49 protein-coding genes and 2 pseudogenes (2 of these 51 only partly in view) are annotated in these 57,671 nt (G+C 69.0%); 27 read left to right on the top strand and 24 right to left on the bottom strand.

What is annotated here, in order from left to right:
* Positions 1-278, bottom strand: partial view of a ribokinase gene (locus AQJ91_RS15755; RefSeq protein WP_067021426.1) — the start only. The gene continues 625 nt to the left of window position 1, outside the view; 278 of the gene's 903 nt are visible here — the first part of the coding sequence; its start codon is at positions 276-278; its stop codon lies off the left edge, out of view.
* Between the two features lie 282 nt (positions 279-560).
* Between AQJ91_RS15755 and recD2 the strand changes: the two genes are divergently transcribed.
* On the top strand, positions 561-2,807 hold the full coding sequence (gene recD2 / locus AQJ91_RS15760; protein ID WP_067021429.1) for an SF1B family DNA helicase RecD2: 2,247 nt from the start codon (positions 561-563) through the stop codon (positions 2,805-2,807).
* Positions 2,808-3,037: 230 nt separating this feature from the next.
* Positions 3,038-4,327, top strand: coding sequence for a citrate synthase (locus AQJ91_RS15765; RefSeq protein WP_067021430.1), 1,290 nt, complete (start codon positions 3,038-3,040; stop codon positions 4,325-4,327).
* A gap of 600 nt (positions 4,328-4,927) precedes the next feature.
* Here AQJ91_RS15765 and AQJ91_RS15770 read toward each other — a convergent pair.
* A complete protein-coding gene (locus AQJ91_RS15770) occupies positions 4,928-7,213 on the bottom strand; it encodes a heavy metal translocating P-type ATPase (RefSeq protein WP_067021432.1) in 2,286 nt (761 codons plus the stop codon).
* A gap of 282 nt (positions 7,214-7,495) precedes the next feature.
* Entirely contained in the window at positions 7,496-7,735 is a 240-nt protein-coding gene (locus AQJ91_RS15775; protein ID WP_067021436.1) for a heavy-metal-associated domain-containing protein, read from the bottom strand.
* Positions 7,736-8,265: 530 nt separating this feature from the next.
* Here AQJ91_RS15775 and AQJ91_RS15785 point away from each other — a divergent pair.
* Positions 8,266-9,309 (top strand): zinc-dependent alcohol dehydrogenase family protein, encoded by a 1,044-nt coding sequence (locus AQJ91_RS15785; RefSeq protein WP_067021439.1) that lies wholly within the window; start codon positions 8,266-8,268, stop codon positions 9,307-9,309.
* A gap of 64 nt (positions 9,310-9,373) precedes the next feature.
* Here AQJ91_RS15785 and AQJ91_RS15790 read toward each other — a convergent pair whose 3' ends face one another.
* Complete coding sequence (locus AQJ91_RS15790) at positions 9,374-9,574, bottom strand: helix-turn-helix transcriptional regulator (protein WP_067021441.1); 201 nt, start codon at positions 9,572-9,574, stop codon at positions 9,374-9,376.
* Between the two features lie 499 nt (positions 9,575-10,073).
* Between AQJ91_RS15790 and AQJ91_RS15795 the strand changes: the two genes are divergently transcribed.
* Positions 10,074-11,231, top strand: a complete 1,158-nt coding sequence (locus AQJ91_RS15795) for an RNA-guided endonuclease InsQ/TnpB family protein (protein WP_234382313.1) — start codon at positions 10,074-10,076, stop codon at positions 11,229-11,231.
* Positions 11,232-11,559: 328 nt separating this feature from the next.
* Here AQJ91_RS15795 and AQJ91_RS49450 read toward each other — a convergent pair.
* Positions 11,560-11,981: pseudogene (locus tag AQJ91_RS49450) on the bottom strand (sugar phosphate isomerase/epimerase family protein); the annotation flags it as partial.
* 124 nt (positions 11,982-12,105) lie between these two features.
* On the opposite strand from AQJ91_RS49450, the gene iolC reads away from it, so the two are divergent.
* The 8 genes from iolC to AQJ91_RS15840 all read left to right on the top strand — a co-directional run bounded on the left by iolC (position 12,106) and on the right by AQJ91_RS15840 (position 23,665).
* Positions 12,106-13,056 (top strand): 5-dehydro-2-deoxygluconokinase, encoded by a 951-nt coding sequence (gene iolC, locus AQJ91_RS15805; protein ID WP_067021444.1) that lies wholly within the window; start codon positions 12,106-12,108, stop codon positions 13,054-13,056.
* A complete protein-coding gene (locus tag AQJ91_RS15810; protein ID WP_067021446.1) occupies positions 13,053-13,934 on the top strand; it encodes a Cgl0159 family (beta/alpha)8-fold protein in 882 nt (293 codons plus the stop codon). Before iolC ends, AQJ91_RS15810 begins: the two co-directional genes overlap by 4 nt.
* A gap of 10 nt (positions 13,935-13,944) precedes the next feature.
* Positions 13,945-14,766: a 5-deoxy-glucuronate isomerase gene (iolB, locus tag AQJ91_RS15815; protein WP_067021450.1), complete on the top strand. Its 822-nt coding sequence runs from the start codon at positions 13,945-13,947 to the stop codon at positions 14,764-14,766.
* On the top strand, positions 14,763-16,655 hold the full coding sequence (gene iolD, locus AQJ91_RS15820) for a 3D-(3,5/4)-trihydroxycyclohexane-1,2-dione acylhydrolase (decyclizing) (protein ID WP_067021451.1): 1,893 nt from the start codon (positions 14,763-14,765) through the stop codon (positions 16,653-16,655). Before iolB ends, iolD begins: the two co-directional genes overlap by 4 nt.
* Positions 16,656-16,669: 14 nt before the next feature.
* Positions 16,670-18,181: a CoA-acylating methylmalonate-semialdehyde dehydrogenase gene (mmsA, locus tag AQJ91_RS15825; RefSeq protein ID WP_067021452.1), complete on the top strand. Its 1,512-nt coding sequence runs from the start codon at positions 16,670-16,672 to the stop codon at positions 18,179-18,181.
* A gap of 157 nt (positions 18,182-18,338) precedes the next feature.
* Positions 18,339-21,116, top strand: coding sequence for a CocE/NonD family hydrolase (locus AQJ91_RS15830; RefSeq protein WP_067021453.1), 2,778 nt, complete (start codon positions 18,339-18,341; stop codon positions 21,114-21,116).
* Complete coding sequence (locus tag AQJ91_RS15835) at positions 21,113-21,985, top strand: ABC transporter permease (protein ID WP_067021455.1); 873 nt, start codon at positions 21,113-21,115, stop codon at positions 21,983-21,985. Before AQJ91_RS15830 ends, AQJ91_RS15835 begins: the two co-directional genes overlap by 4 nt.
* A 147-nt stretch (positions 21,986-22,132) precedes the next feature.
* Entirely contained in the window at positions 22,133-23,665 is a 1,533-nt protein-coding gene (locus AQJ91_RS15840; protein ID WP_067021457.1) for a vWA domain-containing protein, read from the top strand.
* On the opposite strand, the gene aroQ is transcribed toward AQJ91_RS15840, so the two are convergent.
* The gene (aroQ, locus tag AQJ91_RS15845; RefSeq protein ID WP_067021459.1) at positions 23,656-24,249 is read right to left on the bottom strand and encodes a gamma subclass chorismate mutase AroQ; all 594 of its coding nucleotides are present in this window, start codon (positions 24,247-24,249) and stop codon (positions 23,656-23,658) included. The two genes, AQJ91_RS15840 and aroQ, sit on opposite strands and share 10 nt — an antisense overlap.
* A gap of 100 nt (positions 24,250-24,349) precedes the next feature.
* On the opposite strand from aroQ, the pseudogene AQJ91_RS15850 reads away from it, so the two are divergent.
* Positions 24,350-25,009 (top strand): annotated as a pseudogene (locus tag AQJ91_RS15850) (long-chain fatty acid--CoA ligase); the annotation flags it as partial.
* A gap of 60 nt (positions 25,010-25,069) precedes the next feature.
* Here AQJ91_RS15850 and AQJ91_RS15855 read toward each other — a convergent pair.
* Both AQJ91_RS15855 and AQJ91_RS15860 read right to left on the bottom strand, forming a co-directional pair.
* Positions 25,070-25,477 (bottom strand): rodlin, encoded by a 408-nt coding sequence (locus AQJ91_RS15855; RefSeq protein ID WP_067021462.1) that lies wholly within the window; start codon positions 25,475-25,477, stop codon positions 25,070-25,072.
* 113 nt (positions 25,478-25,590) lie between these two features.
* On the bottom strand, positions 25,591-26,001 hold the full coding sequence (locus AQJ91_RS15860) for a rodlin (protein WP_267891197.1): 411 nt from the start codon (positions 25,999-26,001) through the stop codon (positions 25,591-25,593).
* Positions 26,002-26,251: 250 nt separating this feature from the next.
* On the opposite strand from AQJ91_RS15860, the gene AQJ91_RS15865 reads away from it, so the two are divergent.
* The 4 genes from AQJ91_RS15865 (at position 26,252) to AQJ91_RS15880 (ending at position 28,259) form a co-directional block, all read left to right on the top strand.
* On the top strand, positions 26,252-26,509 hold the full coding sequence (locus tag AQJ91_RS15865) for a chaplin (protein WP_079084944.1): 258 nt from the start codon (positions 26,252-26,254) through the stop codon (positions 26,507-26,509).
* Between the two features lie 254 nt (positions 26,510-26,763).
* Entirely contained in the window at positions 26,764-27,003 is a 240-nt protein-coding gene (locus tag AQJ91_RS15870) for a chaplin (RefSeq protein ID WP_067021466.1), read from the top strand.
* Between the two features lie 422 nt (positions 27,004-27,425).
* The gene (locus AQJ91_RS15875; RefSeq protein ID WP_067021468.1) at positions 27,426-27,722 is read left to right on the top strand and encodes a hypothetical protein; all 297 of its coding nucleotides are present in this window, start codon (positions 27,426-27,428) and stop codon (positions 27,720-27,722) included.
* Between the two features lie 39 nt (positions 27,723-27,761).
* Positions 27,762-28,259, top strand: a complete 498-nt coding sequence (locus tag AQJ91_RS15880) for a DUF5949 family protein (protein WP_067021476.1) — start codon at positions 27,762-27,764, stop codon at positions 28,257-28,259.
* A 66-nt stretch (positions 28,260-28,325) separates the two neighbouring features.
* Here AQJ91_RS15880 and AQJ91_RS15885 read toward each other — a convergent pair whose 3' ends face one another.
* From AQJ91_RS15885 to AQJ91_RS15895, 3 genes are all read right to left on the bottom strand, one after another.
* Positions 28,326-28,691, bottom strand: a complete 366-nt coding sequence (locus tag AQJ91_RS15885) for a hypothetical protein (RefSeq protein ID WP_067021478.1) — start codon at positions 28,689-28,691, stop codon at positions 28,326-28,328.
* Positions 28,692-28,925: 234 nt separating this feature from the next.
* A complete protein-coding gene (locus AQJ91_RS15890) occupies positions 28,926-30,788 on the bottom strand; it encodes a diguanylate cyclase domain-containing protein (protein WP_067021480.1) in 1,863 nt (620 codons plus the stop codon).
* Positions 30,789-31,217: 429 nt separating this feature from the next.
* Positions 31,218-32,498, bottom strand: coding sequence for a nucleotide sugar dehydrogenase (locus AQJ91_RS15895; protein ID WP_234382321.1), 1,281 nt, complete (start codon positions 32,496-32,498; stop codon positions 31,218-31,220).
* Between the two features lie 252 nt (positions 32,499-32,750).
* On the opposite strand from AQJ91_RS15895, the gene AQJ91_RS15900 reads away from it, so the two are divergent.
* From AQJ91_RS15900 to AQJ91_RS15925, 6 genes are all read left to right on the top strand, one after another.
* Positions 32,751-33,857 carry an NAD-dependent epimerase/dehydratase family protein gene (locus AQJ91_RS15900; RefSeq protein ID WP_067021481.1) on the top strand — a complete coding sequence of 369 codons (1,107 nt, stop codon included), beginning with the start codon at positions 32,751-32,753 and terminating at the stop codon, positions 33,855-33,857.
* Positions 33,845-35,011 (top strand): glycosyltransferase family 4 protein, encoded by a 1,167-nt coding sequence (locus AQJ91_RS15905; protein WP_079084949.1) that lies wholly within the window; start codon positions 33,845-33,847, stop codon positions 35,009-35,011. The genes AQJ91_RS15900 and AQJ91_RS15905 overlap by 13 nt, the downstream gene beginning before the upstream one ends.
* Before the next feature lie 273 nt (positions 35,012-35,284).
* The gene (locus AQJ91_RS15910; protein WP_067021485.1) at positions 35,285-36,361 is read left to right on the top strand and encodes a glycosyltransferase family 4 protein; all 1,077 of its coding nucleotides are present in this window, start codon (positions 35,285-35,287) and stop codon (positions 36,359-36,361) included.
* Between the two features lie 24 nt (positions 36,362-36,385).
* The gene (locus AQJ91_RS15915; protein ID WP_159054571.1) at positions 36,386-37,267 is read left to right on the top strand and encodes an FkbM family methyltransferase; all 882 of its coding nucleotides are present in this window, start codon (positions 36,386-36,388) and stop codon (positions 37,265-37,267) included.
* A 223-nt stretch (positions 37,268-37,490) separates the two neighbouring features.
* Positions 37,491-38,483, top strand: a complete 993-nt coding sequence (locus AQJ91_RS15920; protein ID WP_067021491.1) for an NAD-dependent epimerase/dehydratase family protein — start codon at positions 37,491-37,493, stop codon at positions 38,481-38,483.
* A 19-nt stretch (positions 38,484-38,502) separates the two neighbouring features.
* Entirely contained in the window at positions 38,503-39,243 is a 741-nt protein-coding gene (locus AQJ91_RS15925) for an FkbM family methyltransferase (protein WP_067021493.1), read from the top strand.
* Positions 39,244-39,303: 60 nt separating this feature from the next.
* On the opposite strand, the gene AQJ91_RS15930 is transcribed toward AQJ91_RS15925, so the two are convergent.
* The 6 genes from AQJ91_RS15930 to AQJ91_RS15955 all read right to left on the bottom strand — a co-directional run bounded on the left by AQJ91_RS15930 (position 39,304) and on the right by AQJ91_RS15955 (position 45,964).
* Positions 39,304-40,509, bottom strand: coding sequence for a glycosyltransferase family 4 protein (locus tag AQJ91_RS15930; RefSeq protein ID WP_067021495.1), 1,206 nt, complete (start codon positions 40,507-40,509; stop codon positions 39,304-39,306).
* On the bottom strand, positions 40,510-41,295 hold the full coding sequence (locus AQJ91_RS15935; RefSeq protein ID WP_159054572.1) for a class I SAM-dependent methyltransferase: 786 nt from the start codon (positions 41,293-41,295) through the stop codon (positions 40,510-40,512).
* A 142-nt stretch (positions 41,296-41,437) separates the two neighbouring features.
* Positions 41,438-42,598 (bottom strand): glycosyltransferase, encoded by a 1,161-nt coding sequence (locus AQJ91_RS15940; protein WP_067021499.1) that lies wholly within the window; start codon positions 42,596-42,598, stop codon positions 41,438-41,440.
* Positions 42,595-43,293, bottom strand: coding sequence for a WbqC family protein (locus AQJ91_RS15945; RefSeq protein WP_079084953.1), 699 nt, complete (start codon positions 43,291-43,293; stop codon positions 42,595-42,597). Before AQJ91_RS15945 ends, AQJ91_RS15940 begins: the two co-directional genes overlap by 4 nt.
* Positions 43,290-43,958: a PIG-L deacetylase family protein gene (locus AQJ91_RS15950; protein WP_199847939.1), complete on the bottom strand. Its 669-nt coding sequence runs from the start codon at positions 43,956-43,958 to the stop codon at positions 43,290-43,292. Before AQJ91_RS15950 ends, AQJ91_RS15945 begins: the two co-directional genes overlap by 4 nt.
* Positions 43,958-45,964: a GNAT family N-acetyltransferase gene (locus AQJ91_RS15955; RefSeq protein WP_067021503.1), complete on the bottom strand. Its 2,007-nt coding sequence runs from the start codon at positions 45,962-45,964 to the stop codon at positions 43,958-43,960. The genes AQJ91_RS15950 and AQJ91_RS15955 overlap by 1 nt, the downstream gene beginning before the upstream one ends.
* Positions 45,965-46,289: 325 nt before the next feature.
* Between AQJ91_RS15955 and AQJ91_RS58235 the strand changes: the two genes are divergently transcribed.
* Both AQJ91_RS58235 and AQJ91_RS57350 read left to right on the top strand, forming a co-directional pair.
* On the top strand, positions 46,290-46,832 hold the full coding sequence (locus AQJ91_RS58235; RefSeq protein WP_079084957.1) for a glycosyltransferase: 543 nt from the start codon (positions 46,290-46,292) through the stop codon (positions 46,830-46,832).
* Position 46,833: 1 nt separating this feature from the next.
* Positions 46,834-46,968, top strand: a complete 135-nt coding sequence (locus AQJ91_RS57350) for a hypothetical protein (RefSeq protein ID WP_267891198.1) — start codon at positions 46,834-46,836, stop codon at positions 46,966-46,968.
* Between the two features lie 64 nt (positions 46,969-47,032).
* Here AQJ91_RS57350 and AQJ91_RS15960 read toward each other — a convergent pair whose 3' ends face one another.
* On the bottom strand, positions 47,033-47,611 hold the full coding sequence (locus AQJ91_RS15960; protein WP_234382325.1) for a class I SAM-dependent methyltransferase: 579 nt from the start codon (positions 47,609-47,611) through the stop codon (positions 47,033-47,035).
* 354 nt (positions 47,612-47,965) lie between these two features.
* On the opposite strand from AQJ91_RS15960, the gene AQJ91_RS15965 reads away from it, so the two are divergent.
* Positions 47,966-49,270: an O-antigen ligase family protein gene (locus AQJ91_RS15965; protein ID WP_159054574.1), complete on the top strand. Its 1,305-nt coding sequence runs from the start codon at positions 47,966-47,968 to the stop codon at positions 49,268-49,270.
* Positions 49,271-49,287: 17 nt separating this feature from the next.
* Here AQJ91_RS15965 and AQJ91_RS15970 read toward each other — a convergent pair whose 3' ends face one another.
* The 6 genes from AQJ91_RS15970 to AQJ91_RS15995 all read right to left on the bottom strand — a co-directional run bounded on the left by AQJ91_RS15970 (position 49,288) and on the right by AQJ91_RS15995 (position 57,416).
* Positions 49,288-50,394, bottom strand: coding sequence for a glycosyltransferase (locus AQJ91_RS15970; protein ID WP_079084958.1), 1,107 nt, complete (start codon positions 50,392-50,394; stop codon positions 49,288-49,290).
* Positions 50,395-50,511: 117 nt separating this feature from the next.
* The gene (locus tag AQJ91_RS15975) at positions 50,512-51,954 is read right to left on the bottom strand and encodes a lipopolysaccharide biosynthesis protein (RefSeq protein WP_159054575.1); all 1,443 of its coding nucleotides are present in this window, start codon (positions 51,952-51,954) and stop codon (positions 50,512-50,514) included.
* A gap of 79 nt (positions 51,955-52,033) precedes the next feature.
* The gene (locus AQJ91_RS15980; protein WP_067021511.1) at positions 52,034-53,014 is read right to left on the bottom strand and encodes an NAD-dependent epimerase/dehydratase family protein; all 981 of its coding nucleotides are present in this window, start codon (positions 53,012-53,014) and stop codon (positions 52,034-52,036) included.
* Entirely contained in the window at positions 53,011-54,177 is a 1,167-nt protein-coding gene (locus AQJ91_RS15985) for a glycosyltransferase (protein ID WP_067021513.1), read from the bottom strand. The genes AQJ91_RS15980 and AQJ91_RS15985 overlap by 4 nt, the downstream gene beginning before the upstream one ends.
* Positions 54,178-54,350: 173 nt before the next feature.
* Entirely contained in the window at positions 54,351-56,192 is a 1,842-nt protein-coding gene (locus AQJ91_RS15990) for a DUF4012 domain-containing protein (RefSeq protein ID WP_067021514.1), read from the bottom strand.
* Between the two features lie 339 nt (positions 56,193-56,531).
* Positions 56,532-57,416 carry a glutaminyl-peptide cyclotransferase gene (locus tag AQJ91_RS15995; RefSeq protein ID WP_234382327.1) on the bottom strand — a complete coding sequence of 295 codons (885 nt, stop codon included), beginning with the start codon at positions 57,414-57,416 and terminating at the stop codon, positions 56,532-56,534.
* A gap of 173 nt (positions 57,417-57,589) precedes the next feature.
* Here AQJ91_RS15995 and AQJ91_RS16000 point away from each other — a divergent pair, with 173 nt between their 5' ends.
* Positions 57,590-57,671 carry the beginning of a tyrosine-protein kinase domain-containing protein gene (locus AQJ91_RS16000; protein WP_159054576.1) on the top strand. Its footprint extends 1,370 nt past the window's final position, so 82 of the gene's 1,452 nt are visible here — the first part of the coding sequence; it begins with the start codon at positions 57,590-57,592; the stop codon falls past the right edge of the window.

A 57,671-nucleotide genomic window follows, 5' to 3' on the forward strand; every position in this document is an offset into this window, starting at 1 on the left:
GTCGGCGCACCGCCGACCAGCACGCCCACCGTGTCGACACCGGCCGCCCGCTGCGAGTCCAGCAGCAGCCGGCCGTGCGCGTCGTCGCCGACCCGGGCCAGCAGGGCCGTACGGGCGCCGAGCCGGGCGGCGGCGACCGCCTGGTTCGCGCCCTTGCCGCCCGGGTGGACGGCCAGGTCGGAGCCGAGCACCGTCTCCCCGGCCCCCGGCCGGCGCTCGACGCCGATCACCAGGTCGGCGTTGGCCGACCCTACGACCAGGAGGTCGTAGTCGTACATGGAGTTGCTCCCCTGGTCAGCGACCCGTAGGCCGTGCGGCGGGCGGCCGTCGTGACCGCCCGCCCGTTCCCCGATGTCAGCCGCCCGTCACGTCCGCACACTACCGAGTGCTTGACGAACTCGGCGCGAACGGCGACCTGGACTGGTCGCGGCATCCGAACGGTCTCCTTCCTGGGCCTTCGCAACCATCGATGGAATTCAAGGCTGATCCTTGGCTCGCTCCGTCCACGGACCGCGCCGGTCGTCGCCGCGGCTGTCGGCGCCGGGCGGTAACGTCGGATCATGGCCCAACCAACGGGGAGCGCAGACCGGCACCTTGCCGTGCTCGAAGGCGTCCTGGAGCGGATCACCTACGCCAACGAGGAGAACGGCTACACGGTCGCCCGCGTCGACACCGGCAGAGGCGCCGGCGACCTGCTCACGGTCGTGGGCGCGCTGCTCGGCGCCCAGGTCGGCGAGTCCCTGCGCATGGAGGGCCGCTGGGGCTCGCACCCGCAGTACGGCAAGCAGTTCACGGTCGAGAACTACACGACGCTCCTGCCGGCCACCGTCCAGGGCATCCGCCGCTATCTCGGCTCCGGCCTGGTCAAGGGCATCGGCCCGGTCTTCGCCGACCGCATCACCCAGCACTTCGGCCTGGACACCCTGAAGATCATCGAGGAGGAGCCCAAGCGGCTCATCGAGGTCCCCGGCCTCGGCCCCAAGCGGACCAGGAAGATCGCCGACGCCTGGGAGGAGCAGAAGGCGATCAAGGAGGTCATGCTCTTCCTCCAGACCGTCGAGGTGTCCACGTCGATCGCGGTCCGCATCTACAAGAAGTACGGCGACGCCTCCATCTCCGTCGTGAAGAACCAGCCCTACCGGCTGGCGTCCGACGTCTGGGGCATCGGCTTCCTCACCGCCGACAAGATCGCCCAGTCCGTCGGCATCCCGCACGACAGCCCGGAGCGCGTCAAGGCGGGCCTGCAGTACGCCCTGTCGCAGTCCACCGACCAGGGCCACTGCTATCTGCCCGAGGAACGGCTGATCGCCGACGCGGTCAAGCTGCTCCAGGTCGACACCGGCCTGGTCATCGAGTGCCTGGCCGAGCTGGCCCAGCCGTACGACACCGACTCCGGCGAACCCGGTGTCGTACGGGAGAAGGTGCCCGGTGAGCACGGCGAGCCGGTCACCGCGATCTACCTCGTCCCCTTCCACCGCGCCGAACTCTCCCTCTCCGCCCAGCTGTTGCGCCTCCTGCGCACCGACGAGGACCGGATGCCCGGTTTCCGCGACGTGGCCTGGGACAAGGCGCTGGGCTGGCTGAAGGGCCGTACGGGCGTGGACCTGGCCCCCGAGCAGGAGGCCGCCGTCCGGCTGGCGCTCACCGAGAAGGTCGCCGTCCTCACCGGCGGCCCCGGCTGCGGCAAGTCCTTCACGGTCCGCTCGGTCGTGGAGCTGGCCCGCGCCAAGAAGGCCAAGGTCGTGCTCGCCGCCCCCACCGGCCGCGCCGCCAAGCGCCTCGCCGAGCTCACCGGCGCCGACGCCTCCACCGTCCACCGCCTCCTGGAGCTGAAGCCCGGCGGCGACGCGGCGTACGACAGGGACCGCCCGCTGGACGCCGACCTGGTGGTGGTCGACGAGGCGTCGATGCTGGACCTGCTGCTCGCCAACAAGCTGGTCAAGGCCGTACCGCCGGGCGCCCATCTGCTGTTCGTCGGGGACGTCGACCAGCTGCCCAGCGTCGGCGCCGGGGAGGTGCTGCGCGACCTGCTGGCCGACGGCGGTCCGGTCCCGGCGGTGCGGCTCACGCGCGTGTTCCGCCAGGCCCAGCAGTCGGGGGTGGTCACCAACGCGCACCGGATCAACTCCGGGCAGCATCCGGTCACCGACGGCATGAAGGACTTCTTCCTCTTCGTCGAGGACGACACGGAGGAGGTCGGCCGGCTCACCGTCGACGTGGCGGCCCGCCGGATTCCGGCCAGGTTCGGGCTCGACCCGCGCCGGGACGTCCAGGTCCTGGCCCCCATGCACCGCGGCCCCGCCGGCGCCGGCACCCTCAACGGCCTGCTCCAGCAGGCCATCACGCCCGGCCGCCCCGACCTCGCCGAGAAGCGGTTCGGCGGCCGGGTCTTCCGCGTCGGCGACAAGGTCACCCAGATCCGCAACAATTACGAGAAGGGCAAGAACGGAGTCTTCAACGGCACCGTGGGCGTGGTCACCTCGCTCGACCCGGTCGACCAGCGCCTCACGGTGCTGACGGACGAGGACGAGGAGGTGCCGTACGAATTCGACGAACTGGACGAACTGGCCCACGCCTACGCGGTGACGATCCACCGTTCACAGGGAAGTGAATATCCCGCCGTGGTGATCCCGGTCACCACGAGCGCCTGGATGATGCTGCAGCGGAACCTGCTGTACACGGCGGTCACCCGGGCCAAGAGGCTGGTCGTCCTCGTCGGTTCACGCAAGGCGATCGGCCAGGCGGTGCGCACGGTGTCCGCCGGACGCCGGTGCACGGCCCTGGACTTCCGGCTCTCCGGCTCCTGACCTCGAAGATCGTGAGGCGGCACAAAAATGATCGATCAAACGAGTCGGAAAGGTCACAGAGCTCTTCCCGAGGGGGAACAGAAGGGGCAGGATGAGCTGGTTGGCGGCACTGAGTGCCGCCAATGGCCCCAATGGCCGACCCCGAGTGCACTCTTCTGCGCCAAATGGGGGATGGTTAGAGACAGTCAGGGCAACCTCGAAGATGAGGCACAACGTCGGTGAGGGAAGACGTGAGCGACAACTCTGTAGTACTGCGGTACGGCGACGGCGAGTACACCTACCCGGTGATTGACAGCACCGTCGGCGACAAGGGCTTCGACATCGGCAAGCTCCGCGCCCAGAGCGGTCTGGTGACGCTGGACAGCGGTTACGGGAACACCGCCGCCTATAAATCCGCCGTCACGTACCTCGACGGCGAGCAGGGCATCCTCCGGTATCGCGGCTACCCGATCGAGCAGCTGGCCGAGCGCTCCACCTTTCTGGAGGTCGCTTACCTGCTGATCAACGGCGAGCTTCCGACCGTCGACGAGCTCTCCTCCTTCAGGAACGACATCACGCAGCACACCCTGCTGCACGAGGACGTCAAGAACTTCTACAAGGGCTTCCCGCGCGACGCCCACCCGATGGCCATGCTGTCGTCGGTCGTCTCCGCGCTGTCCACGTTCTACCAGGACAGCCACAACCCGTTCGACGAGCGCCAGCGCAACCTCTCCACGATCCGGCTGCTCGCCAAGCTGCCGACGATCGCGGCGTACGCGTACAAGAAGTCGATCGGCCACCCGTTCGTCTACCCGCGCAACGACCTCGGTTACGTCGAGAACTTCCTCCGCATGACCTTCTCGGTCCCCGCGCAGGAGTACGACCTCGACCCGACCGTCGTCGCCGCGCTCGACAAGCTGCTCATCCTGCACGCGGACCACGAGCAGAACTGTTCGACCTCCACCGTGCGTCTGGTCGGCTCCTCGCAGGCGAACATGTTCGCCTCGATCTCCGCCGGCATCAACGCCCTTTGGGGCCCGCTGCACGGCGGCGCCAACCAGTCGGTGCTGGAGATGCTCGAGGGCATCCGGGACGCCGGCGGCGACGTCGACTCCTTCATCCGCAAGGTGAAGAACAAGGAGGACGGCGTCCGGCTGATGGGCTTCGGCCACCGGGTCTACAAGAACTTCGACCCGCGCGCCAAGATCATCAAGGCGGCGGCGCACGACGTCCTCTCGGCTCTCGGCAAGTCCGACGAGCTGCTGGACATCGCGCTGAAGCTGGAGGAGCACGCGCTCTCCGACGACTACTTCGTCTCGCGCAGCCTCTACCCGAACGTCGACTTCTACACCGGCCTGATCTACCGGGCCATGGGCTTCCCGACCGAGATGTTCACGGTCCTGTTCGCCCTCGGCCGCCTCCCGGGCTGGATCGCCCAGTGGCACGAGATGATCAAGGAGCCCGGCTCCCGCATCGGCCGCCCGCGCCAGATCTACACGGGCATCGAGCTGCGCGACTTCGTTCCGGTCGAGGAGCGTTGATCGCCGCAGGCGCTTAGGGCCTGTCCGGCGTACAGCTGCAAAAGCGGAAGGCGCCCTGGCGTTCGGTCCCCCCACGGGCCGACGTCCAGGGCGCCTTCCCATGTCCCGGTGCGGATTCCCCCCACGGGATCCGGCCGGGCGTCTGTGAGAACCAGCGCCTGAATCGCTGTCTTGCGGTACTGCTCGGTACTGCTCGGTACTGCCGTTGAGCAGAACGAGCAAAACTGCTCGTACTACTCCTGTGTGCGATCTGCCGGGACATCGCACGGACGGGAGGGCCGCTCAAAGCTTCCCGAAGTGCGTGCCCCGGCAACGCATCTCTGAGGAAGTCCCCCAAGACATCCTCAGATGCCAGTAAGCGCCCCCCAAGACGCTGCCTGACATCGTCAACTTAGACCTTCGAACCCCTTCGATGGTTACGTTCACATCACTGTGATCTGCGTCTCTTGCATTTGTCCGTTAGATACGCAAGGGCCCGGATATGCCTGACAGGACCCAAGCGTAAGGAAGATGCGCGAGCCTTGTGAAGAGCTTATGTGAGGGTGGCGCAGGACTCTAGAGGGACCTTGGGCCCTAGTTCGGCGAACCACCGCCCTGAACTCAGCGGAACGTCCGCAGCCGGAGGCTGTTCGTCACCACGAACACCGACGAGAACGCCATCGCCGCCCCCGCGATCATCGGGTTCAGCAGCCCGGCGGCGGCCAGCGGCAGCGCGGCCACGTTGTAGCCGAACGCCCACACGAGGTTGCCCTTGATCGTGGCGAGCGTCCGGCGGGACAGCCGGATCGCGTCCGCGGCCACCCGCAGATCGCCGCGCACCAGCGTCAGATCGCCGGCCTCCATCGCCGCGTCCGTCCCGGTGCCCATGGCCAGGCCCAGATCGGCGGTGGCCAGGGCGGCCGCGTCGTTGACGCCGTCGCCGACCATGGCGACGGTCCGCCCCTCGGCCTGCAGCCGCCGTACGGCGTCGACCTTGTCCTCGGGCAGGACCTCCGCGATCACCTGCTCGATCCCGACGGTCTGCGCCACCGCCTCGGCGACCGCCCGGTTGTCCCCGGTGAGCAGGACCGGCGTGAGCCCGAGCGCGCGCAGTTCGCGCACCGCCTCGGCGCTGGTCTCCTTGACGGCGTCCGCGACGGCGACGACACCGCGTGCCATGCCGTCCCAGCCGACCACCACGGCCGTACGCCCGTCCCTCTCGGCCTTCTCCCTGGCCCGGGCGACCTCGGTGGGTACGTCGTCGTAGAGGCGCCCCACGGCCACGTCACGGCCCTCCACGCGCCCGCGTACGCCCCGCCCGGGGACGTTCTCGAAGGCCTCGACCTCCGGCAGCCGCCCGACCCGCTCCTCTGCGCCCGCGGCGACCGCCCGCGCGACGGGGTGCTCGGAGGCGTGCTCGACGGCGCCCGCGAGCCGCAGCAGCAGCTGTTCGTCGGTGCCCTCGGCGGCGTAGACGTCCTGGAGGGTCATGCGTCCGGTGGTGACCGTTCCGGTCTTGTCCAGTACGACGGTGTCGACGCGGCGGGTGGACTCCAGCACCTCGGGGCCCTTGATGAGGATGCCGAGCTGGGCCCCGCGGCCGGTGCCGACCATCAGGGCGGTGGGCGTGGCGAGCCCGAGGGCGCACGGGCAGGCGATGATCAGTACCGCGACGGCCGCGGTGAACGCGGCCGCCGTGTCCCCGGCCGCCCCGAGCCACACCCCGAAGGTCACGACCGAGAGGACGATGACCGCCGGCACGAACACCCCGGAGATCCGGTCGGCCAGCCGCTGTACCTCGGCCTTGCCGTTCTGCGCCTCCTCGACCAGCTTCGCCATCCGCGCGAGCTGCGTGTCGGCGCCGACCCTGGTCGCCTCGACGACCAGCCGGCCCCCGGCGTTGACTGTGGCGCCGGTGACCGCGTCGCCGACCGTGACGTCCACCGGCACGGACTCGCCGGTCAGCATGGACGCGTCGACCGCGGAGGCGCCCTCGACGACGGTGCCGTCGGTGGCGATCTTCTCGCCCGGCCGTACGACGAACCGGTCCCCGACGGCCAGCCGGTCCACCGGGATCCGCACCTCGCGCCCGCCCGCCCGTCTCCCACCACCGCCCTCAACCGAGAGCGCTTCGCGCTCGCCCCCCTCGTATCGCAGCACGGAGACGTCCTTGGCGCCCAGCTCCATCAGCGCCCGCAGCGCGGCGCCCGCGCGCCGCTTGGAGCGGGCCTCCAGATAGCGGCCGAGCAGGATGAACGTGACGACGCCTGAGGCCACTTCGAGATAGATCTGCGCGGAGCCGTCCACGCGCGCGACCGTGAACTCGAAGCTGTCCCGCATCCCCGTCATGCCCGCGTCGCCGAAGAACAGCGCCCACAGCGACCAGGTGAACGCGGCCAGCGTGCCCATCGAGATCAGCGTGTCCATGGTCGCCGCGCCATGGCGGGCGTTGGTGACCGCGGCCCGGTGGAAGGGCAGGCCGCCCCAGACGACGACCGGCGAGGCGAGGGTGAGCGCGAGCCACTGCCAGTTGTCGAACTGGAGGCCCGGGATCATGGACAGCAGGATGACGGGGGCGGCGAGGAGCGCGGAGACGGTGAACCGCCGGCGGTAGGAGGCCGGCTCGGGGTCTTCGGGTGTCTCCTGAGATTCAGGCTCCGGGGGAGTGGGCTCCTCGGCCGTGTACCCCGTCTTCACCACGGTGGCGATGAGGTCGGCGACCTCGATGCCCGCGGGGTAGCTGACCTTCGCCTTCTCCGTGGCGTAGTTCACCGTGGCGGTGACGCCGTCCAGGCGGTTGAGCTTCTTCTCGACACGGGCCGCGCAGGAGGCGCAGGTCATCCCGCCGATGAGCAGTTCGACCTGGTGCGGCGCGGCTATCGGGGGCTCGGCGGTGGTGCTGGTCATGTCGTCCGTACTCCAGAGAGCGGACCGGGCCGTACGCGACTAGGGGGTGTTTCGAAAGTCCTGTGCGGTGCCCGCGGTGTCCGGTGCGTGCTCTCGGCGCGCCGGACGAAAGCCCTCGTACTGGACGTACTTGGGCTTTTGGCCGGTGCGGCGAGTGGGGGGCACCTCCCACGCCCTTAAGGCAGTGGGGGAGCGTGCCGGGCGCCGTGGGTGCTGTGCGGGACTTTCGAAACACCCCCTAGTGTCGTCCGGTCGGCACGGCCCGGTGCGGAGAGCTGTGGTTCAGGCCTTGCCGACCAGCTCGAAGCCCGCCTCGTCGACGGCGGCGCGGACGGCCTCCTCGTCCAGCGGGGAGGCGGACACGACGGTGACCTCACCGGCCGTGGCGACGGCCTTCACCGAGCTGACGCCGGGGATCTCCGAGATCTCGCCGGAGACGGCCCCCTCGCAGTGGCCACAGCTCATGCCGCTCACCTTGTAGACAGCGGTGACGGAACCCGTGGTGTCGGTCTGGGCGGTCATCTGTTCTCCTCGTCGAGGCGCGTGGGACGTACGGGGTCCACGAGGGGCCCACACTCTCCACGCTATACCCCTACGGGGTATTTCTCCAAGAAGGGTCGCGACCGCGCCGCTCGTACACCCACACCCCGCAGGCCACGAGCACCAGGGAGTCGCCGGTTATGACGGCAAGTCTCCTCGTACTGGTGCCGGGTTGACGTAGCTGAGTTATGCGCACTTCATGGCAGATGCACCCTGCTGGGCATCCTGGCCTGCTCGGGCGTACTCGGCACGGTCTCCTCGGTGTGGCGCGAGGCCGGGGGTGGGCGCTCCGGTCGGCTCGGTGATGACGGTGGTTGAGGCGGTGGGGGAGTTCGGGCCGGTCATCGCCGTGGCGCTAGTGCCGGGCGGGCGTTCGCCGGGCCGCTCGACGGCGGCGCTGCTCGCGGTGTTCGTTCTGCCGAGGAGGCGGAGGACCGGGACAAGGCGGCGGTACACGGTTAGCGTTCCGCCGGTAAGGATGATCTCCGCGGACGGAAGGCGAGGGTGAGCGGATGCGCGCGGTGGTGTTCGAGCGGTTCGGGGAGCCGACCGAGGTGCGGGACGTGGTGGACCCGGAGCCCGCGGAGCACGGGGTGGTGGTCCGCGTCGAGGCCACCGGACTGTGCCGCAGCGACTGGCACGGCTGGCAGGGCCACGACCCGGACATCACGCTGCCGCACGTCCCGGGCCATGAACTCGCCGGTGTGGTCGAGGCGGTGGGCGCCCGGGTGACCGGCTGGCGCCCCGGCGACCGGGTCACCGTGCCGTTCGTGTGCGCCTGCGGGACCTGTGCGGCCTGCGTGGCCGGCGATCAGCAGGTGTGCGAGCGGCAGACCCAGCCCGGCTTCACCCACTGGGGCTCCTTCGCCCAGTACGTCGCCCTGGACCACGCCGATGTGAACCTCGTCGCCGTGCCCGACGAGATGTCGTTCGCGACGGCGGCCTCGCTGGGCTGTCGGTTCGCGACGGCGTTCCGGGCGGTGGTGCAGCAGGGCCGGGTCGCGGCGGGGGAGTGGGTCGCGGTGCACGGCTGCGGCGGGGTCGGCCTGTCGGCGGTGATGATCGCGGCGGCGTCCGGGGCCAGGGTCGTGGCGGTGGACGTCTCGCCGGGGGCGCTGGATCTGGCGCGGAAGTTCGGTGCGGTCGAGTGCGTGGACGCGTCGGGCACGGACAACACGGCGGCCGCGGTCCGCGCCCTCGGCAACGGCGGCGCCCACCTCTCCTTGGACGCCCTCGGCTCCCCCGTCACCTGCGCGGCCTCGGTCAACTCCCTGCGCCGCCGCGGCCGCCATGTCCAGGTCGGCCTGCTGCCCTCACCGGACGGCACGACTCCCGTCCCCATGGCCCGCGCGATCGCCCTGGAACTGGAACTGCTGGGCAGCCACGGCATGGCCGCGCACACCTACCCGCCGATGCTGGAACTGGTCCGCGCGGGCATGCTGAGGCCCGACCTGCTGGTCACGTCCACGATCCCGCTGGACGCGGTACCGGAAGCGCTGACGGCGATGGGAACGGCACCGGGCGCGGGGGTCACCGTCATCGAGCCGTGGAGCTGAGGGGGACCCGATGAGACGCCTGTGCCCCACCCGACAGGTGGGGCACAGGTTCGCTTCCGGGAGGTCAGTCCATTCTGCGGCCGCGATTGCCGGGCCTGGACGCCACCCAGGCACGGACGGTGTCGGGGTACCAGAAGGGCTTGCCGCCCTCCACATGGTCGGGCGGCGGCAGCAGCCCGTGCTTGCGGTAGGACCGCACGGTGTCGGGCTGCACGTGGATGTGCGCCGCGATCTCCTTATAGGACCAGAGCCTTCGGTCGGTCATGAGGTGCACCTCCCTGCGCGCACCGCGGCGGCGACCGAGGACGGCCGTCGGGGGTACCGGGCGCTGCGCTGGCGATCACAATGCCTGTGCCCCGTGAACGACACCGACCGAGAGAAGGGCAGGGCCTGTGCACCGGGTGTGACGCAAGACCCGCGTACACGTCACACACGTGACACGAAGGGTGCGTTTGTGACAGAGCCGCTGCAAAGGTACACGCGGGCGCAAGGGCGCGGCGCGTTGACACAGCCCGCTCCCAGCCGCGAGTCGGGGCGGTTCACCTGATTCTTGCGAGGATGCCCCGGCGTTCACGCCGGGGAGGAATCGCTTCTCGAACCGGTGACGCGGAGCGTCTACCGTGTCCCATGGCCGGGCACGGAGTGCCCGCATTGCTGTCCGGCGGAGCCGGGGAATTCGCACGCGCATGCTGGATGGTCGCGAGTGTGGGTGAATGCGTGCGAAGTCCGCCCGGGTGTGCGATGCGCTGCCTACGTTTGGGGCCGTGAAGCTGGTGGTGCAAATGAAGCTGTTGCCGTCGCCGGAGCAGGCGGCGGCGCTGGAGGCGACCCTGCGCGCCTGCAACCGGGTCGCCGCCCACGTCTCCCGGACCGCCTTCGAGACGGGCGTGACGGACCGCAACGGCCTGCAGAAACTGGTCTACGCGGACATCAAGGCCACGTTCGGGCTGTCGGCACAGCCCGCGGTGCGGGTGGTGAAGAAGGTCGTGGACGCTTACGGCGCGCTCGCGGCGAGCCTGAAAGCCGGGCGGCTGGGCGCTCCGGGGGCGAGGCGGTACCGCAAGGCCATCGGCTCGCCGGTCACTTTCCGGCCCGACGCGGCGCAGCCGTTCGACGACCGGTGCCTGTCCTGGCAGATGGACGCGCGCACGGTGTCGATCTGGACGGTGGACGGGCGGATGCGCGGCATCCGCTACACCGGCTCGCCGGACCAGCTCAAGACGCTGGCTGAGTACCGCAAGGGCGAGTCCGACCTGGTCCAGCGGGACGGGAAGTGGTTCCTGATCGCGACCTGCGACATTCCCGATCCCGAGGTGTACGAGCCGGCCGACTGGATCGGTGTGGACCGCGGCATCGTCAACCTCGCCACCACCAGCGACGGCACCAACCACCAGGGCCGTCGGCTGAACCGCTACCGGCGCTGGCAGGCCCGCAAACGCGCCGAACTCCAGGCAAGGCAGAGCCGTTCGGCCACCCGCCGCCTGGCCCGCCGGGCGAAGAAGGAGCATCGCCATGCCACCCATGTGAACCACCGGATTTCGAAGGAGATTGTGTCCGTCGCGCAACGCACCGGTCGTGGGATTGCCGTCGAGCAGCTCGACGGGATCCGCGACCGGGTACGGCTTCGCCGCGACCAGCGGGGCACCTTGTCTACCTGGCCGTTCCACCAGCTCGGACAGCACCTCGCCTACAAGGCCCGCCGGGCCGGGGTGCCGTTTGTGGAGGTGGATCCGGCGTACACCTCGCAGCGCTGCCCGCGCTGCGGGCACACCGAGCGGGCCAACCGGCCCGAGCGACACCGTTTCTCCTGTCGTCGGTGCGGCCTCGCTGGGCCTGCCGACCACGTCGCCGGCGTCAACGTGCGCAACCGCGCGCGCTCGGCGTGGGTGTTCGTCACCGCACCCGTCCCCGCACCGGCCTGAACAGGCTGGACCGTGGAGAGATGCGACCCGTGACCGTCCTGTCGTAGGGGGCAGTCGGGAGCGCGACAAGGTGTGAACGACCGAGTACACAAGCTCGGCCGTTCACGGCCGAGAAGGTGACATCCTGAGCCACGGCCGGCCCGAACGGCGTCTTCCTGGCCCGCACATCGGCCAACAGCCGGGCTCGCGCCTGGGAGTTGTGGCGACGCGGGGCCCAGTCAACGGCCCCTGCCACGCCCCGGCAACACCGCCGGACCAGGGCTGAACGCAAACGCAGTGTCACCGCCAGTGACGCCCGTTGCGCAAGCCCGACGCCTTGGCGCTGCCTTGGCACCGGGTAGTTGACATGCAGATACCCGATCCGCTCACCGTACGTCTCGATCAGCTTGACGCTGTCCCCACCGCAGTACGCGTAGCGCCCCGTGTCCAGGCAGAGCGACACCAGCCCGGAGTGCGTCCCGTCCAGGAACCGGGCGTTCTCCTCACGGTCGATACGCGTGTCGGCATGCGGATGGACGACGATCTGCAACCCGTACCGCTCCCGCACCTCACGCCCCAGACGCTCCGTCGGCGAGGTGAGGCTCCGCCACCGCTCCGGCGTCAGAGGGACTGCGCGACCTCGTCGAGGAACCGCTGCCAGGGGACCTGCGCAGGGTCGTCGGGGAACCAGACGCCCCAGGAGTCGGGCGCCGATCCGACACGGATACGGGACATACCGGAAACTGGGGGCTGTGGTGACAACGACGTCATGCCGGTCAGCTTCTGATCGCACAGCAAGCGCTGTCAATACCTGGTCCGAATGTCTGGACAAAACATTGACAGGGCCGCTTGCGCCGGACTAGAAACCGGGGTGAGCCGATACGAAGGGAAGCCGATGGCGTACGACCTGATCACCATGGGGCGGATCGGAGTGGATCTCTATCCGCTGCAGACCGGGGTCCCGCTGCCGCTGGTGACGACCTTCGGCAAGTTCCTCGGCGGCTCGGCGACGAACGTCGCGGTCGCCGCCGCCCGCCTGGGCCGGCGTACGGCGGTGATCACGCGCACCGGCGACGACCCGTTCGGCACCTACCTGCACGAGGCCCTCCAGGGCTTCGGCGTCGACGACCGCTGGGTCACCCCGGTCCCGGGCCTGCCCACGCCGGTCACGTTCTGCGAGGTCTTCCCGCCGGACGACTTCCCGCTGTACTTCTACCGGCAGCCCAAGGCCCCCGACCTGGAGATCGACGCCCACGAGCTCGACCTCGACGCCATCCGGGACGCCCGCATCTTCTGGATGACCGGCACCGGCCTGAGCGAGGAGCCCAGCCGCACGGCGACGCTGGCGGCCCTCGCCCACCGCGCCAAGTCGGGCACGACGGTCTTCGACCTCGACTGGCGCCCCATGTTCTGGCAGGACCAGTCCGAAGCCCGCCCGTTCTACGAAGAAGCCCTCCGCCACACCACCGTCGCCGTCGGCAACCTCGACGAGGTGGAGGTCGCCACCGGCGTCCGCGAACCCGAGGCCGCCGCCCAGGCCCTCCTGGACGCCGGTGTCGAGATCGCGGTCGTCAAGCAGGGCCCCAAGGGCGTCCTCGCAGTCAACAGCAAGGGCGACCGGGCCGAGGTCCCGCCCCTCCCCGTGACCGTCCTCAACGGCCTCGGCGCCGGTGACGCCTTCGGCGGCTCCCTCTGCAACGGCCTCCTCGAAGGCTGGGACCTGGAGACGATCATGCGGCACGGAAACGCCGCCGGTGCCATCGTCGCCTCCCGTCTGGAGTGCTCCTCCGCGATGCCCACGCCGGACGAGATCGAAGCCGCGCTGACCGCGGGAGCCGTGAAGTGACCGTCGACATCGCGGAACTCGTCCGCCTGCGCACCCGGCACCCCGAGGCGATCGCCGAGGCCGCCGCCCGGCGCGTCCGCCGGCCGCTGCTGGGTGACAACGACCGGCTGATGATCGTCGCCGCCGACCACCCGGCCCGCGGCGCGCTCGGCGTCGGCGACCGCAAGCTCGCCATGGCCAACCGCGCCGACCTGCTCGAACGCCTCTGCCTTGCGCTCTCCCGCCCCGGCGTCGACGGCGTCCTCGCCACCGCCGACATCCTCGACGACCTGCTGCTGCTCGGCGCCCTCGACGGCAAGATCGTCATGGGCTCCATGAACCGCGGCGGCCTCCAGGGCGCCAGCTTCGAACTCGACGACCGCTTCACCGGCCACCGCGCCGAGGACATCGAGCGCCTCCGCTTCGACGCGGGCAAGCTGCTCCTGCGTATCGACTACGACGACCCGGGCTCCCTGACCACCCTGGAGTCCACGGCCCGCGCCATCGACGACATGGCCGCCCGCCGACTCCCCGTCTTCGTCGAGCCGTTCATCAGCCGCCGCACCGCCGAGGGCAAGGTGAAGAACGACCTCTCCGCCGAGGCCGTCACCAGGTCCATCGCCATCGCCTCCGGCCTGGGCGGCACCTCCGCCTACACCTGGCTGAAGGTCCCCGTCACCGACAACCCCGACGACATGGCCGAGGTCATGGCGACGTCCACCCTCCCCGCCGTCCTGCTGGGCGGCGAGGTGGGCGACGATCAGGACGGCGCGTACGAGAAGTGGCGCGGCGCCCTCCAACTCCCCACCGTGCGCGGCCTGGTGGTGGGCCGCTCGCTGCTCTACCCGGCGGACGGCGATGTGGCCGCCGCCGTGGACACCGCCGTAGGACTGCTGTGAGGGCCGCCACATGACCAGCGATCTGTACGTCGAGAAGGGCGCCACCGCGAACGCCCGGTACACCGTCGACATCGACCCCAAGCGGGCCGGCTGGACCCACAGCAGTCTGCGGATCGTCGAGCTGGAGCCGGGCGGCACGCACGCCTTCTCCAGCGGTGACAGCGAATGGATCGTGGTTCCGCTGAACGGCGGGTGCACGGTGCACGTCGAGGACGAAGAGTTCCAACTCCTGGGCCGGGAAAGCGTGTTCAGTGGAGTCTCCGACTTCGCGTACGTACCCCGGGACGCCCGGGCACAGATCGCCTCCGGCGCGGGAGGCCGCTTTGCTTTGGCAGGAGCGAAGTGCGAGCGAAGACTCCCCGCCCGCTACGGCCCCGCGCCGGAGGTCCCCGTCGAAGAGCGCGGCAGCGGCAACCGCCTGCGCCATGTCCGCAACTTCGCCTCCGCCGACGCCTTCGACTGCGACAAGCTGATCGCCGTCGAGGTGATCACCCCCGGCGGCAACTGGTCCTCGTACCCGCCGCACAAGCACGACGAGCACCGGCCCGGCGAGGAAGCGGAGCTGGAGGAGATCTACTACTTCGAGATCGACGGCCCGAACGGTTTCGGCTATCAGCGCGTATCTCCCTCCCGTGAGGGCGGATCCGACGTCCTCGCGGAGGTCCGCTCCGGCGACGCCGTCCTCGTCCCCGACGGATGGCACGGCCCGTCCATCGCCCAGCCCGGCCACGACATGTACTACCTCAACGTCATGGCCGGTCCGGGCGAGAACCGGGAGTGGCGGATCTGCTTCCATCCGGCCCACCTAGAAACAGCAGAGGGATACCGATGACGGTGCAGACCTCAACGACGAGGCTCACGGTCGCGCAAGCGCTCGTCCGCTTTCTGTCCGCCCAGTACACCGAGCGCGACGGCGTACGGCACCGCCTGATCGGCGCCACCTGGGGCATCTTCGGCCACGGCAACGTCGCCGGACTCGGCCAGGCGCTCATCGAGTACGGCGACGTCATGCCGTACCACCAGGGCCGTAACGAACAGTCCATGGTGCACGCGGCCGTCGGCTACGCACGCCAGTCCAACCGCCTCTCCACGCACGCGGTCACGACCTCCATCGGCCCCGGCGCGACCAACCTCGTCACCGGCGCCGCGCTCGCCACGATCAACCACCTCCCGGTCCTGCTCCTGCCCGGCGACACCTTCGCCACCCGCCCCGCCGACCCGGTCCTCCAGCAGCTCGAAGTGCCGTACGCCGGTGATGTGTCGGTCAACGACTGTCTGCGCCCGGTGTCGAGGTACTTCGACCGGATCACCCGCCCGGAGGCCCTGATCCCGGCGGCTCTGCAGGCGATGCGGGTGCTGACGGACCCCGTCGAAACCGGTGCCGTGACGCTGGCGCTCCCGCAGGACGTCCAGGCCGAGGCGTACGACTGGCCCGAGGAGTTCTTCGCCGAGCGCACCTGGGTGGTACGCCGGCCGGGTGCCGACCCGACCGAACTCGCCGAGGCGGTACGGGCGATCAGGTCCGCGCGAAGGCCACTCCTGATCGCCGGCGGCGGCGTCCACCACAGCCGCGCCGAGGAGGCCCTCGCCGAGTTCGCGGAGACGACGCGCATCCCCGTCGCCTCCACCCAGGCCGGCAAGGGCTCCCTGCGCCACGACCACGCCCAGGACGTCGGCGGCGTCGGCCACACCGGCACGGCCACCGCCAACGAACTCGCCCGCCAGGCCGACCTGGTGATCGGCGTGGGCACGCGGTACACCGACTTCACGACCGCCTCCGGCACGCTGTTCACGGGCGAGGGCGTCCGCTTCCTCAACCTCAACGTCGCGCCCTTCGACGGCCACAAGCTCGCCGGTATGCCGCTCGTCGCGGACGCCCGCATCGGCCTGACGGAGCTCACCCAGTCGCTGGGCATGCACGGGTACGGGGTCCCGGACCCGTACGTCAGCGAGTACACCGAGGACAAGGAACGCTGGGAACAGCGCGTCGACGCCTGCTACGAGGCCGACGAGATCGACGTACGCCCGACCCAGCCGCAGGTCCTCGGCGCACTGGACGCGATCGTCGACGAGTCGGACGTCATCATCAACGCGGCCGGCTCCCTCCCCGGCGACCTGCACAAACTGTGGCGGGCACGGTCGTACGACCAGTACCACCTGGAGTACGGCTACTCCTGCATGGGCTACGAGATCCCGGCCGCGATCGGCGTGAAGATGGCCGCCCCGGACCGTCCCGTGTGGGCGCTGGTCGGCGACGGCACCTATCTGATGATGCCGACGGAGATCGTTACCGCCGTGCAGGAGGGCGTCGCGATCAAGATCCTGCTGGTGCAGAACCACGGGTACGCGTCCATCGGCGGCCTGTCGGAGACGGTGGGCGGCGAGCGATTCGGCACCGCCTACCGCTATCAGTCGGACGACGGGACGTACACGGGCGCCCCGCTCCCCGTCGATCTCGCCGCGAACGCGGCCAGCCTCGGTATGCGCGTCCTGCGCGCCAAGACGGTCAGCGACCTGCGCGAGGCACTCGCGGAAGCGCGTGCCGCCGACACTCCCACATGTGTCTACGTCGAGACCCAAACGGCAGACACAGTGTCGGGCGCGCCGCCCGCGCAGGCCTGGTGGGATGTCCCTGTGGCCGAGACCGCGACCCGACCGTCTGCGGTGAAGGCCCGCGAGGAGTACGACCGGCACGTCTCTACCCGACGCCGCCATCTGTGAAGGAGCTCTCTGGAATGACGAAGATCGTCAACCACTGGATCGGCGGCAAGCCCGTTGCGAGCGCCGCAGGCGCGTCGGGTACGTACGGGCCGGTCACCGACCCGGCGACCGGCGCGGTCACCACGAAGGTCGCGTTCGCCACGGTCGACGAGGTCGACGCTGCGGTAGCCGCCGCCAAGGACGCCTACCTGAGCTGGGGCCAGTCCTCGCTGGCCAAGCGCACGGAGATCCTGTTCCGCTTCCGCGCCCTGCTGGACGCCAACCGCGACGCGATCGCCGAGCTGATCACCGCCGAGCACGGCAAGGTGCACTCCGACGCCCTCGGTGAGGTGGCGCGCGGCCTGGAGATCGTCGACCTGGCGTGCGGCATCAGCGTGCAGCTCAAGGGCGAGCTGTCCACGCAGGTCGCGAGCCGCGTGGACGTGTCGTCGATCCGGCAGCCGCTGGGTGTCGTCGCGGGCATCACGCCGTTCAACTTCCCGGCGATGGTGCCGATGTGGATGTTCCCGATGGCCATCGCGTGCGGCAACACCTTCGTGCTGAAGCCGTCCGAGAAGGACCCGTCGGCATCCTTGAAGATCGCCGAGCTGCTCGCCGAGGCCGGTCTGCCGGACGGCGTCTTCAACGTCGTCCACGGTGACAAGGTGGCCGTCGACCGCCTCCTGGAGCACCCGGACGTCAAGGCGGTGTCGTTCGTCGGCTCGACCCCGATCGCCCGCTACATCCACACCACGGCCGCCGCGAACCACAAGCGCGTCCAGGCCCTGGGCGGCGCCAAGAACCACATGCTGGTCCTCCCGGACGCCGACCTCGACGCGGCGGCGGACGCCGCGGTGAGCGCGGCCTACGGCTCGGCGGGCGAGCGCTGCATGGCGATCTCGGCCGTGGTCGCCGTCGGCGCGATCGGCGACGAGCTGGTCGCGAAGATCCGCGAACGCGCCGAGAAGATCAAGATCGGCCCCGGCAACGACCCGACCTCCGAGATGGGCCCGCTGATCACGAAGGTCCACCGCGACAAGGTGGCGTCGTACGTGACGGGTGCGGCGGCGGAGGGCGCCGAAGTGATCCTCGACGGCACCGGCTACACGGTCGAGGGCTTCGAGGAAGGCCACTGGATCGGCATCTCGCTCCTCGACAAGGTGCCCACGACGGCGAAGGCGTACCAGGACGAGATCTTCGGCCCGGTGCTGTGCGTACTGCGCGTCGACACCTACGACGAGGGCGTGGCCCTCATCAACAGCTCGCCGTTCGGCAACGGCACCGCGATCTTCACCCGCGACGGTGGCGCCGCCCGCCGCTTCCAGCTGGAGATCGAGGCCGGCATGGTCGGCGTCAACGTCCCGATCCCGGTCCCCGTCGGCTACCACAGCTTCGGCGGCTGGAAGGACTCCCTCTTCGGCGACCACCACATCTACGGCAACGACGGCACGCACTTCTACACCCGAGGCAAGGTCGTCACCACCCGCTGGCCGGACCCGGCGGACGCCCCGTCCGGGGTCGACCTGGGCTTCCCGCGCAACCACTGACGCCCTTAGGGGCCGTCGGCAGACAACAGGACCACCCGAGCTCTTGTCCGTACCACGGACGCGGTACACGAACACCACCCCGTACACCTCAGGGATGTCCCGCGATTCAGCCCCCGGTCGATAACTTGCCGACAGCTTCAACCCGTACCGTTGAACCATGGATCTTCGACTGCCCGGACTACAGGGGCGTATACGGAGGCCGCGACGGTGGATCGCCGCCGCGGCCTCCGTCGTCGTCCTCACAGGTGCCGGTACATGGACGGCCGTCGCCGCCGACGACGCGCCGCCGGTGCACAGCACCGACCGGGTCATGGACATGGGCGACGGGGTACGCATCGACACCTCGTACTTCACCTCCTCGGAAGCGGGCCGCCGCCCCGCCGTCCTGCTGGCGCACGGCTTCGGCGGCAGCAAGGGCGACGTACGGCAGCAGGCGGAGGACCTGGCCCGCGGCGGCTACGCGGTGCTCACCTGGTCGGCCCGGGGCTTCGGCAGGTCGACCGGCACGGTCGGGCTGAACGACCCGAAGGGCGAGGTCGCCGACGTCTCGCAGCTGATCGACTGGCTGGCGAAGCAGCCCCAGGTCCAGCTCGACAAGACCGGCGACCCGCGTGTGGGCATGGCGGGCAGGTCGTACGGTGGCGCGATCTCCCTGCTCGGCGCCGGGTACGACGACCGGGTGGACGCCATCGCCCCGGCGATCACCTACTGGAACCTCGCGGACTCCCTCTTCCCGAACGGCGTCTTCAAGAAGCTCTGGGCGGGCATCTTCGTCAACTCGGCAGGCGGCTGCGACAAGTTCGAGACCAAGATCTGCGAGATGTACGAGAGGGTCGCCGAGTCCGGCACCCCGGACGACGCGGCCCGCAAGCTCCTGGAGGAGCGCTCACCGTCCGCCGTCGCCGACCGCATCAAGGTGCCCACCCTGCTCGTGCAGGGCCAGACCGACTCCCTCTTCCCGCTCGGCCAGGCCGACGCGGCCGCGAAGGCCATCCGCGCCAATGGCGCCCCCGTCGAGGTCGACTGGATCTCCGGCGGCCACGACGGCGGCGACCAGGAGACGAGCCGCGTCCAGGCCCGCGTCACCTCCTGGTTCGACCGGTACCTCAAGGACGACAAGGGAGCCGACACCGGCCCCGCGTTCCGGATCACCCGCACCGGAGGCGTCGACTCCAGCGACGGCGAGGCCCAGCTCAGGGGCGCGAGCGCGGACTCCTACCCCGGCCTGGAGAGCGGCGAGCAGTCCGTCCCCCTCACCGGCGACGAGCAGAGCTTCACCAACCCGCCCGGCGCCAGCCCGCCCGCCGTCTCCGCCCTGCCCGGCCTCGGCGGCGGCGGACTCGCCCAGCTGTCCTCCCTCGGCGTCGGGATCTCGCTGGACTTCCCCGGCCAGTACGCCCGCTTCGACTCGGCGCCCGTCACCGACGACCTCCGCATCACCGGATCCCCGACGGCCACCGTCCACGTCAAGTCGACCGGCGACGACGCCGTCCTCTTCGCCAAGGTGTACGACGTCGGCGCCGACGGCACCCAGCAGGTGCTGCCGAGCCAGCTGGTCTCGCCCCTCCGCGTCGAGGACGCCAAGTCCGGCAAGGACGTGACCATCACGCTCCCGGCCGTCGACCACGACATCGAGCAGGGCCACCGCCTCCGCCTGGTCCTCTCCTCCACGGACCTCGGCTACGCCTCCCCGGCGGCCCCGGCGACCTACACCGTCTCCCTGAAGGGCGACTTGAAGGTGCCGACGGCACCCGGCGTGACGACCGCGGCCGCCGCACTGCCGTCGTGGGTGTGGTGGCTGCCGCTCGCGGGCGCGGCGATCGCCCTGGCCCTGCTGCTCACGGGCCGCCGCCGCACCACCGCGGCACCCCCCGACCCCGGGCTGGCCGACGTCCCGCTCCAGATAAAGGACTTGAGCAAGCGGTACGCCAGGTCGGCGGACCGGTACGCGGTCCGGGACCTGTCCTTCCGCGTCGAGAAGGGCCAGGTACTCGGCCTCCTGGGCCCCAACGGCGCGGGCAAGACAACCACGCTCCGCATGCTGATGGGCCTGATCAAGCCGGACGACGGCGAGATCCGCGTCTTCGGGCACGCCATCGCGCCCGGCGCCCCGGTGCTGTCCCGCGTCGGTGCCTTCGTCGAGGGCGCGGGCTTCCTCCCGCACCTGTCCGGCCGGGAGAACCTGGAGCTGTACTGGCGGGCGACCGGCCGCCCCGCCGAGGACGCCCACCTGGACGAGGCCCTGGAGATCGCCGGCCTCGGCGACGCGCTGGCCCGCGCGGTCCGCACGTACTCCCAGGGCATGCGCCAGCGCCTGGCCATCGCCCAGGCCATGCTGGGCCTTCCGGACCTCCTCATCCTCGACGAACCGACCAACGGCCTCGACCCGCCCCAGATCCGCGAGATGCGCGAGGTGTTGATCCGGTACGCGGCCGCCGGCCGCACGGTGATCGTCTCCAGCCATCTGCTGGCGGAGGTCGAGCAGTCCTGCACCCACCTCGTGGTCATGGACCGCGGCAGGCTCGTCCAGGCGGGCCCGGTCGGGGCGATCATCGGCTCCGGCGGCACCCTGCTCGTCGGCCTGGCGGCCGACATCGCTGATCCGCTGGTGGAGAAGGTGGCGGCGCTGTCCGGCGTGGAGTCCGCGGTGCGGACGGACGACGGCCTGCTCGTACGGCTCGTACCGGGCGGTGCGTCCGGCCGCGAGGAGCATGCCGCCGCGGCGACGGCGATCGCCGCCGGGACCCGTCCGGGCGTCGCCCTTGCTTCCGCCGGTGAGAGGGGCGCGGAAGCGCCCGCGGCTGTCGCCGACGGTTCCGCGGCCGCCGCCCGCCTCCTGGTCGAGCTGGTACGTCTCGAAGTCCCGGTCGCCTCGCTCGGCCCGCACCGCCGCCTGGAAGACGCCTTCCTCACCCTGATCGGAGGTTCCGCATGAGCACGCTCGTCGAGAGCACTGCGCGCACCGAGGTGGCTTCCGGTTACCGGGCGGGTCGCACCCTGCCGCTCCGCGTCGAGCTGGTCCGCCAGCTGAAGCGGCGCCGCACGCTGGTCATGGGCGGGATCCTGGCCGCCCTGCCGTTCGTCCTGGTCATCGCCTTCGCGATCGGCGGCGAGCCGGACGGCGGGGGCAACCGGATCACGCTGATGGACACGGCGACGGCGTCCGGCGCCAACTTCGTCGCGGTGAACCTGTTCGTCTCCGCGGGCTTCCTGCTCGTCGTCCCCGTCGCCCTGTTCTGCGGGGACACGGTCGCCTCGGAGGCCAGCTGGTCCTCGCTGCGTTATCTCCTCGCCGCGCCGGTGCCGCGCGCCCGCCTGCTGTGGTCCAAGCTCGTCGTCGGGCTCGGCCTCAGCCTGGCCGCGATGATCATGCTGCCGGTGGTCGCGCTGGCCGTCGGCACGGCCGCCTACGGCTGGGGCCCGCTGGCGATTCCCACCGGCGGCTCGCTCGCCCCGGGCACCGCGGCCCAGCGGCTCGTGGTGATCGTGGCGTTCATCTTCGTGTCCCAACTGGTCACCGCGGGGCTCGCGTTCTGGCTGTCCACCAAGACGGACGCCCCCCTGGGCGCGGTCGGCGGCGCGGTCGGCCTGACCATCGTCGGCAACGTCCTGGACGCCGTGACCGCCCTCGGCGACTGGCGCCACTTCCTGCCCGCGCACTGGCAGTTCGCCTGGGCCGACGCCGTACAGCCGCGTCCCGAGTGGTCCGGCATGATCCAGGGCACGGCGATTTCCATAACGTACGCACTCGTGCTGTTCGCCCTGGCCTTCAGGGGTTTCGCCCGCAAGGACGTGGTGTCGTAGGTCAACGGAAGATCACCGGCCGGTCTCGACGGCCCCGCTCCGTTGCCTCTTCGAGACGCATCCGCAACGCTCCGTAGCGCACGTTCCGGCCCCCTGGCCCGTCACAGTCACAGATGTCGACGTCAACAGGTCAAGGGGGCACGGACGATGGACCGATACCGAACACGCAGGCTGCGCGCCGCTCTGCTCGCGCTCACCGCGGCGGGCAGCCTGCTGCTCACGGGGTGCGGGGCCGGCGGCCAGGGCGACTCGTCGGACAGAGGCGGCCCGAGGGAGGCCAACGGCTTCCCCGCCCCCGACCGCAACCGGGACTCCGACACCTCGGAACAGCGCGACGACCAGGACTCCCGTGAGTTCGCCCCGGCCCCCGACTACCTCTCCACCTTCGCCCTCGACGTGGACACCGCCTCCTACGGCTACGCCCGCCGCACCCTCGCCGAGGGCCGGCTGCCCGACCCGTCGACGGTCCGCCCCGAGGAGTTCGTCAACAGCTTCCGCCAGGACTACGACCGCCCCGACGGCAACGGCTTCACGGTCACCGTCGACGGCGCCCGCACCGACGAGGACGACTGGTCCCTGGTCCGCGTCGGCCTCGCCACCCGCCCCGCCGACGGGGAGACCGGTGAACGCCCGCCCGCCGCCCTCACCTTCGTCATCGACATCTCCGGCTCCATGAGCGAACCGGGCCGCCTCGACCTCGCCCAGAAGTCGCTCGGCGTGATGACGGACCGGCTGCGCGACGACGACTCGGTCGCGATCGTCACCTTCAGCGAGAAGGCCGAGACCGTCCTGCCCATGACCCGCCTGGACGGCAACCGAGGCCAGATCCACGACGCGATCGACAGCCTGGAGCCGACGTACTCCACCAACCTCGGCGCCGGCGTCGAAACCGGCTACTCCACGGCCGTGGAGGGCCTGCGCGAGGGCGCCACCAACCGCGTCGTCCTCGTCTCCGACGCCCTCGCCAACACCGGCGACACCGACGCCGACACCATCCTCGAACGCATCGAGGGCGCCCGCCGCGAACACGGCATCACCCTGTTCGGCGTCGGCGTGGGCAGCGACTACGGCGACGCCCTGATGGAACGCCTCGCCGACAAGGGCGACGGCCACACCGTCTACGTCTCCGGCGAGGAGGACGCCCGCGAGGTGTTCAGCGAACAGCTCCCGCGGAACATCGACCTCACCGCCCGCGACGCCAAGGCCCAGGTCGCCTTCGACCCCGAGACCGTCTCCGACTTCCGCCTCATCGGCTACGACAACCGCCGGGTCGCCGACGAGGACTTCCGCGACGACACGGTCGACGGCGGCGAGGTCGGCCCCGGCCACACGGTCACCGCCCTCTACGCCGTCCGCACCAAACCCGGCACCGACGGCCACCTCGCCACGGCGAGCGTCCGCTGGCTGGACCCCAGGACCCGCACCCCGCACGAGGAGTCCGGCCAACTGGAGACCGACTCACTCCGGGACGGCGTCTGGAACACCGGCCCCCGATTCCAGGTCACCGCGACGGCCGCCTACTTCGCCGACGCCCTGCGCCACACGTCCCTGCCCGGCACGCCGTCCCTCGGCGAACTCGCCGAACGCGCCGACAAGTTGGCGTACACCACCGAGGACAAGGCGGTACGCCAACTCGCCGAGGCCATCCACCAGGCGAACCGCCTACGCGGTCACGACTGACCGCACACCGAAGGCAACGTCCGCGCGAGCCCCTTCAGATGCAGCGGATCCAGCTCATGGCCGTACGCCGACCACACGGCGGCGACCGACAACCGCGCCCCGCACGACGACGAGGCCCGCACCCCCTCGGTCTCCCACAAGGCCTCCAACAACCGGGTGGTGATCAGGTCGAGCGCCGGCCGGACCTCCGTGTCGAGGTCCGGCCGCTCGGCCGGCCGCTCCTCGGGGTGCGCGTCCCACCACGCGTACAGCCCGCGCTGCACCAGCTTGTTGGCCTCGATCTGATCCCGGAACACGGCCATGACCGCCTCCGGATCCAGTCCGAGCCCGACGGCCCGGGCGGCGACGTCATCGAGGATCTTCTGCTCCCGGGCGGGATCGTCGATCGGCCGGTCGGTGCCGTACTTGGCGGCGGCCACCTTGTCGGCGATCAGCAGCCGCTCGGCGAACAGCTCGGTCAGCGGCGCGAGCCCGCCCGCGACAGCAGGCGCGGGAACGGCCGCCGGCCCCTGCGCAACGGCGGGCGCGGCACCGGCACCGGAGAGCAGTACGACGGCGGAGACGGCCACCAAGGCGGACCGCATACGTCGGATACGCACAGGACGTGTCCTTTCGCGTGGGGGGTGCCAACACCGTACCGACGCACACAAGTTCACCTCGCACCGCCCCATTGACCTTCCGCTGACAGCCGCCGCCACCCTCGTCCCGCCCTTGCGGCCCCGCCCCGGCACGGTCGGCGTCCCGGTCCCCGGCACGGCGGTCCGCATCGCCGACGACGGCGAGATCCTCGTCAAGGGCGGCATCGTCTTCGGCTCGTACTGGCACAACCCGGCCGCCAGCGACGCCGTACTCCAGGACGAGTGGTTCGCGACGGGCGACCTCGGCGCCCTCGACGAGGACGGCTACCTCACCATCACCGGCCGCAAGAAGGACCTCCTGGTCACCTCCGGCGGCAAGAACGTCTCCCCGGCCGTCCTGGAGGACCGTCTGCGCAGCCGCCCGCCCGTCGGCCAGTGCATCGTCGTCGGCGACAACCGCCCCTTCGTCGCCGCCCTGATCACCCTCGACCCCGACGCGGTGGCCCACTGGCTGGCGGTCCGCAAGCTCCCCGCCGAGACCCCGATGTCCGAGGTCGTACGGGACCCGCGGATGCGCGCCGACGTCCAGAAGGCCGTGGACTACGCCAACGAGGCCGTCTCCCGGGCCGAGTCGATCCGCGCGTTCGCCCTGGTCGAGGGCGAGTTCAACGAGGACAACGGCCTGCTCACCCCGTCCCTGAAGGTCAAGCGGCACGCGGTGACGGCGGCGTACGCGGACGAGATCGAGGCACTGTACCGACGCTGACGCGCAACGAAACGGCGGGTCACCGGAGAACCGGTGACCCGCCGTGACGGAGCCGAAGGCTCAGCCGTTGCTCGTGCCGTTGGCGGACAGGACGGGGATGTCGTTCAGGATGTGCGACAGCGGCTCGTCGCCCTTGGCCTGGGTGGAGTTCTCGACACACTCCTGGTTCTGCGGAGCGGACAGAACGGGGATGTCCTGGACGCTGACCGGTACGAGGCCGGCGATCGAGCCGGGGTTGAGCTTGGCCGGCATACCCACGCAGGGCTTGTTCAACGAACCCTGGACCAGCGACAGCTGCGGGCTCATGTCGCCTTGTGTGGTCGAGTTGCCGAAGGCCTGCGTGGCACCGGTGCCGCTGGCGGAGGTCGTACCACTGTCGTCGCCGATCGCCAGAGCCTGCGGCGCGGCCGCGGCCGACATACCGGCAACGGAAGCAGCGATGGCCGCGGTTGCCCACAGCTTCTTCATGTTGATTCCCTTCGGAACGCGGACTCCGCTTCGGAGCTGCGCGGTGATCAGTTATGTGATCCGTGACGGGGTGCACCGGGGAGCCGGTGACCCGCCGAGGCCGAGCCGAAGGCTCAGCCGTTGTTCGTGCCGTTGCCGGACAGGACGGGGATGTCCTCCAGAAGGTGCGACAGCGGCTCGTCGCCCTTGGCCTGGGTGGAGTTCTCGACGCACTGCTGGCTCTGCGGAGCGGACAGAACGGGGATGTCCTGAACGGCGACCGGTACGAGGCCGACGATCGAGCCGGGGTTGAGCTTGGCCGGCATACCCACGCAGGGCTTGTTCAACGAACCCTGGACGAGGGCCATCTGCGGGCTCATGCTGCCGTACGTGGAGGAGTTGCCGAAGCTCTGCGCGGCACCGACGCCGCTGGTGGACGTCGTGCCAGTGTCGTCGCCGATCGCCAGAGCCTGCGGCGCGGCAGCAGCCGAGGCACCGACAACGGAAGCGGCGACCGCCGCAGTGGCCATAACCTTCTTGATCACTTACTGGTCCCTTCTGGAGAATCCCCGTCCATGAGCGCCCTGGATCAACTGCGTCGGTCACCCGAAGTTCCTGCACTTCACCCCGATGGCCCAAGCGGCGAAGTGAACTGCATGCAGGGCGATTCGGGTGAATTCCCGCGGGAGGTACGTTCCGTGGTTCCCTCGGCTGTCTATTCCTCGTTTACAGCCTGCAGGTCATGGTGCGAGCCGTTCCAGCTGTGCTCGCTCGGTTTCGGCCGCCATGTGAGGCATGACCGCAAAGAAGGGAATGCGCGTGAAGCACAAGAAGAGCGCTGCTGTCGTCGCCGGTGCAATCATGGCCCTGGGGATGGCCTCCCCGGCCTTCGCGGACACCGGGGCCCAGGGCACCGCCACCGGCTCCCAGGGTGTCCTGTCGGGCAATGTCATCCAGGTCCCCGTCCACGTTCCCGCCAACGTGTGCGGCACCAGCCTCGACGTCCTCGGCCTGCTGAACCCCGTGTTCGGCAACGCCTGCGTCAACGGCTGACGCGGCGCACCGGTCGCTCAGCTGTGTCACAGCCGGCCTCGGACCGTTCTTTTTACGGTTCCAAGGCCGGCTTTGCCGCGTCGTCGGGCATGCAGAGGGCGAGTGAGTGACAGGCACTCCTGCCTCAGGGCCGCGATCAGCAGCCGTACCGGGAGATCACCCCATCGGCGGCACAACCCGGCCCTTCGCTGCGCGTTGATCCAGGCACGGGTGTCCGCCCGGTGTTTGTGTCAATCCCCAAGGAGCACTTTTCCATGTCTCGTATTGCGAAGGGCCTGGCCCTGTCTTCCATCGCCGCTGCAGCCGTGGCGGGCACCGCCGGTATCGCCGCTGCCGACACCGGCGCGCTGGGTTCCGCCACCCAGTCCGCTGGTGTCCTGTCGGGCAACGTCCTGCAGGCCCCGCTCCACGTCCCGGCCAACGTATGCGGCGACAGCGTCGACGTCATCGGTCTGCTGAACCCGGCGTTCGGCAGCGTCTGCGCCAACGCCTGAGGCTTTTCGCCGCCCGTTCCGGCCGCCCTCCCCGCAGCGGAGGGCGGCCGACTCATGCCGCCCCCGGCCCAGCCCCGTTCCCCGCCCCGTCCGGCTTCCTGAACGGGGGGACCGGCCCGCAGACGCGGACCAGTCGCCTTACCAGGGACAACGTCGACCACATGGGCACAGGAACGTTACGGTGCGCATTCGATGAGTTGCAGGTCGTGTTCACCCGTTTCGCGGTGAACACAAGATCGGCCGGAATTGAGCAGGAGTGGCGCCTGAGGCGAAGCAGTCAGCCATTCCAGCCGTCGTGCCGGCCCGCTGGGCCGGCACGACGTTGTGTTCACGGCCTTTCAGAGGATTAATTTCCCGCGCACGGGTTTCCACTGAGACCGGGGCTCGTTAGCCAGGAAGGAGTTGCCGAAGAAAGGAACAGCATGAAGTCGCTGAAGGCTGCCGCTGTCGTTGCGGGGTCGATGGTCATCGTCGGCGTTGCCGCGCCCGCATTCGCCAACGACGCCTCGGATTTCACGGCCACCAGCCTCAACGGTGGCCTCGACACCGTCACCAGCCGGGCGGGCCAGGACCTGCTCGACGTTCAGCCGCTGCACACGGACATGCTCGACACGGAGAACAAGAACTCCCTGGTCGGCGCAGGGCAGCACGCGGTGGACAACGCCAACGAGGTCGGCCTGCCCGGTGGGCTTCTCGGTGGGCTTCCGCTCCAGAAGTAAGCGGCCGGATGCGCTCCGGCCCGTCGTTAGGACTCCGCGATGACCTCAACCTCAAGTGAAACACGCCCATTTACACCTGCCGGTCTCGGAACTCTCGCCGTCGTCGCCTGGAGCGGTGAAGCGCCCGACGGCGACATGCCTTATCTGCTGGCCTACTCCCTCGGCGACGGCGAAGGCGGTCCCGAGGCATCCGTGGTTGCTGTCGAGCAGTTGCTGCGAACCAGCGGCCTGCCCATCGGCGAGGGGCTCGTCGACGGCGCCGGCCGACCGAGTCTGCCGATCCGACTCCTTGTGGAGGCGGGCCAGGCGATGGTCAGCATGCCGCGCTTCAACGCCCAGTGCACCGTGCCGCCGGAATGGCTGGCCGCGGTCGGCGAACGTGGGTTTGCCTACCTCGTGTTCACGACGCGTCCCTGGCCCGAGGCAGCGCCGGGCCGCCCCGTCGAACCGGACGCCCTGGCCTCCTTCGCGGGCGACGAGGAGACGCTGAAGAGGGCGGCGCATGTCCTGCTGCCCGTGCGCAACCTGCGCGGCTGACGCACAGCAGGTCAGCAGGCGCCTCTCGGGGCGGTCGCCGACCTGCTGTGACGAACTGTCGCGAGGTCAGGAGGTGCTGTGCGTGATGGAGGACGCCGCCCCGCTGCTGTTGACCGTCAGATGCGTGGCGGTGTAGTGGGCGACGCCGTCGGCGTCGAAGCCCGAGGTGACGACGTCCGACGAGGCGCCGAAGGCCGTGGCGCTCCGGTCCGAGCTCACGTAGTACGGGCCTGCCAGACCTGAGTGGAGCGGGAGGTCCCGGTTCTCGAGGAAGCCGCTCATCACGTTGCTGCTCGTTGCTCCCGCGGCGGTGGCGGAAGCCGTCCCCTCGTGGTAAGCCGGGCCCTCGGCGGCGAAGGCGGCCTGCCCCAGGCCGATGGTCAGCGGCACACCGAGAAGGAGTGTCGCTGCTGCCTTGGTGACCTTGCGCATTTCTGTTTCACCTCTCTGTGGAGGGCCGCCTCATTTTTTGAGTGATGATGGCCCTGCGAAAAAGAGAAGCATGTAGGTGTATTGAGGTGGCCACGCGAATCGCTGATGTCACTCCACTACAGCAACAATATGATCCGATAGCGCGATTGACAGGGAGCGCCGGTCGGGTTATTGGGCCAGGGGATGCGACCGGCGGTGCAGAATGGCGGCCCCGGGCGGGACGGGTCTGCACCGTCAGCGTTTCGAGGCGCCACCGGAGACGTGCGGCGTCTGCGACTGGTGCACGTGGATACGCCCCTTGCCGGCTGCCTTGGCCGCGTACATGGCGAGATCTGCCTGATGCAGGAGCTCCTCCGGTGAGATTCCCGGGACGGCCACCGCCATGCCGATGGAGGCCGAGACCACGGCGTCCGTGCTGCCGATCCGGTACGGCTTCGTCAGAGCGGACAGGATCCTCGCGGCGACTTCCCCGGCACTCGAGGGGTGCGTCCCCGGCTTCCATTCCAGCAGGGCCGCGAACTCGTCGCCGCCGAGGCGGGCGACAGTGTCCCCCGCCCGCACGGACGACTGGAGCCGACGCGCCGCGTGGGCCAGGAGTGCGTCGCCTGTCGCATGTCCGGCGGAGTCGTTGACGGCCTTGAAACCGTCCAGGTCCACGAAGAGCAGCACAGGTGGGGCCACGTCAGTGCTCCGCTTCTGCAGGGCATGGGCAACCCTGTCTGCGAACAGGGCACCGTTGGGGAGACCAGTCAGCGCGTCGTGGAAGGCATGGTGCTCCAGTTGCGCCTGGAGCGCCACCTGCGCGCTCACATCGCGACAGATGAAGATCATTCCCTCGGGATGGCGGCTGATGGTCGATTCGACATGGCGCCAACGTCCGTCGGCGGTTCGCAGCCGCCAGGACACGCGGTGGCCCGCTCTGCCGGTATCTGATTCAGCCTGCTGCAGCGTCTGGACGGCTTGCAGCAAGGTCGCCAGGTCGTCCGGATGGCAGAACTCGGGCAGGCGAGCGCCCATCAGTTCTTCGGGCCGATAGCCGAAAACCGGGTGGACCGCCGGACTGACGTAGAGCACCACCCCGTCCCGACTGATGATGGTGATCACGTCAAGTGTGCCGTCGACCAGTGTGCGGTAGTGGGCTTCACGGGCCGCGGCCTCCTGTGCGATCCGCAGGTGGTCGGCGTGGGTGACGCCCTGGCGGGCGGCGAGCGCGAGAAGCACGGAGCCGGCCAGGCCTGCCATCACGATGTCCATGGAGCCACCGGTGACGGCGTGGGCTGCGATGGCCAAAGCGCAGACGACCATGGGCACAAACGCTGCCACCACCCCGATGACGGGCATGGTCCGCTGGTCGAGTCCCACATCGTCGGTGCTCCCCGGCAGCCACGGCGCGACAGCGACGAGGGACAGTCCGGTGATCGAGCAGGCTGCCGGGAGGGGGACCCCGTACCAGATGCCCGGCCCTGACAAGAGGACGCGGAGCACGTCGCCCGCGAACAGGACGGCGAGAGCCAGGACGCTCGCTGTGGTGGCCGTGTGCTCAGCGCGCTTCGGACAGCAGCGCAGGGCGACGAGGAGCCCCAGGAGCAGAACGTCCGTCACGACGCGTGCGAGACCGAGCAGCGAGGCCGACATGTCACCGGCTTGGTCGGCACGATGCTGGAGGAGGATCCACCCCAGGGTGAGCAGGGAGCCCGCGATCAGCCAGCCGTCCAGCAGCCGTCGTAGCCGGGTCAGGGTCGTTCCGTTGTCCGCAGCCGCCATCACCAGCGCGACGACGGCGATCCCCAGACATGCGGCGATCCCGGCACCCGCCAGCGGACGAACCACGGACTGGACGAACCCGGCGGAGCGCGCACCGGAGCCGATCTGACTGACGAGGAGGTGGTGGAGGCCACCCGCCGCAGCCGAAGCGGCGAGCAGCGTGAAACGAAGACGCACCTTCCCCGGGGCCGTCCGGGCCCGGGCAAGGAGGGACAGGGTGGTCCCGCAGTGCGCAGCCGGCACCCCTACGCCCTCCGGCACGAGTACGGCTGCCGTCACACCCGCTCCGGCGGCGACGACCAGAGCGGGGCCCCTGCACAGGGTCTTGCCCATCCATGCGAGAGGTAGGTGGCTGTCGTGAGTGGTGCGAAGAGAACGGGCTCGGCCGGCCCACCCGTGGATCATGCGAACCCCCGACGAATGATCGAACTCATAAGGGCAGCCGCAAGGACGTACGGGACTGCGCGAGCGGAAACAAGAGGTCAGGAGGATCTTCTCGCAAGCTGCATGACTGACTGTAGTGATCTTCACCTGAAATAATGACAGCTCATCCGATTGGGGATGCAGGCGTCTATGAACTGGTAAAGAGGATGTATTGCCTACCGGCAACCTGTGTGTCGTACTGACGCCATGACGAATCGTTTCCGGTGCCCCCACCTGGGTGCGGACCGGTCGGCGTAGGAAAGCAACGCCCCGGATCACTGGAACCCGGGGCGTTGCCGACTGGAGGGCTTGTCGGCATCTCGCTGCCGAGGCCCACCTTCACAGGACCTCGACGCGCTCCCCCCGGCAGCGGTTGCGGGTGTCGAGGACGTAGGCCGCGGTCTGCTCGACGAGGGAGTAGTCGAAAGCGTCGTGGTCGGTGGCCACGACGACCACGTCCGCCGCCCGGATCTCCGCCTCGGTGAGCTCCACGCAGGTGATGTCGGGGGGCAGCAGATGGGAGTCCGTGTGTGGTTCCACCGCGAGGACGTGGGCGCCGAGCTTGCGCAGCGACTGGGCGAGCATGATGGCCGGCGACTCCCGGATGTCTCCGGTGTTCTTCTTGTAGGCCAGGCCGAGTTGCAGGACCCGGGACCCCTTGACCGACTTGGCGCGTTCGTTCAGTCCCCGGGTGATCCGCGAGGTGACGTAGGCGGGCATCTGGTCGTTCATCTCATTGGCCAGCGAGATGAACCGGACGTCCTGCCGCAGCAGCCGCTTGACCTGCCAGGACAGATACGAAGGATCGACCGGAAGGCAGTGCCCGCCCACGCCTGGGCCGGGCGTGAAGGGCATGAAGCCGAACGGTTTGGTGGCGGCGGCCTCGACGGCCTCCCAGACGTCGGCCCCCAACTCCCGTGAGATCATCGCCATCTCGTTGACCATGGCGATGTTGACGTGCCGGAAGGTGTTCTCCAGCAGCTTTGTCAGTTCGGCAGTGCGGCATGAACTGACCGGCACCGTGCGTTCCACGATGCGCGCGTAGAAACGCTCGATGCTGCGCAGCGACGCGGCGTCGATGCCGGAGGTCACCTTCGGTGTGTTCTCGAGATGCCAGTCGGGATTGCCGGGGTCGATGCGCTCGGGGCTGTAACCGAGGTGGAAGTCCACGCCCGCCTTCTTCGCACTGCCCTCCTCCAGCAGCGGCCGCAGCAGGTATTCGGTGGTCCCCGGGTACGTGGTGGACTCCAGGACGACGGTGGCGCCGTCCGTGATGTGCGGGGCGATGCTTCGGCCCGCGCTTTCCACGAAACTCAGATCAGGCACGCCGTCGCGCAGCGGGGTGGGCACGGTGATCACGCAGACGTTGAAGTCGGCGATCCGGTCGTAGTCGGTGGTGGCCTGGTAACGGCCGCTGTCCAGCGCGGCCACCAGGCGTGCGCCGTCGACGCCTTCGATATAGGAATCGCCTGAGATCAAGCGCTTCACGCGCAGTTCATCGGTGTCCACGCCGACCACGCAGAAACCGGCCTCCACAGCTCGCACAGCGAGGGGGAGTCCCACATATCCCTGACCGACGACAATCAGTTTCTCTTGCTCGTACGGGTCGTGCGCCATCATCACCGTGGCCTCCCGGGCAGTAGTCTTCTCCAGGACAATTGAGGCACATGCGATGCGCAGTCTTCCTATTGTCGCGGCATGTCTCCCCCGCGTCACTCCAATCGAGTATCAAATGGGAGGTCGAGACAACTGGAGGGCGTGCCGATGTTTCAATTGCCGTGATTTCTCCCATAGGTGAGTGTTGGGCTCGGCGCGACGATCGAGCTCCGTGGGAGCTGTCCGACATCCACCCACCGAACCGGAGTAGCCCGCATGGATCGTTGTTCGAAATACCTGGTCACCGGTGGAGCCGGCTTCATCGGCTCACACCTCGTGGACGCTCTGTTGGCCGAAGGAAAGGAAGTGGTGGCCCTCGACAACCTCGCCACCGGGCGAATGTCCAACCTTGCCCGGGCGCAGGAGAATTCGCGCTTCCGTTTCGTCCACGGCTCCGTTCTGGACGAACTCCTCGTCGATGAGTTGGCGCGTGAGTGTGGCGCCGTAGTCCATCTGGCCGCCGCCGTCGGGGTCAAACTCATCGTCGAGCAACCTCTGAAATCTTTCATCACGAACATCAGAGGCACGGAGACGGTACTGGAGTCGGCTCAGCGCTACTCGCTCAGAGTTCTGGTGGCCAGCACCTCGGAGATCTACGGCAAGAACTCTTCGGGACCGCTCAGCGAAACCTCCGACCGAATCCTGGGCAGCCCTTCAGTGGTCCGTTGGTCGTACAGCACGGCGAAGGCGGTCGACGAGATCCTCACGGGGCTCTATCACCGCGAACGGGGTTTGAAGGCGACGATCGTCCGGTTCTTCAACACGGTCGGCCCTCGGCAGAGCCCGTCCTACGGGATGGTCATTCCGCGCTTTGCCCGGCAGGCGGTGCGCGGAGAGCCTCTCACGGTCCATGCGACCGGTCGGCAGAGGCGCTGTTTTCTCCATGTTGCGGACGCGGTCAGCGCACTGCTGCTCCTGTTGGAGCACCCTGAGGCGGACGGTGCGACCTTCAATGTCGGTTCCTCCGAAGAGATCAGCGTCCGCGAACTCGCCGAGCGTGTCATCGCCCAGTCGGGGAGTGCCTCCCCGGTGGAATACATCCCGTACGCCGAGGCATACGGAGCGGGCTTCGAAGACATGCAACGCAGAGTCCCGGACACCACCAGACTTCGCGAACTGACGGGGTGGCAGCCTCGCCACGACCTCACGGACGTACTCACCGACGCCATCGCGGACGCACGTGGCGAGATGAGCCGGACGACGTCGACCAGTGTGCCGGCTGGCCGGGACGAACGTCTTCCCTCGGCCACCGTGCCGGCCGCGGCGACGGCGGGCAGCGCGAGCGTCGTCGGAACCGCACTGGCGGGCCCATGTCAGGGCTGAGCCCCTTCGCGACGACAATGGCGGTCGGTTGTGTGGCCCTGTCGCTCGGGGTGCTGCTGACGGAGCCGCTGCGGCGTTTCGCCCTGCGTCGCGGCATCACCGATCGCCCCGACGGCCGCAAGGGCCATGCCCGGCCGACTCCGTACCTCGGCGGGATCGCGGTCGCGGTCGTGACGATCGGCGCCGGAGCCGGCGCGGCGTTCGCCGGCGGCTTCGGGAACCCAGGCCTCGCGGTACTGCTCGGGGGTGCCGCGATCATGGCGGTCCTGGGGCTCGTCGACGACCTGCGCCCGCTGGGGCCCGCGCCGCGGTTGGGCGTGGAGGCGGCGGCGGCTTCGGTCGTCGTCCTCGTCGGCGGACATCCAACGGTCTTCGGCGGCGTGTTCGACGCCGTCCTCGCCGTCCTGTGGATCGTCTTCACGACCAACGCCTTCAACCTGCTGGACAACATGGACGGAGCGGCTTCGTCGGTATGTGCCGCCATCGGCGGATTCCTGTGCTGGCATGCCTGGTCGAGCGGACAGGGCGGGCTGGGAGTGGTCCTCGCGGCTCTTTCCGGCGCCAGTCTGGGGTTCCTCTTCCACAACTGGCACCCGGCACGGATCTTCCTCGGTGACTCCGGGTCCCTCTTCATCGGCTTCACCCTGGCGTCCGCGTCGGTCGTGCTCCACCAGGACGCGGCCGGCCTCTCCGTACCCGCCGGGCTGCTGGTCACGACGTTGGTGGTGACCCTGGACACTGCGCTCGTCATGCTGTCCCGCTACCGGGAGGCGCGGCCACTGCTGCAGGGGGGACTGGACCATGCGGCTCACCGGCTGCGCCGGATGGGGCTGACGGTCCGCCAGACTGTCATGGTGCTCGGTACTTTTGCGGCCCTGGGGGGTCTGTCCGGCGCGCTGTTGGCATGGGGCGTCCTGCCGTCGGGCGGTCTGCTCCTGGCCGCCGTCGTGGTCGGTGTCACCACGGTGGCGCTGTTGCTCAGAGTTCCGTCCGTTCCCGGTCCGGCTCCGTCGGCGGCGCCTGTGGGTGAGGACGGGCACCCGGCCGTCCGGCTCTCCGTGGGGCGGCAGATGGTCGGTCAGACGGCTGGAGTGGCTGAGGGCCTGCGGAGCAAGGAACCCGGCCCTCTCCATGAGTCCGGCGCGGCCGGCTGATCGGACCGACACCCGCGTGCCGGTTGCCGCCCACGCTCGGCTCCAGGAACGTACCCCACGCTTCCGCTGGTCCTATCCAGTGAGCATCGGCGGGGCGGATGGCTGGGGAGCCGGTAGGAGGCGATGCTTCGTTGACATCCGGTTCATGCGCCGCTTCTGGCGGTCTACCAGGGGTGATCCGGTCGTTCTTGTGTTCGAGCCGATTGCGGATGGAGCGATACTGTGATGCGCATCGTCCGGGTGAGCTACCGGGTTCCTCCCATGCCAGGTGGAATGGAGCGTCACGTCGAATGCCTGACGCGTGAGCAGGTCGCTCACGGGCACCGGGTGACCATGGCGTTCCGCCACGGCTCGGTGGTCCCGCAGGGGGTCGTGCGACTGCCACTGCGCGGCGAGGCACTGTCGCGGACGCTGGCGCGGGTGTCGGACCGGATGGCGTTCGCGGCGGAGGCCGGTGCCGCCATCCGGCGCCTCTGCGGCGATCCGCATGCGCACGGAGTCGATCTGGTGCATCTGCACGGTGATCATGTCGAGGCTCTGGTGCTCGGCCCCGTGTGCCGACACCTCCGTGTCCCGCTGTTCCTGACCGTCCACGCTTCCTTGACCCATCGTCATCCCTACCTGCAACGGCGGGCCTTCAGGGATGTGAGGGCGTTCGTCGCTCTCGGATCGGCCACAGCGGCGGACCTCGTCGCACGCGGTGTGGACGAACGGCGTGTCCTCACCATGTCGAGCGGCCTGGAGCTGTCCGCGATGCCGCCTCCGGCCGAGACGGCGCCCCGCGAGCGCGGCCTGATCGTGAGTGTCGGCGCGCTGAATCCGATGAAGAACCACGCTCTGCTCATCGAGGCGTTCGATGAACTGGCCCGTATTCGGCCGTGGTTGCGCCTGGTCATCGCCGGGGACGGGCCCGAGCGGGACCGGCTGGCCCGGATGGCTGCGGTCCGGCCGGGAGTGGAGCTGGCCGGTCCTCTTTCCCGGGCGGAGGTCTACGCGCTCGTGCGGAGGGCAGAGGCCTTCGTACTCGCCTCGCGGCGGCTTCCGGACAAGGGGGAAGGCGTGCCAACCGCAGCGCTGGAGGCACTCGCCCTGGGTGCCCCCGTCGTGGTGTCGTCGGACGCCTCGCTCGATCCGGTGGTCACTGATCGTGAAGCGTGGAGGGCGTTCGAGTCCGGGTCGAAGACCGATCTCGTGTGTGTACTGGGCGCCTTGCTGGACGACGAACCGGCCCGTCGGAAGATGAGCGCCCTCGGGACGAGCGCCGCTTCGGCGCTGAACTGGCCACGGGTCGCGGAGCGTGTCGATGACTGGTACCGCGTGCAACTGCGGCAGCGGTACTCCGCCACCTGACCCACGCTGAACAGGAGCAAGGGATTGCCGACGACGATTCATGGCATGGTGCGGATGGCCTGGGAGCACCCCGCCAACCGGGGGCGCCGGGCCAGGGCCCTGGCTTCCATGGCTGGGTGGCAGGCGTGGAAGCGACTGGTCCGGAGGCCACGCGACCTGTCGGTGTACGGCGGCATGTCATTCCGTGCCCACCGCGACAGTACGCAGCCGGGCCGCTTCCTCTATTTCGGCGGGCTTCCGGACTACGAGGAGATGACGTTCATGCAGCGTTATCTCCGTCCCGGAGACGGCTTCATCGACGGGGGCGCCAACGAAGGCATGTTCAGTCTGCTCGCGGCCCAACTCGTGGGGCCCAGCGGGGCGGTGCACGCGTTCGAGGCCGTACCCACGTACGTGAGGCGACTGCGGCACAACGTGCGCGCGAACTCCCTGGGGTGGGTGACGGTCCATGACATGGCCGTCGGAGCCGAGCCGGGCAGCGTTCGATTCGTCATCAACGGATCCGGTTCCCGACTCCGGACCGAGGCAGACCCTCTGGGGGCCGGTGTGCAGGTCGGGCTCGGTCGGCTTGACGACGTCCTCCCTGAGCGCCCCTATGCCATGGGAAAACTCGATGTCGAGGGCGCAGAGCACCTCGCGCTCAGCGGCGCCACCCGGCTGATCGCCCGTGGCGAGCCAGCGGTGTGGATGCTCGAACTCGTCGACAAGTTCCTCGACCGCTTCGGCTCGTCGTCGCGTGAGGTCCGGCAGTGGCTTCAGGACCACGGATACGACGTGGTGCTCTACGACCCGGCTCGCAACGTGCTCGTGCCGGCCCCGGAAACGCCTACTTCGGGTCCCGACGTTCTCGCCGTGCACCGTCGATGCCGCCAGTTGGTCCAGGCGCGGCTCAACGGTCAGGCCTGACGGAGCACCTTGAGCCACTACGCCGGGCAGGCGACGGCCGAACAAGCGAACCTGAAACGCCGTCACCCCTCCTGACCAGCTGATCAGCCCGTGCGGTCAGCACCTTCCTCGCGTGTTGAAAACAGGCACATAGTGCATAAACGTTCAAAATGTGCTGATTGCTCACTGATGACGCCCGCGACCGAGTGGCGTGGCAGGGGCATGCGACGAAAGGAAGCGCTCCATGGGTACAGCTCGACATGTGAAACACGCCGTCGTGACGGGAGCAGCGGGCTTCATCGGCTCGCACCTTGTGGAGTCCCTGCTGCGGCAGGGGGTCACCGTGCTCGGCGTCGACCGGCGTTCGCCCGGCGACAACGCCATCGCGGCCGAAAACCTCGGCGGTGTGTTGGGTCATCCAGGATTTCGGCTGGTGCAGGGTGACTTGGTCACGGATGAACTCAAGCCCTGGGTGGACGGTGCGGACACCGTCTTCCATCTCGCCGCCGTACCGGGGGTCCGACCGTCGTGGGGGGACACCTTCGGTGAGTATCTCGCATGCAACGTGCTGGCGACACAGCGGTTGCTGAACACCTGTGTCTCGCTCGGCGTCGAGCGGTTGGTCCTGGCGTCCTCCTCCAGCGTGTACGGCGACTGCACCGGGCCCCTGCGTGAGGACGGCGTGACTGCTCCCCAGTCGCCGTACGGGGTCACCAAACTCGCCGCCGAACGTCTCGCCCTCGCCTACGCACTGGCGCCGGACAGCCCCATCAGTGTGGTGGCGCTGCGCTACTTCACGGTGTACGGCCCACGGCAGCGGCCGGACATGGCCATCGGGCGCATGCTCCGCGGGGTGCTGACCGGTACGCCGCTGCACCTGTACGGGGACGGCCACCAGCGCAGGGACTTCACCTTCGTCGCGGACGCCGTCGCGGCCACCGTTGCCGCTGCGACCGCGGAGGCGACCGCGGAAGCGGTCAACGTCGGTGGCGGCGACAGCGTCTCGGTGCTCGATGTCCTGCGCCGGGTCGGCGAAATCACCGGGGCGGAGGTCCCAGTGCTCGACGGCGCGTACCAGCCGGGAGATGTCCAGGTCACCGAAGCCGATCTGACGAAGGCCCGGACAGTGCTCGGCTACCGCCCCTCAGTCACGCTGACCGAAGGCATCGAGCACCACTGGAAATGGCTCAGCGCCCGTACCCCGACCGCCGACTCCCCAGTGACCGTGACCGAGTAGCGGCGAGAGAGTGGGAAGCATGCGCATCTTCCTCGACGTCGGGGGGCACTACGGCGAAGTCCTGGACGTCGCCCTCGACCCCAGGTGGGGGTTCGAGAGGATCTATTCATTCGAGCCGGCGCGGCACTGCCGGCGCATCCTGAGCGGTTTCCGCGACGCCCGGGTGCAGGTCGTTCCGGCCGGGCTGTCCAGCCGGTCGGGGAAGGCCACGCTCTTCGGGACCGGTCTGCTGGGCGCGAGTGTGTACGCCGACAAGAGCCAGCCGGGCGAGTGCGTTCAGACGGAGAACATCGCCCTTCTGCGGGCCACGGACTGGCTGCTGGCGAACACGTCGGAGGAGGACGATATCTATCTGAAGCTCAACTGCGAGGGCAGTGAGTGCGATGTGATCGAGGACATGCTCGACAGCGGCGTGATCGGCCGGCTTCGGAGCATCTATGTCGACTTCGACGTACGGAAGATCCCAAGCCAGGCGCACCGGCGGGCGACCGTGGAACAGCGGCTGCGGCAGCACCGTCAGCAGTTTGTCACCCCCGATTCGCTGACCCGTCCTGCCGGAAGCGCCGCCGTGCGGGAGTGGCTCACCCTGGTCGGCCCGCAGTCGCCCGCTGCCAGGGGTACGCTGCGTTATCGTCTCGGACTGCACCGGCCCCCTTACGTCTGGGCGAGCCGGGCGGCGAAAGCCACGCTTCCGAAGCCCGCCTATTCGCTGGCGGCCCGGCACCTCGGGGCACAGACCCGCCTGCGCACCAGCCGCTGATACGTGATCAGGTCCGCCGGGCGCTGCCCGGCGGACCTTTTTCTTGCTTGCCGCCTTCCCCTACAACATCGCGTGCAGCATGGCGGCCACGCGCTCGGGGGAGAACTCCGTCTGCGCGCGGCGCCGCAGGCGCTGCCCCCAGGCGTATCGGTCGGCGTGGGGAGCGGACATCAGGGACCGCACATGAGCGACCATGGTGTCAAGATCCCCCACCTTCGCCACATACGGGTAGTCGGCTCCCACCACGTCGGCGGACCCGCCTGCGTCCGTCGTCACGACCGGTGTGCCCGAGGCCATCGCCTCCAGCAGCACTCGTGGGAACCCCTCCTCGTAGCTCGGCATGACGACGCAGTCGGCTGCCGCGTACAACTCGGGGAGGTCGCGGTTGGGCACCGCACCGAGCATGTGCATGCGCCCCTTGAGCTCTGGGGCGGCCGCCTCGCGCTCCAGGCAGGGCCGTTCCGGACCGTCTCCGGCGACGACGAGACGGACACGAGCCCCGCAGACCGCACCGTCACCGGTGGAGCGGAGGACCGCCTTGAGCAGAGGCGCGAGCAGCCGGGCTCCCTTGCGGTACGACAGGCGGTGGACGAAGAGCACGACGAACTCGTCGTCGGCCCACCCGAGCGTCGTCCGAGCCTCCCGACGTGCCTGGGTGTCCAGAGGAGCGAAGCGTTCGGCGTCGACATCGTTGTAGAGCAGCCGCATCCTGTGCCGTGGCACTCCCCAGAGCCCCGCCATGATGGGGACCATGGTCTCCGGGCCGGTGACCAGGCAGTGCACCAGCCGTGCCGTGACCCGGTTGACGAACTCATGGGCCTTGAGCCACAGCGTCCTGCGCTGCTCCGGTGCCCGTACGTCGGGAAGCCCGCTCCGCCACAGCAGGACGCGGTGGCGGTACAGCGGGCGGGTGAGGATGAGGACGATCACGAACAGAGTGGAGTAGCGCAGAAAGTAGGTCCGGTACCCGGCGCGGGCACATCGGTGGATGGTGAGCGCCGTGCCCAGCACGCGTCCCACTCGGCTCCGGCCGGGAACCCGCACCAGGAGGCGCACTCCGGCCAGTCGTGCCGGTGGGCTGCCACGCTCGACGGCCGCCGCGACGTCGACCCGTTCGCCCAGTGCGGCGAGCAACGCCGGAATGTGTGCGAAGTGTTCCGACTCGTCCTCGGACAGATGGGGGACGACATACACCAGGCGCGGTCGGTCCTCGGGCCCGGTGGAGACCGGCGTGTAGGGTGCTCCTCCGTGCAACGCGCTGCCCATCTAGCCCACCAGCTGGCCTTGTTGGCCGCACCGCTGCTGGGAGACACCGGGCAGGCGCACTGCCCCAGTGATCTTCCTGGAGTCGAACAGGAAGCTGGGGTGCTGGTCGTACTCCCGGCAGAAGTCCAGGAAGGCCCTGCTGCAGTTCACGTCGTCGCTGGCGAAAACCCCGCCTTGGGTCATCCTCGGCCATACCTGCCTGTACTCGAACAGCTGGGGCAGGTACAGGTGATCGCTGTCGTGGAAGAACAGATCGATCCGTCCGACGCGCTTCAAGGCCTGGCCGAGCGACGCCTCGGGCTCCTTGGGGTCAAGGATCTCCAGCCGCCACTGCGGGTGTTCACCCACCAATCGGCCGGCGGTGCGGTTGATGTCGAAGCTGTGCAGCAGCCCCCGGCCGTTGCGCTCCAGCGCGGCGAGGGTGATCCACGAGGAGCGGCCGTCGGCCACACCGGTCTCCACGACGGACTGCGGCTTCAGGAGTCGGCTGAGACCGTAGAGAACGGCGCTGGTTTCGGCCTCCACGCCGTGCGTCCGGGGATAGAACAGTTCGATCTCGGCATAGCGGTCGACCAGGCGCTCGGAGACTTCTCGATATTCGTCGAGTACCTGCTCGACTTCGGCCGTCTGCCAGCCGAGGCTCTCGAGAAACGCTGCCGCGGATGTGGCGAGTGCTCCGCCGGACCGGGTGAAGTCCATGATGGTCGGGGGTGTGTACCGCCGGATGCCGGTCCCCAGGGTGTGCATGGCGAGATACCCGCCCACCACCGATGCGACAGGCCCCAAGCCGGAGTGCCTGACCCATCGACGGACCGTTGACGTTCGGCCCACAGCGACCTCCTCGTTGTGCGATTGTTGGTTACGGCATTTCAGAACTTATCGGTTCTTGTTGGGTATATTGCGCGCAACGCGGGAAATACCGGTGCGATTACGGTGTGCTGACATTCCGGAAGAGGGCTGCCAGCGCGTCGAGATTGGTGTCGAAGCCGTAGGAGGCCAACACCTGGCGGCGGACGGACGCCAGGTGATCGACGCTGGGCGGCGATGCCAGGACCGTGCGTACACCGGCGGCGATCGCTCCCGGGTCGGGCGTTACCAGCGACACGCTGGGCCAGTCCGCCGCGGCCGCCGGAATCCCGCCGACCCTGGTGGCGACGACGGGCACACCCGCGGCGGTCGCCTCCAGGAGGGTCCTGGGCAGACCTTCGTCCCGCGAGGAGATGACGAAGAGGTCGGCGCGGGAGAGTTCCGAGCGGACCTCGTCGACACCACGCGCCCCGAGGAACTCCACATGGCGGGAGAGTCCGAGCCGCGCCGCCTGGTTGGTGAGCTGGGTTCGCAACGGCCCGTCGCCCACAATGCGCAGCCGGATGCCGGGCAGTGTCGGGACGAGCTCGGCCAGCGCCGTCAGCAGCAGGTCGTAGCCCTTCGACGACACGAGCCGGCCGACCGTCAGGAGCTGCGGGGAGGCACTGGTCAGCGGCGGTCGGGTACGCTCCAGCGGTTTCTCCCAGATCGGCAGCAGCCGCGGGGGGACCAGGACGGACGGGATGCCGCGCCGGTCCAACGCGTCGCGCATGGACTGGGCGACGACCCTGCGGGCCGTGGCGCGGCGGGCGAAGGAGACGACTGCCCGCCGGAGCACCGCTCGGCGCCAGCGGCCCAGGGAGGCCACCGGCAGGGCGAGGTAGTCACCGTGAATGTCCATCAGCCAGGGGCAACGAACCAGGCGCGCGACGAGCCAGGCGGAGAGCCATCCCCAGGGCTCGGCGCCGTTGACGACGACCGTCTCACCTCTGCGCGTCGCGGCGCGCGCGAGGCGTACACCGATGCGCACCGATCCAGCCGCCCAGATCAGCGACCGCGGGCCCGTGCGGCGCGGACGCCTGAGGACATGCATCGAGCCACGGAGGCATTCCAGCTGGGGGCCCGCCCAGATGCACCGGGCCTGGCCGAGGCGGCCGGCCAGCGCTGCCCAGGTGCGGAAGTCCGCCGAGTCGTCGACGTCCGCCTGCCGGGAGCCCGAGATGGTCACCACCGTGAGAGTGGGTGGCATCGTGGCCGGGACGGCGGTGGGCGCGGCGGTCACGAGGCACCGAGCCGGTAGCCGGACAGCAGTGGTGGCAGTTCCTCGGGGGCGAGCCGAGCACAGGCGTCGACGGCCGAGAGGCAGGGCACGAAGGTATCGCCGTCCTGGGGGTAGGTCGGATGATCGAAGTCGAAGAAGCTCACCTTGATCCCTTGCCTGGCGAAGGCCTCCAGGTCCAGGTAGTCACGTCCGGAGGGTCCCGCCAGATATTCATCGGCGCCCACCGCCCGGCAGAGATTGATGATCAGTTCTCCCTTGGTTCCCGCGGCGTCGAGCTCGGAGGAGCGGATCCGCGGCACCTTGACGTCGAACTGCGCCAGCAGCCAGTCGGAGAGGTTGAGGTTGAGGTCGGCAAGAGAGCTGCCGGGTGCCGCGGAATCGACCGACGACAGCAGGTCGTCGACCTTGTGGGCGCCCGGCATCCCGAACATCGCCTGGCTGAGGCGCCCGCGATAGCGCCGTCGCCAGGAGGGCACCTCGCAGATCCGCACATCACCGATCGGGGTGCCGAATGGGGCCGTCACCGGGACGGTCACCCATGTGGGCCTTCCGCCGAGGAGAACCCGATTGCGGTTCTGGAAGTAGTTCTTTCGGTACGGCACCGAGTCGAGGACGATCCACAACTCCGACGCGGCGACCTTGGCCAGCAGGCCGAGCCACGGCAGATGCTCGGGCTGATGGATCGTCACCCTCATGCCAGTACGCCTTCCAGCCGCGAGACCTCGAACGCCTCGCCGTAGCGGGCGCGCATCTCGTAGCCGCGGTAGCGCGATCGAGCCTCGACGCCTTCGATCCACTGCTCCCCGTATTTCCGGTACTCCGACTCGTGCTGTCGCAGGGCCTGGAGTTTCTGCTCGATGGTGTCGTCGATGCTGAAGTACAGCTGTGGGCGGAAGCCGACGTAGCTGCGCCCGGAGGGCGTGATGGGCTCGTACATGACGACGGAGTTGTAGTACCTGCCGGCCGCGATGGTGGCCAGGGCGGTGTTCGCGTGGGACCGATGAGTGTCGAACGGCCAGTGGGTGAAAATCATGGTCGGACGGAAGTCGTCGACGACCTCGTTGATCGACTCCACGACGGTCGAGTGGTTCTCCACGTCCTTGGCAGGGAAGCGGAGGATGTCGATCTCCTTCACCCCGAGCGTCGCCGCGGCCTCCCTGCCCTCGGCCACCGCCACGTCCGCCTCGCGGAAGTGACTGCCGTCGTAGCTGGTGTACTCGGAGGTGCTCATCACCAGGAAGCGCACCTGCGCTCCCGTATTGACCAGCCGGGCGGCGGTGCCGCCGGCCGCCAGCTCGATGTCGTCGAGATGGGCCCCGACGAAGAGGCTGCGCTCGAACATCGGGTTGCTGCAGAACATTACGTCTTCCTCTCCGAGAACACCCGCTGAGGCAGAGCGGTGCCGGTAGCAAGGGACAACTTGCCGTCCGGAGTGGTGCCGGCGATGTGAAATCCCGCGCGGGTGTAGAGCGCGAGCGCCGGCTTGTTGCGGGGATCGCACACGAGGGTGGTGGTGCCGGGCGCCTGCGTGAGGACGCGGGTGAGCAGCCGGGAGGCGATGCCGGTGCCCCACAGGTCGGGATCGGTGGCCACGCGGTGGATGTGCGTACCGTCGGGCTTCCGGGAGGCGATCACAAAACCGACGGGCCGTCCGGAGTCGGTGGCCACGAGGCTCAGCTCCCGCTTCCCGGGGAGCTCCTGGGCGAAGTTCTCCGCCTGCCACGGTTCCTCGTCGTAATAGCTGCTCTTCCGGTGCACGCGCCGCTCCAGGTCGGTGAGCGGGCTCAGCAGTTCTTCCATGACGGCGCCGAGGCAGTGCAACTGCAGGCCGGGCCGACTGACGGCGGCCCTGTCATCCGTGCCGTGCATCCCGGGGACCTCCGTTCGGTCGGCGATCGCCCGAGCGTGGCACAGCGGTTCTCGGTGACGGTGCAGACGAGCCGATCCGCACGATTCGGTGCACTCCTTTGGCGTATCTCGGCCCTCGGGGAGTGTCCGAACGGAAACTGGAGGTAGCGGATCGATCTTGGTCCCGGTTCGGTGACGTGTCCATTCTACCTGGTCAGCGGGCTCTGCGGTCCTCGGCCGAATCTTGGAGACAGCGGGACGGAATGCCCCACGCGACGCGATCGCCTTGCCTGGCGACGGAAAGGCATCAACGGCGTCCGTGTTCATTCGAAGACCGGAACAGCTGGCTGGTCTCTCTCCGTTGTTCGCCCCTTGGCTGGCACAGGCCGCCACCACCAAGCCAAGGATGCCCCAGCCAGCACCCGGAAAGGCACCGATGGTGTTGAACCACACCGCTACCGTGACAAGGACCGCGCGGGTTACGCGATCTCCGTGACGCCATGCACACCACAGCAGCATGAGGAACATCGCCAACCCGATGGCGCCCAGGAACACGGCCATGCACAGGTACACGTTGTGCAGACCCATGATGTTCGTTTGTCGATATGCATCGACCAACGCTTCACGGTTCACCAGCGACCAACCTCCGCCGACCAGGGGGTTCGTTGCGGCGAAAGCGGGGCCGAAGGATGTGGCCTGCAGGGAGTGGACCTTCAGGGTCACGCCCATGTCGGGACGGATCACCGGCAGGACGAAAACGGTGCCCACGGCCACGCCGATCACGACCAGAGGGTTGATCCGGCCCTGCTGGCTTCTCCAGCGGAAGTGCCCGCGCCGATGCATGCTCAGTACCGCCAGACCGACAAGCCCTCCAGCCGATGCCGCAATCCCCCGAGAGCCGAACAGAAAGAGAAGTCCGCTGAAGACGAGCAGGCACTTGACGGGCTTACTGCCCTCCGCGAAGCCGAGAACGACCAGAACCGCAGCAAGCAAAGCAACCTCGTTCGGGCCACCTGGGAGCCCCGACCAACGCGTCGACGTGTAGCCGGAGAGAGGAACCGTGACCAGTACGCCGAGCAGAACCCAGCGGGCGCGGCGCCACACGTCGAAGCCTCGGGGAAGAAACAGTCCCAAGGCCGCACCGGCGACGACGAACTCCATGACGCGAAGGAAGCTGCTCACGGTCGGGATGCCACCAGCGAGGCTGCTGCGCAACACCCCAAAGATGAGCAAGGCGCCCATCGCCCTCAGGACGGGCATGTGACGGTCAGGCCGAGGTCGAACCAGACAGGTGATTCCAATCAGAAGGACCAGGAGATCCCCCAGACGGACCGTGGCCCCGCCGAGATCACCCATGGACGGCCATGCGGTTGGCGAGACCAGTGCTACTACTGCCGCCAGAATGAGGACAATTCGGGGGGGAGCGGCCACGATGACGAACACCGCCCCGATGGGCAAGACGATCACCAGAGCCAGGTTTTCCTGTCCGGTGAGGACCAGTGTGACGAGCACGGTCATGGCGACGGCGCCAGCCGTGATGCCAGCGGTTGTCCTGGCTGCAGTCGGCATTACTGGATCCCTCCGCGGTCCACGAGACCGCATAGTGCGCGGATCATTCGTCTCCGGCGGTCCCGACGCCTGACACGACGCTTTCTCGGCACGTGTGCATCAGCATGTTCGGAGCCCGGCGGCGGGATGACCGGCGCGCGGTGGCGTGCCGCCTCAATTCACCCGGACTTGGCAACTTGATCGGACAAGGCACCGAAGTTCGCCGACGCCCGGCGCGACTTCATCACAGTGTTCCGTTTTACTCAAGTATGTAGTGGTTTAGTGCGCCCAGGACGTGTTGGTCCGTCGGGTGCCCACCCTGGGCCGGGCCGTGCGACCGACGGACGACCTGCGCCCCCTGTCCGCACTGGTCGCCGCCTTGCGCCGGTTCCGGCCGCACATCGTGCACACGCACACCGCCAAGGCGGGGGCACTCGGACGTGCGGCAGCCGTGCTCGCCCGGGTGCCCGCGCGCGTGCACACGTTCCACGTCCACCTCCGGCAGGGCTATTTCTCACCGGCGAAGACCCGTCTGGTGATCCAGGCCGAGCGCGGTCTTGCAGCCGTCACCGACCGGCTCGTGGCGGTGGGGTGCAGTGTTCGTGACGACCTCCTGGCCGCTGGCATCGGCCGACCCGGGCAGTACGCCGTGGTGCCGCCCGGCACCACACCGCGGCCCCATCTCCCGGGCGCTCGGAGGCACGCAAGCAGCTCGGCGTTCCGGACGACAGCCTCACCGTGGCCTAGGTCGGACGGCTCACCAGGATCAAGCGGCCCGACTGGTTCCTGGCGGTGGCCCGCGAGGTGCGCCGCGCCGTTCCGACCGCCCGATTCCTGATGTGCGGGGCGGAGCCCTGCACGGCGAATTGGAGGCGGCCGCCGATCTGCGGGACGCGCTCCATCTGCTGGGCTGGCGTGCCGATGTGGAAACCGTCTGCGCCGCTGCGGACATCGTGCTCTGGCTCCGCCCATGATCCGCCGGACAGGTCCTAGGCCTGCCCGGCGAGGGGATGTCTTCACGTCTCGGCGCAGCGGAACTTACGGTTTGTGGGTTACCCAGAGCAGTTCCGCCGGCCAGCGGTGTGCCCAGTCGGGTGGGTCGGTTTCGTTGTAGCCGTTGGGTGTTCCGAGTTCGGGCCGCGGCTCGATGAGGTCGTCGATGATGAGACCCGCGCCGCGCAGGACCTTGACCCAGTCGCCGTAGGTGAGCTGATAGCTGGTCGCGCCGTCGTCTTCGGCGATGGTGTTCAGCCCGAAGTAGTCCTGCTGCAGCGTCGTGGTCACGCGGCTGGCGGCTTCGTCGTAGCAAGCTTCGAACCATGGGCTGGCGACGTTGAACACCAGGCGCCCGCCTCGGCCCAAGACGCGTGCGGCCTGCGGGACGGCCAGGTGCGGGGGCGCCCAGCTGAGCCCACCGAAGTCGCAGAACACCAGGTCGAAGCTGTCGGCGGCGAAGGGGAGTTGTTCGGCGGCGCCCTGCACCAGCGGGTAGCGGGCCGCTCCCATCGCGCGGGCCCCTGCGGCGAGTTGGGCCTCGGACAGGTCGAGCCCGACCACGGTGGCGCCCTCGGCGGCGAGCGCCCTGGACCACTGGCCGGCGCCGCGGATGGAGTACATGCCCCACAGCCGGGGTGCGGCGCCGATTTGCGGCTCCCCCTGGAGGAGTACAGCGGGCCCGGTCTGGTTGTCATGGCCAAGTGCCCCGGCTGACGATCATTAGGAATCGAAGCGGCACAGGCTCTTCTGCCAGGACTCACCACCTGAGGCCTACCGCTGTTTTCCGTTCGGATACTCCCCGAGGACCATCTCCGGCGCGGCGCCCCGCGTGCCGGAACAGGCGGGTCTCTGCGGTGTCGTCACACTGGACCCGGTGACTTGGCCGAGGACGCATGCACCTGGCCGTCCTCCAGACCTCGGAGGGAGCTGCGGATGCGTACCCTGTCTCGGGAAGCTGTCCTGGTCTCGACCGGTATGACGGTCTTCTCGCTGCTGATGGCGGTGATCGGTATCGGGTACGGCGGCATCAGCTCGACGTGGCCGCGCGTGCTGCTGCCGGCTCTGCTGTTGTCCGTGGCGCTGATGCTCCCGCCCGTCCTCTTGCTGGCCGGCGCCGTCGTGACCGGCCATGGGCTCGGCATCGGTGCTTTGCAGGAACCTTTGATGGGCCCCTTGCTCATCAGCGACCTGCTGCTGGTCGCATGCATGTTGCGCACCGTGGCCCAGTGGGGTGCGGGGAAGGCGGCCGCCGCCCACAGGTCTGTCAGCATCTGGCTCGTACTGTTTCTGGCCTGGGCCTTCCTTGTCACGGTCTGCGTGGGCATCGGCGTCACTCCATTGCTTCGGATCGCCGTCTACGGTGCGGTGTTCCTCCTTCTGCTGCGTCGGGGGACCGATCGCCGACTGATCTACGGCGTCCTCCTTTGCTATGCCCTGGTCAACCTCGCGGGCGGAGTACTGCAGGGACAGCCGCGGCTGATCGGGCTGGACATCGGTGATCCCGCGCAGACGGGCGCACTCCTGCTGGCCGCGCTGTGTCCCCTTCTGACATCGGAACTGCGGCTCCCGGGCCGATGGGCCCTCAGCGCGGTTCTGCTGTGCGGGATCTTCCTGACACAGACACGCAGCGTGTGGTTCGCCACCGTTGTGATGGTCGCCGTCTGGGCGATGAAGAGAGTGTCTCTCGCCAGGGTCACCGCCGTCATCCTCCTGCTGGGGCTGCTGGGGATGCAGACCGTCGACATGGTCACGCGGTGGTTCGGTCTCAACCAGTTCAGCGCCGACCTTCGGACGCAGAGCGTCATGCAGGGCATCCGCGCCGGTATGGAAAGCCCGGTCATCGGGCACGGGTGGGGATGGATGTCGACCCTGAGCCGCCCCTTGACGCCGGCCTCGGACACACTCAGCCAGACAGCGCCCTACAACCTGTTCGTCAGCGTGTTCGCCTCAGTGGGCCTCCCGGCCGTGGTGATGCTGACGCTGTTCCTGGTCGGGCTCTTCCGGCACCTGGCCGCACAGCGCGGAGCTCCTCTGCTCTTCACCGTCGGCGTGGTTGCCATGTCACTCACAGAGATGACCCTGTATGCCGGATCCATGCTGACGCTGCTGTTCTTCGTCTACGCGGGCATGGGGCTCGGCCCTGACGAGTCACGCGTGCGCGACCTCGGCTGGATGAGGATCCACAGGAAGACGAACCAACCGACTGAGATCAGAACCGTGACACATCGGATGCACCTCGCGAAAGCCGGTGGCAGGAATGCCGTGCAGGTACAGATCTGACGGGCGCCGACGAGGATTCAGCGCCTGCGCGCCTCGGCCGTCATGGTCGCGTAGAGCTCGTCGAACCATTCGGCGGTGCCCGCCACATCCACCTTCTTGGCGTCCGCGCGTGCCCCGGCGGCGAGCACCCGATGGACTTCGGGGCGCATGGCCCGAAGGACGCCCTCCGCGAGGGCGTCCGGCGAACCCGGTGTCGTGAGGATCCCGTTGCGGTTGTCGTCGATCAGTTCGGGGATACCGCCGACCGCGGTGGACACCACCGGTACGCCGGCCGCGAGCGCTTCCATGACCACGACCGGCAGCCCCTCGCTGTGCGAGGACAGGAGCAGTACGTCCGAAGCCGCCACCAGGCGATTGGCCCCCGGCACCCTTCCGAGGAAGCGGATCCGGTCGCGCAGTCCCCTCCGGTCGATCTCGGCCAGGACCTGCTCTCGCAGGGGTCCGTCCCCGGCGAGTACGAAGAGCGCGTCAGGACGGTGGGCGAGCACCCTTGACGCCGCGTCGATCAGCAGCTGATGGTTCTTGATGGGTCTCAGATTGGCCACACACGTCAGGACGAATGTGTCCGTGGGAATCCCGAACTCCTGGCGTACTTGATCCGCATGCCCGGCCCAATGGCGCTGCTTGCCGACGTCGATGCCATGGACACGCGTGCGGACGCGGCGGGCACCCCGCACGCTTCGTGATCTGGCGACCTGCGGAGAGACCGCCACCACCAGGTCATCGAGACACCGGGTGGGACGATTCAGCAGTATGGCCAGTGAGTTGTAGCACTCCTGGTGGACCGTCGAGATCAGCAAGGGACGGGGCCGCATGAGGCGGACGAAGGGGCGCAGGGCTGCCGCGGGCGACGGCGAGTGCACATTGATCACGTCGGGTGCCAGGCGCCTGACCACGCCGACCAACCTGGCGTAGCGGAGCCACCCGGGGCAGCCGCGCAGGTCGACGATCCGCACCCCGGCGGACCGTAGAGCGTCGCTCAACTCGTCGGTCGCCGCTTGCATGAAGACGACGGTGTACTCGAGCCCGGCTCGGCGGGCCCGACGGAGGCGCTCGACCAGCAGCACCTCGGCGCCACCGAGGTCGAGGGTCTTGATCACTTCGCAGACCCGCGCCGTAGTCATCGTGCGGCCTCCCGTCACCAGTCTTGACGTCAGCCGTCAGCTTGCACGGCACAGGCCCGCAGCGGCGCCCGACAATCCATTGCGCGGGGCCGGTGCACCCCAACGGCGTATGTGGAGCTAACTCTCCTGCCGCACAGCGCCACGCGGTGCCTTGAGACGACCCGGCCAGGGCGAGGTGTTCGCGTCCGACAGGGTCCCGGCCAGGTGGCGCAGCACGACGAACCAGCCGACGGCGCTCAGGCACATCAAGCCCAGGGATCCCCACGCGAAGGCCAGTGCCGTGCTTTCCGCGTTGCTCCAGACCTGAGTGACGCCGATCAGCATCCCGAGCTGGCATACGCCCTCGACGGTGAGAAAGGTCAGCCGGATACCCGGGCGCCCCAGGGCCGACGGCAGCACCTTGCACCAGACCACTGTGCCACGGAGCGCCGATCCCGCCAGCAGTACCACCGCCGACGTCGACAGAACCGTGTAATCGGGCCCGTACACAAGGCCGATGAGCGCGCTGATGACGCCTGCCGTGGTCACCACCGCGACCGCTCCGATGCCTCCGGTCAGTGCACTGCTGCGTAGTGCGTCGCGCATCACGGCCGCACGGCGACCCGTGGCGCCGGCCCGCGCCAGTCGAGGGTAGAGCTGCGTTGCCACCGGGCTGACGAAACTCGAGAAGAGACGGCCCGGCGCATTGGCGATCTTCAGGTACGTCACGAGCGTGGGCCCGCCGAGTAGTCCGGCCAGCACGGAGACGCCGGTGTCCGAGGCCAAGGAGACCGATCCTGTCGCCGAACTCTTCAACAGGAAGGGCATCAAGCCGCTGGGAGTCACGGCACGGCCGGCCGGGGGCGAGCCGCATGCCTCGCGCACCCATCGGCAGGCACCGGCGGTGAGCACGGATGTGGAGACCAACGCCGTGGCCACGGTTGCCGCGAGGTAGCCGACCGGGCCGGCCACCAGGAGGGCCCCCACCGTGACCAGGCTACCGAGGACGGCGAGGAGCAGGCGGATGGCGCCCAGTCTGGAGAGCTGGTCGGCGATCGCGAAACCGGCCGATGCGCTGCCGGAAGGAGTGGCTGCCCCGGCAGCGAGCACAGCCAGCAGGAACAGCCAGAATCGCTCGTCGGAAATCCATCCGATGGCGGCGGCAGCCACTGTCGCCACTACGCCCACCGCGGTCGCCAGCACCCCGGCCGCGACGTCCAGCCGAAACAGGCGAAGGTACAGGCGGGTTCCCCGGCCATGGCCGCGAAGCTGCTCGCTGGGCACGAACCGCTGCTGCGCGTCTTCGAAGCGCGGATCGCACAGCAGGAACCATGCCGTGGCCATTGACTGTGCGAACAGCACTTCTCCCGCTCCGGCGCTGCCCACCAGCCTGACCAGCGTGGCAGTGGTGGCGAACGACAGCGCCGACTCGACCTGGCTGGCGGCGGTGAGTGAGCCGAACGTCCGCAGATGGCGCTGCCACGAGCGTTTCCTGCCGCGCCCCGAGAACTCCGCTGCGGAATCCGGTGAGTTCGCGAGTGATGGTGGTGGTCCGCCCTGCTGCTTGGGCACCTCGTTCACACGTCCCCGATGCTCGAACCCGTCATCACTCTCCATGCGCTTCCCGTCAGGCTGTCGGAGGGCGCCGCCGTTGTCCGGGTCACAGCACACCGGCAACAGCCGGTTCGCCGGCCGACTGCGCCGCGTACTCCGGAAGCCCACGGAACCACCGCACCGTTTCCGCCAGCCCTTCGTCCAGCGGCACCGGGGTGACATCGGGGAAGAGGCCGCGCAGCACATGGTCGGCAGCCTGGGAGTCACGGACGTCCCCGGGACGGGCTGCCCGGTGTTGCACGGAGGGCGGTTGGCCTCCCACGACGGCGGCGAGATGCTGGATGAGCTCGCGGATCGACACCCGCGTGCCGAAGGCCAGGTTCACGGGACCCGGGCAGGTGACCTCGCGCAGCACCGCGTCGGCCAGGACACGGACAATGGTGCCCACATAGGTGAAGTCGCGAGTCTGCAGACCGTCACCGAAGACGGTCACCGGTGCTCCGCGCAGCATGGCGTCGATGAACGCGGGGACGACCGCGGCGTAGGCGTGTCCCGCGGGCTGCAGTGGTCCGTACACGTTGAAGAAGCGCAGCGCGAGCACGGGGAGACCGAAACTGGCTCCGTGGCCCAGTACGTACGCCTCTGTGGCGAGCTTGCTCGCGGCGTAGGGGCTGAGCGGGCGGGTCGGCAGGTCCTCGTGCTTGGGCAGCGTGGGGACCGCTCCGTACACGGATGACGAGGAGGCGGCGACCATATGACTGCCCCGGCGGCGGCATGCCTCCAGCACCCGTACCGTGCCGGTGGCGTTGGTCTCGTGGCTGGCGAACGGATCCGCCAGTGAACGGGGGACCGACGGGCGCGCGGCCAGGTGGACCACGGCGTCCGCCGAAGACACCACGTCGTCCAGCAGGTCGGGATCGAGAATCGTGCCTTCCACCAGTTCCGCGTCGACGCCCTCCAGGTTGGCCGCGCGGCCGGTGCTGAGATCGTCCAGCGCGATGATCCGCCCGATGCTGGGGCGGGCAGAGAGTTCACGGCACAGGTTCGCCCCGATGAATCCGGCTCCGCCGGTGACTACTACGTTCATTTCCCTTCACCCTCTGTTGGAGTGGGCCACCAGCCACGCCCCACGGCGATGGAGGCGTACAGGCGGTGGGTGTCGTCGACCAGGCGCTCCGCGCCAAATCGACGGGTTGTCCAGGAACAGGCACGCTCGCCCATGTCGTGGCGCAGGCGCGGGTCACGGAGGAGACGCACGGTGTGGCGGGCCAGCTCCGGTACATGAGGCCCGGCCAGCAGCCCGGTCTCCCCGTCCCGTACGACTTCTGCCACGCTGCCCACGTCGATGGCCACCACGGGCACCCCCGCCTGGCCCGCCTCGATGAGGGAGACCGGCATCCCTTCGTTGTCGGAGGTGAGCAGGACCACGTCCGCCGCCGCGTAGACGGTCTCCACATCGGTGCGCCAGCCCAGGTGGTGAAGAGCACCGTCCAGGCCGGAGTCCCGCCGCAGCGCGGGTCCCAGATCTCCTTCCCCGCACATCAGGAAGTGGGCCTCGGGAACCGCGCGGCGCACCTCTTGTGCGACGGTCAGGAAGCGGTCCGGCCGCTTGATCTGCGTCACCCGGCCGACATAGGCCACTACAGGGGAGTCCTGGGGCAGACCCAGCAGCCGCCGGGCCTGGGAACGCTCCGGCGGCGAGGGGAGCAGGGTGCCGGGCGGCACCACGGCGTACTGCTCCGTCCGGCCGATGCCGGCGGCGAGGAGCTCGTCGCGCACCCTTTCGCCGACCGCCACCAGCCGGTCGGTGCCCCGCGCCAGCCGTCGCTCGGCGTGTACGACCAGTCTGGTCTTCCACGGTGAGAAATAGCCGTGCAGCAGATGCCCGTGATATGTGTGCACTCGCGCGGGAACGCGGGCCGTGGCCGCCGCGATACGCCCGAGCGCCCCGGCTTTGGCCGTGTGCGTGTGCACAATGTGCGGACGGAATCTCCGCATCGCCGCGACGAGTTCCCGCAGAGCTCTGAGGTCATCAGCAGGATGCACGGCTCGCCCCAGGCAGGGCACACGGGACACCGCTACATCGGTGGCCGACTTTTCGATGTAGTCGGCCTCGTCTGGGCCCACGGAACCGGCGAACAGCCGTTGGTCGAAATACTCGGTGTTGAGGCCCCGCATAAGGGCGGACACCTGGAGGGCGGGACCACCGATGTTCATCCTGGCGATGACTCTTATGATACGGAGACGCATAGCGGTCCTGTCATGATTCTCGTCATGCTGCATCGTAGCTGCATGAAGATACCCGGACGGTCAGCCAAAGGAGTGTGTCAAGCGGTGAATTCACTTTTTTGGAATTCGAATGAGTGCGGGGCAAGAAATGTTCCGGCCGAGGTTGGAGCCAATTTCCAGGAAGTCCCATGTGCCTATTCGCAGACGGGTACAGGCTCCAGGCGGACGTGCGTCGGCGTGACCAGTGACTGGTTCAGCAGTACGGGGGGGCGGTTGCTGATCGGTTCGAGGAGGTGGAGCGTCAGCGTACGGCTGCGCTGTGCGGGCAGTTCCACGTCCAGTGTGAAGACAGCGTGGCCACGTTCGGCGCCGCTGCCCACGGTGACAGGGCGGCCGTCCACGGTCGCGCGGGTCAACCGCGCGCCCGAGCTGGCGTAGTAGGAGACGAGCAACCGGTTGTCTCCCGGTCGGGTGCGGTACGTCGGCGTGTCGACGCGTTGAGTGACGTAAGGGGGGAGTCCAGATGCAGGTGCCCCGTTGACAAGTGTGATCCGTGCGGTGACCGTTCGTCCGCGCGGGGTGCAGCGGCCGGGAATCCAGTGCAGTTTCCGGTCCAGGTAATAGTCGAGCTTGCCGCCCGCGGCGTTGTTGACCACCACTCCCGCAAGCGGTCCGGGCCGAGCCGGCAAGGCTCCCGCCAAGGGGCGTTCCTGCAGCAGGCGTTGTTCCTGACTCTCGGCGCTCCACACCTTCAGGCGTCCTTCCTGCGTAATGTCGTAGGTCGCCTTGAGTAGTTCCGGCAGTCGCTGAGGGGTGTGCAGGGCATTGGTGAGCGTCGTGGCGGCGGTCCGTGCGACATCGAGGAGGAATGCCTTGCGTTCCCGGCTGTCGGAGAATCGGGCGTAACCGGTGCGCTCGGTGAGGTCGAGTACGTTGTCCGCCGTGACGTCCGTTCCATCGGGCAGTCGGCCCGGGCCTGTCACACGCAGAAGCCGTGCCAGAGCGCTGGGATCCAGGGCGACCGCACCGTCCACCCGCTGTCCGCTGTACTTGCGCCACGTGGCTGTCCAGATGCCGGCCGCATAGGGGAAATGGGGGCTTACGTTGGAGTTGGCCCAGGTGCCGGTGGGGTCCATGGCGCCGTATCGGGCGTGGTACTCGGTGCCCAGGTCCACCTCGGGCCGCACATTGGCCAGCATGGTGTCGGTGCCGAAGGTCTCGAACCGCAGCTTGCCCTGATCGGCAGTGAGTACGGCGAAGGCGCCGGGTAGCCCTCCCGTGCCTCTGGCCTCGGCCGTGTTCTGGAACACCGCGATGTACCGCCGAGGGCCGTCCGCTCCGAGCATGGGCGGAAGCACACGGGCCGCCACTGCCGTATCGGTCATGACGGGGGCCATCCGGCGGAGCTGAGAGACCAGCCGACCACGCGCGCGGTCGATGCCCGGTACCCAGGGTGTGCGAGGCGTGTTCTCGGCGAGAGCGCGAGCGTCGTCGGTGGCCCGCGCGGCCTGCTCAAGAGCGGGGGCCCTGTCTTCGAGCGCGGACAGCAGGGCCGGAAGTCCGCCGTGGCGGGCCCCGCCGGTCGGATGCGACGCCACACGCACCAACGGCGGCAGCACGTCACCGGCCACCCGGTCGGAGGCCTGGGCGATGCCCCGAACCGTGGTGACGGGCCGGCCCAGGAACGGCACGTGCGAAGCCGCGTACCAGGCGGGTCCGGTGGTGAGTCGATGTGCCCGGGCGGCATGTGCCGCCGCGGAGCGCATCGCCGTGTCCGGGCTCGCCGGAGTGGCATTCCCGGGTGAGCCTGTGACGGACTGCCGGAGTGTTGCCAGCTCTCGCTGCGCGTCCAGCAGTTCGGATCGGGCGAGCAGTCCGGTGACCCCGATCCAGGCGGCGCCGACGAGAGAGAGCGCGGCGACGGTCAGCAGCGCGATCCTGAACGAGCGTCGCCGACCGGATCCGAGTAGGCGGGAGACGCGGCGGGCGGGACTGGGATGCCGTGGAACGGCGGTGCGCTCCTGTTGTTCCGTCATGAGCTGTGGCGACGACGCATGCCCGGCAGCGTGCCGACGCCCGTGACCACTTCCCGCAGGGTGGCTCCGAACCGCAGCGTCGCGGGGGCGAGGCCGGCAGTCGATGTCAGAGCAGCCCGCCGTCTCGGCGATGTCGTCATGTTCTCCACTCTTCTCGGTTGAGTCCGGGCCGGGCGGCGGCGTGGCACCAGCCTTTGACCGGGTCATGGATACATGGACGCCATGGATACATGGAGGACGCGGTGTCCGGCCGCCGAACGGCTCGATGGTGCCCAGAAGTCACCTGATGGTGTGGCGCTCACTCCTCCTCCGGGCCCTGCTTCACGGCGGCGAAGGAAGTCAGTGGGTGAGTCCGTCGCGGGGTACGAACACGACCCGGAACATCTTGGGCCAGAGCTTGCCCGTGATCAGGAACTGGTTGGTGCCGGGGACGGCTGCCACGCCGTTCAGGACCGAGCCGTTCACACGTTCGTTCTTCCGCAGAAGCCCCGTTGCATCGATGCTCGCTCTCACCGCACCGGTGGCGAGGTCGATGCGCAGGATCCGTTCGGTGAACAAGACGTTGGCGTACACGGCGTCGCCGACGCACTCCAGTTCGTTCAGCTTCGCAACCGGTCGCCCGTTCTCGGTGACGTCGATGCCGCCCGTCTTCACGAGCGTCTTCGGGTGCCGGAACGTCAGCCGGGACGATCCGTCGCTCGTCACCAGCCGGTTTCTGGACCGCTGGTGGCATACGCCCCAGCCCTCGTCGGGATACGGGACGCGGCGCACCTCCTCCAGTGTTGTCGCATCGCGTTCGAAGGCGATCCCGTTCTGCCAGGTGAGCTGCCAGAGCGTCCGGCCGAGGACGGTGATGCCCTCGCCGAACAACGGCGCGGGCATCACCACACGGGCCGTGGGGCGCCCGCCAGGCGGGCCTGCCCGGACCGAGGACCGCCCCACCAGGCCGGTTCCCTCGTACAGGGTGTCACCGGCCATCTCCAGGCCCTGCGTAAAGGCCTGTGGGTCATGCGGCAGGACATCGAGCACCTTGACCCGCAGCCGCTCCACACGGTCCGTGGATGCCGACTCCGACTCCGGGGCGCCGTCGTCGCGGTGCTCGGCGACCGTGCCGGATGCGCGGCCTTCCGCCGCGTCCCGCACCGTGCAGGACGTGCAGCAGATGAGCAGCACGCCCGTGAGTACGGACGCCGTCATGGCGCGTACGCGCTCAGGTCTGGTCATCTTCTGCACTCTCCTCGGTCGGGTTCGGGGGAGGCGCCTCCAGGGCTGTTTGTTGGGCCGACATTGGGGGTGGCTCCCTGGATCGAGACGTTCAAACCCCTATGTTCAGCCCTATACATAGGGAACAAAACGCCCCTTTGGGTGGTTTCCACGGTCCTTTTGAGGAGTGCAGCTTGGATCTCCACGGGTTCCTGAAGGCTCTTGCCAGACGCTGGCTGACCGTCGTGGTCTGCCTGGTCCTCGCGGTCGGGGCGG

Origin of the sequence: Streptomyces dysideae, assembly GCF_001514305.1 — a bacterium.
GTDB classification, from domain to species: Bacteria; Actinomycetota; Actinomycetes; order Streptomycetales; family Streptomycetaceae; genus Streptomyces; species Streptomyces dysideae.

Coding starts and splice junctions, on each gene's coding strand:
- AQJ91_RS15960 (WP_234382325.1), bottom strand. CDS start 47,611: ATGTACTCCATCCGCGGCGCCGGCCAGTGGTCCAGGGCGCTCGCCGCC.
- AQJ91_RS15930 (WP_067021495.1), bottom strand. CDS start 40,509: ATGGGCAGCGCGTTGCACGGAGGAGCACCCTACACGCCGGTCTCCACC.
- recD2 (WP_067021429.1), top strand. CDS start 561: ATGGCCCAACCAACGGGGAGCGCAGACCGGCACCTTGCCGTGCTCGAA.
- aroQ (WP_067021459.1), bottom strand. CDS start 24,249: ATGCGGTCCGCCTTGGTGGCCGTCTCCGCCGTCGTACTGCTCTCCGGT.
- AQJ91_RS15875 (WP_067021468.1), top strand. CDS start 27,426: ATGAAGTCGCTGAAGGCTGCCGCTGTCGTTGCGGGGTCGATGGTCATC.
- AQJ91_RS15905 (WP_079084949.1), top strand. CDS start 33,845: ATGTCAGGGCTGAGCCCCTTCGCGACGACAATGGCGGTCGGTTGTGTG.
- AQJ91_RS15900 (WP_067021481.1), top strand. CDS start 32,751: ATGGATCGTTGTTCGAAATACCTGGTCACCGGTGGAGCCGGCTTCATC.
- iolB (WP_067021450.1), top strand. CDS start 13,945: ATGACCAGCGATCTGTACGTCGAGAAGGGCGCCACCGCGAACGCCCGG.
- AQJ91_RS15870 (WP_067021466.1), top strand. CDS start 26,764: ATGTCTCGTATTGCGAAGGGCCTGGCCCTGTCTTCCATCGCCGCTGCA.
- AQJ91_RS15950 (WP_199847939.1), bottom strand. CDS start 43,958: ATGTTCTGCAGCAACCCGATGTTCGAGCGCAGCCTCTTCGTCGGGGCC.
- AQJ91_RS15885 (WP_067021478.1), bottom strand. CDS start 28,691: ATGCGCAAGGTCACCAAGGCAGCAGCGACACTCCTTCTCGGTGTGCCG.
- AQJ91_RS15990 (WP_067021514.1), bottom strand. CDS start 56,192: ATGACGGAACAACAGGAGCGCACCGCCGTTCCACGGCATCCCAGTCCC.
- AQJ91_RS15855 (WP_067021462.1), bottom strand. CDS start 25,477: ATGAAGAAGCTGTGGGCAACCGCGGCCATCGCTGCTTCCGTTGCCGGT.
- AQJ91_RS15785 (WP_067021439.1), top strand. CDS start 8,266: ATGCGCGCGGTGGTGTTCGAGCGGTTCGGGGAGCCGACCGAGGTGCGG.
- AQJ91_RS15955 (WP_067021503.1), bottom strand. CDS start 45,964: ATGACCGTGCTCGTCACACTGGTCCTCACCGGACAGGAAAACCTGGCT.
- AQJ91_RS15840 (WP_067021457.1), top strand. CDS start 22,133: ATGGACCGATACCGAACACGCAGGCTGCGCGCCGCTCTGCTCGCGCTC.
- AQJ91_RS15865 (WP_079084944.1), top strand. CDS start 26,252: ATGACCGCAAAGAAGGGAATGCGCGTGAAGCACAAGAAGAGCGCTGCT.
- AQJ91_RS15775 (WP_067021436.1), bottom strand. CDS start 7,735: ATGACCGCCCAGACCGACACCACGGGTTCCGTCACCGCTGTCTACAAG.
- AQJ91_RS15925 (WP_067021493.1), top strand. CDS start 38,503: ATGCGCATCTTCCTCGACGTCGGGGGGCACTACGGCGAAGTCCTGGAC.
- mmsA (WP_067021452.1), top strand. CDS start 16,670: ATGACGAAGATCGTCAACCACTGGATCGGCGGCAAGCCCGTTGCGAGC.
- AQJ91_RS15910 (WP_067021485.1), top strand. CDS start 35,285: ATGGAGCGTCACGTCGAATGCCTGACGCGTGAGCAGGTCGCTCACGGG.
- AQJ91_RS15890 (WP_067021480.1), bottom strand. CDS start 30,788: ATGGGCAAGACCCTGTGCAGGGGCCCCGCTCTGGTCGTCGCCGCCGGA.
- iolD (WP_067021451.1), top strand. CDS start 14,763: ATGACGGTGCAGACCTCAACGACGAGGCTCACGGTCGCGCAAGCGCTC.
- AQJ91_RS15945 (WP_079084953.1), bottom strand. CDS start 43,293: ATGAGGGTGACGATCCATCAGCCCGAGCATCTGCCGTGGCTCGGCCTG.
- AQJ91_RS15880 (WP_067021476.1), top strand. CDS start 27,762: ATGACCTCAACCTCAAGTGAAACACGCCCATTTACACCTGCCGGTCTC.
- AQJ91_RS15920 (WP_067021491.1), top strand. CDS start 37,491: ATGGGTACAGCTCGACATGTGAAACACGCCGTCGTGACGGGAGCAGCG.
- AQJ91_RS15830 (WP_067021453.1), top strand. CDS start 18,339: ATGGATCTTCGACTGCCCGGACTACAGGGGCGTATACGGAGGCCGCGA.
- AQJ91_RS15970 (WP_079084958.1), bottom strand. CDS start 50,394: ATGACTACGGCGCGGGTCTGCGAAGTGATCAAGACCCTCGACCTCGGT.
- AQJ91_RS15835 (WP_067021455.1), top strand. CDS start 21,113: ATGAGCACGCTCGTCGAGAGCACTGCGCGCACCGAGGTGGCTTCCGGT.
- iolC (WP_067021444.1), top strand. CDS start 12,106: ATGGCGTACGACCTGATCACCATGGGGCGGATCGGAGTGGATCTCTAT.
- AQJ91_RS15985 (WP_067021513.1), bottom strand. CDS start 54,177: ATGCGTCTCCGTATCATAAGAGTCATCGCCAGGATGAACATCGGTGGT.
- AQJ91_RS15980 (WP_067021511.1), bottom strand. CDS start 53,014: ATGAACGTAGTAGTCACCGGCGGAGCCGGATTCATCGGGGCGAACCTG.
- AQJ91_RS15995 (WP_234382327.1), bottom strand. CDS start 57,416: ATGACCAGACCTGAGCGCGTACGCGCCATGACGGCGTCCGTACTCACG.
- AQJ91_RS15965 (WP_159054574.1), top strand. CDS start 47,966: ATGACGGTCTTCTCGCTGCTGATGGCGGTGATCGGTATCGGGTACGGC.
- AQJ91_RS15770 (WP_067021432.1), bottom strand. CDS start 7,213: ATGACCAGCACCACCGCCGAGCCCCCGATAGCCGCGCCGCACCAGGTC.
- AQJ91_RS15790 (WP_067021441.1), bottom strand. CDS start 9,574: ATGACCGACCGAAGGCTCTGGTCCTATAAGGAGATCGCGGCGCACATC.
- AQJ91_RS15895 (WP_234382321.1), bottom strand. CDS start 32,498: ATGATGGCGCACGACCCGTACGAGCAAGAGAAACTGATTGTCGTCGGT.